General features: G+C 65.3%; 54 protein-coding genes, 1 tRNA gene and 1 riboswitch (1 of these 56 running past the window's edge). Of the genes, 19 read left to right on the top strand and 36 right to left on the bottom strand.

Features of this window, described 5'->3' with window-relative positions; translation table 11 throughout:
- Positions 1 to 1,459, bottom strand: the 5' portion of a protein-coding gene (locus tag FM101_RS16160) for an ATP-binding cassette domain-containing protein (protein WP_087001289.1). Its footprint begins 977 nt before the window's first position; only the first 1,459 of its 2,436 coding nucleotides appear in the window; its start codon is at positions 1,457 to 1,459; the stop codon falls past the left edge of the window.
- 4 nt (positions 1,460 to 1,463) lie between these two features.
- Entirely contained in the window at positions 1,464 to 2,084 is a 621-nt protein-coding gene (locus FM101_RS15465) for an ECF transporter S component (RefSeq protein ID WP_087001287.1), read from the bottom strand.
- A 53-nt stretch (positions 2,085 to 2,137) separates the two neighbouring features.
- A riboswitch (TPP riboswitch) is annotated at positions 2,138 to 2,264 on the bottom strand.
- A gap of 69 nt (positions 2,265 to 2,333) precedes the next feature.
- Between FM101_RS15465 and FM101_RS15460 the strand changes: the two genes are divergently transcribed.
- Positions 2,334 to 2,603, top strand: a complete 270-nt coding sequence (locus FM101_RS15460) for a DUF4235 domain-containing protein (RefSeq protein ID WP_087001285.1) — start codon at positions 2,334 to 2,336, stop codon at positions 2,601 to 2,603.
- A 7-nt stretch (positions 2,604 to 2,610) separates the two neighbouring features.
- On the opposite strand, the gene mnhG is transcribed toward FM101_RS15460, so the two are convergent.
- The 6 genes from mnhG to FM101_RS15430 are packed head-to-tail and all read right to left on the bottom strand — an operon-like array spanning position 2,611 to position 9,154.
- On the bottom strand, positions 2,611 to 3,009 hold the full coding sequence (gene mnhG / locus FM101_RS15455) for a monovalent cation/H(+) antiporter subunit G (protein ID WP_087001283.1): 399 nt from the start codon (positions 3,007 to 3,009) through the stop codon (positions 2,611 to 2,613).
- On the bottom strand, positions 3,006 to 3,272 hold the full coding sequence (locus tag FM101_RS15450) for a monovalent cation/H+ antiporter complex subunit F (RefSeq protein WP_087001281.1): 267 nt from the start codon (positions 3,270 to 3,272) through the stop codon (positions 3,006 to 3,008). Before FM101_RS15450 ends, mnhG begins: the two co-directional genes overlap by 4 nt.
- Entirely contained in the window at positions 3,269 to 3,937 is a 669-nt protein-coding gene (locus tag FM101_RS15445) for a Na+/H+ antiporter subunit E (RefSeq protein ID WP_087001278.1), read from the bottom strand. The genes FM101_RS15450 and FM101_RS15445 overlap by 4 nt, the downstream gene beginning before the upstream one ends.
- Positions 3,934 to 5,562, bottom strand: a complete 1,629-nt coding sequence (locus tag FM101_RS15440) for a Na+/H+ antiporter subunit D (protein ID WP_087001276.1) — start codon at positions 5,560 to 5,562, stop codon at positions 3,934 to 3,936. Before FM101_RS15440 ends, FM101_RS15445 begins: the two co-directional genes overlap by 4 nt.
- On the bottom strand, positions 5,562 to 6,134 hold the full coding sequence (locus tag FM101_RS15435; protein WP_087001274.1) for a Na(+)/H(+) antiporter subunit C: 573 nt from the start codon (positions 6,132 to 6,134) through the stop codon (positions 5,562 to 5,564). Before FM101_RS15435 ends, FM101_RS15440 begins: the two co-directional genes overlap by 1 nt.
- Entirely contained in the window at positions 6,131 to 9,154 is a 3,024-nt protein-coding gene (locus tag FM101_RS15430; RefSeq protein ID WP_087001272.1) for a Na+/H+ antiporter subunit A, read from the bottom strand. The genes FM101_RS15435 and FM101_RS15430 overlap by 4 nt, the downstream gene beginning before the upstream one ends.
- 118 nt (positions 9,155 to 9,272) lie before the next feature.
- Between FM101_RS15430 and FM101_RS15425 the strand changes: the two genes are divergently transcribed.
- Together FM101_RS15425 and FM101_RS15420 are read left to right on the top strand one after the other, a co-directional pair.
- Positions 9,273 to 10,616 carry an MFS transporter gene (locus tag FM101_RS15425; RefSeq protein WP_087001270.1) on the top strand — a complete coding sequence of 448 codons (1,344 nt, stop codon included), beginning with the start codon at positions 9,273 to 9,275 and terminating at the stop codon, positions 10,614 to 10,616.
- Positions 10,613 to 11,380 (top strand): SDR family oxidoreductase, encoded by a 768-nt coding sequence (locus FM101_RS15420; RefSeq protein ID WP_087001268.1) that lies wholly within the window; start codon positions 10,613 to 10,615, stop codon positions 11,378 to 11,380. The genes FM101_RS15425 and FM101_RS15420 overlap by 4 nt, the downstream gene beginning before the upstream one ends.
- 6 nt (positions 11,381 to 11,386) lie before the next feature.
- Here FM101_RS15420 and dcd read toward each other — a convergent pair whose 3' ends face one another.
- Positions 11,387 to 11,968: a dCTP deaminase gene (gene dcd, locus FM101_RS15415; RefSeq protein WP_087001307.1), complete on the bottom strand. Its 582-nt coding sequence runs from the start codon at positions 11,966 to 11,968 to the stop codon at positions 11,387 to 11,389.
- Between the two features lie 101 nt (positions 11,969 to 12,069).
- Between dcd and FM101_RS15410 the strand changes: the two genes are divergently transcribed.
- Complete coding sequence (locus tag FM101_RS15410; protein WP_087001266.1) at positions 12,070 to 13,011, top strand: M15 family metallopeptidase; 942 nt, start codon at positions 12,070 to 12,072, stop codon at positions 13,009 to 13,011.
- A 24-nt stretch (positions 13,012 to 13,035) separates the two neighbouring features.
- Here the strand turns inward: FM101_RS15410 and FM101_RS15405 are convergent, their stop codons facing one another.
- The gene (locus FM101_RS15405) at positions 13,036 to 14,742 is read right to left on the bottom strand and encodes a fumarate hydratase (protein ID WP_087001264.1); all 1,707 of its coding nucleotides are present in this window, start codon (positions 14,740 to 14,742) and stop codon (positions 13,036 to 13,038) included.
- Positions 14,743 to 14,872: 130 nt separating this feature from the next.
- Here FM101_RS15405 and FM101_RS15400 point away from each other — a divergent pair, with 130 nt between their 5' ends.
- The 7 genes from FM101_RS15400 to FM101_RS15370 all read left to right on the top strand — a co-directional run bounded on the left by FM101_RS15400 (position 14,873) and on the right by FM101_RS15370 (position 19,523).
- Entirely contained in the window at positions 14,873 to 15,373 is a 501-nt protein-coding gene (locus FM101_RS15400; protein WP_087001262.1) for an SseB family protein, read from the top strand.
- A 110-nt stretch (positions 15,374 to 15,483) separates the two neighbouring features.
- Complete coding sequence (locus FM101_RS15395; RefSeq protein WP_087001305.1) at positions 15,484 to 15,966, top strand: cation:proton antiporter regulatory subunit; 483 nt, start codon at positions 15,484 to 15,486, stop codon at positions 15,964 to 15,966.
- Positions 15,967 to 15,975: 9 nt separating this feature from the next.
- Positions 15,976 to 17,169: a cation:proton antiporter gene (locus FM101_RS15390; protein ID WP_087001260.1), complete on the top strand. Its 1,194-nt coding sequence runs from the start codon at positions 15,976 to 15,978 to the stop codon at positions 17,167 to 17,169.
- A gap of 95 nt (positions 17,170 to 17,264) precedes the next feature.
- Positions 17,265 to 17,335, top strand: a tRNA-Gly gene (locus FM101_RS15385).
- Positions 17,336 to 17,392: 57 nt separating this feature from the next.
- Positions 17,393 to 17,824 (top strand): aspartate 1-decarboxylase, encoded by a 432-nt coding sequence (gene panD, locus FM101_RS15380; protein WP_087001259.1) that lies wholly within the window; start codon positions 17,393 to 17,395, stop codon positions 17,822 to 17,824.
- A 4-nt stretch (positions 17,825 to 17,828) separates the two neighbouring features.
- Positions 17,829 to 18,758 carry an AEC family transporter gene (locus FM101_RS15375; RefSeq protein ID WP_087001257.1) on the top strand — a complete coding sequence of 310 codons (930 nt, stop codon included), beginning with the start codon at positions 17,829 to 17,831 and terminating at the stop codon, positions 18,756 to 18,758.
- Between the two features lie 66 nt (positions 18,759 to 18,824).
- Positions 18,825 to 19,523 (top strand): hypothetical protein, encoded by a 699-nt coding sequence (locus FM101_RS15370; protein WP_143269311.1) that lies wholly within the window; start codon positions 18,825 to 18,827, stop codon positions 19,521 to 19,523.
- A 197-nt stretch (positions 19,524 to 19,720) separates the two neighbouring features.
- On the opposite strand, the gene FM101_RS15365 is transcribed toward FM101_RS15370, so the two are convergent.
- Positions 19,721 to 21,409, bottom strand: a complete 1,689-nt coding sequence (locus tag FM101_RS15365; RefSeq protein WP_087001253.1) for an MDR family MFS transporter — start codon at positions 21,407 to 21,409, stop codon at positions 19,721 to 19,723.
- A gap of 64 nt (positions 21,410 to 21,473) precedes the next feature.
- Complete coding sequence (locus tag FM101_RS15360) at positions 21,474 to 21,974, bottom strand: MarR family winged helix-turn-helix transcriptional regulator (RefSeq protein WP_087001251.1); 501 nt, start codon at positions 21,972 to 21,974, stop codon at positions 21,474 to 21,476.
- A 223-nt stretch (positions 21,975 to 22,197) separates the two neighbouring features.
- Here FM101_RS15360 and FM101_RS15355 point away from each other — a divergent pair, with 223 nt between their 5' ends.
- Positions 22,198 to 22,395 (top strand): hypothetical protein, encoded by a 198-nt coding sequence (locus tag FM101_RS15355; RefSeq protein WP_087001250.1) that lies wholly within the window; start codon positions 22,198 to 22,200, stop codon positions 22,393 to 22,395.
- A gap of 320 nt (positions 22,396 to 22,715) precedes the next feature.
- Complete coding sequence (locus tag FM101_RS15350; RefSeq protein ID WP_143269310.1) at positions 22,716 to 23,231, top strand: hypothetical protein; 516 nt, start codon at positions 22,716 to 22,718, stop codon at positions 23,229 to 23,231.
- A gap of 121 nt (positions 23,232 to 23,352) precedes the next feature.
- On the opposite strand, the gene FM101_RS15345 is transcribed toward FM101_RS15350, so the two are convergent.
- From FM101_RS15345 to FM101_RS15330, 4 genes are all read right to left on the bottom strand, one after another.
- Positions 23,353 to 24,570 (bottom strand): cystathionine gamma-synthase, encoded by a 1,218-nt coding sequence (locus FM101_RS15345; protein WP_087001245.1) that lies wholly within the window; start codon positions 24,568 to 24,570, stop codon positions 23,353 to 23,355.
- A 1-nt stretch (position 24,571) separates the two neighbouring features.
- On the bottom strand, positions 24,572 to 25,906 hold the full coding sequence (locus tag FM101_RS15340; RefSeq protein WP_087001243.1) for an O-acetylhomoserine aminocarboxypropyltransferase/cysteine synthase family protein: 1,335 nt from the start codon (positions 25,904 to 25,906) through the stop codon (positions 24,572 to 24,574).
- Between the two features lie 90 nt (positions 25,907 to 25,996).
- Positions 25,997 to 28,387, bottom strand: coding sequence for a 5-methyltetrahydropteroyltriglutamate--homocysteine S-methyltransferase (metE, locus tag FM101_RS15335; protein ID WP_087001240.1), 2,391 nt, complete (start codon positions 28,385 to 28,387; stop codon positions 25,997 to 25,999).
- A gap of 69 nt (positions 28,388 to 28,456) precedes the next feature.
- The gene (locus tag FM101_RS15330; protein ID WP_087001239.1) at positions 28,457 to 29,392 is read right to left on the bottom strand and encodes a methylenetetrahydrofolate reductase; all 936 of its coding nucleotides are present in this window, start codon (positions 29,390 to 29,392) and stop codon (positions 28,457 to 28,459) included.
- A 490-nt stretch (positions 29,393 to 29,882) separates the two neighbouring features.
- Between FM101_RS15330 and FM101_RS15325 the strand changes: the two genes are divergently transcribed.
- Entirely contained in the window at positions 29,883 to 30,875 is a 993-nt protein-coding gene (locus tag FM101_RS15325) for a hypothetical protein (RefSeq protein ID WP_087001237.1), read from the top strand.
- Between the two features lie 6 nt (positions 30,876 to 30,881).
- Here the strand turns inward: FM101_RS15325 and FM101_RS15320 are convergent, their stop codons facing one another.
- The 10 genes from FM101_RS15320 to FM101_RS15275 all read right to left on the bottom strand — a co-directional run bounded on the left by FM101_RS15320 (position 30,882) and on the right by FM101_RS15275 (position 41,717).
- The gene (locus FM101_RS15320; RefSeq protein WP_087001234.1) at positions 30,882 to 32,168 is read right to left on the bottom strand and encodes an MFS transporter; all 1,287 of its coding nucleotides are present in this window, start codon (positions 32,166 to 32,168) and stop codon (positions 30,882 to 30,884) included.
- A 5-nt stretch (positions 32,169 to 32,173) separates the two neighbouring features.
- A complete protein-coding gene (locus tag FM101_RS15315) occupies positions 32,174 to 32,614 on the bottom strand; it encodes a MarR family winged helix-turn-helix transcriptional regulator (protein ID WP_241895334.1) in 441 nt (146 codons plus the stop codon).
- A 154-nt stretch (positions 32,615 to 32,768) separates the two neighbouring features.
- Positions 32,769 to 34,718, bottom strand: a complete 1,950-nt coding sequence (locus tag FM101_RS15310; RefSeq protein ID WP_087001232.1) for an NHL domain-containing thioredoxin family protein — start codon at positions 34,716 to 34,718, stop codon at positions 32,769 to 32,771.
- A 143-nt stretch (positions 34,719 to 34,861) separates the two neighbouring features.
- On the bottom strand, positions 34,862 to 35,680 hold the full coding sequence (locus FM101_RS15305) for a hypothetical protein (RefSeq protein ID WP_087001230.1): 819 nt from the start codon (positions 35,678 to 35,680) through the stop codon (positions 34,862 to 34,864).
- Positions 35,670 to 37,808: a cytochrome c oxidase assembly protein gene (locus tag FM101_RS15300; protein ID WP_087001228.1), complete on the bottom strand. Its 2,139-nt coding sequence runs from the start codon at positions 37,806 to 37,808 to the stop codon at positions 35,670 to 35,672. Before FM101_RS15300 ends, FM101_RS15305 begins: the two co-directional genes overlap by 11 nt.
- Before the next feature lie 93 nt (positions 37,809 to 37,901).
- Positions 37,902 to 39,176, bottom strand: a complete 1,275-nt coding sequence (locus tag FM101_RS15295) for a Dyp-type peroxidase (protein WP_087001226.1) — start codon at positions 39,174 to 39,176, stop codon at positions 37,902 to 37,904.
- Between the two features lie 2 nt (positions 39,177 to 39,178).
- A complete protein-coding gene (locus FM101_RS15290; protein ID WP_087001224.1) occupies positions 39,179 to 39,721 on the bottom strand; it encodes a copper chaperone PCu(A)C in 543 nt (180 codons plus the stop codon).
- 161 nt (positions 39,722 to 39,882) lie between these two features.
- Positions 39,883 to 40,584: a copper resistance CopC family protein gene (locus tag FM101_RS15285; protein WP_179204350.1), complete on the bottom strand. Its 702-nt coding sequence runs from the start codon at positions 40,582 to 40,584 to the stop codon at positions 39,883 to 39,885.
- Between the two features lie 48 nt (positions 40,585 to 40,632).
- On the bottom strand, positions 40,633 to 41,310 hold the full coding sequence (locus FM101_RS15280; RefSeq protein ID WP_087001220.1) for a hypothetical protein: 678 nt from the start codon (positions 41,308 to 41,310) through the stop codon (positions 40,633 to 40,635).
- Between the two features lie 122 nt (positions 41,311 to 41,432).
- Positions 41,433 to 41,717: an HU family DNA-binding protein gene (locus FM101_RS15275; RefSeq protein WP_087001218.1), complete on the bottom strand. Its 285-nt coding sequence runs from the start codon at positions 41,715 to 41,717 to the stop codon at positions 41,433 to 41,435.
- Positions 41,718 to 42,022: 305 nt separating this feature from the next.
- Between FM101_RS15275 and FM101_RS15270 the strand changes: the two genes are divergently transcribed.
- Entirely contained in the window at positions 42,023 to 42,697 is a 675-nt protein-coding gene (locus tag FM101_RS15270) for a DUF1992 domain-containing protein (protein WP_087001216.1), read from the top strand.
- Positions 42,698 to 42,808: 111 nt separating this feature from the next.
- On the opposite strand, the gene rpsN is transcribed toward FM101_RS15270, so the two are convergent.
- The 4 genes from rpsN to FM101_RS15250 all read right to left on the bottom strand — a co-directional run bounded on the left by rpsN (position 42,809) and on the right by FM101_RS15250 (position 44,438).
- Positions 42,809 to 43,114: a 30S ribosomal protein S14 gene (gene rpsN, locus FM101_RS15265; protein ID WP_087001213.1), complete on the bottom strand. Its 306-nt coding sequence runs from the start codon at positions 43,112 to 43,114 to the stop codon at positions 42,809 to 42,811.
- 4 nt (positions 43,115 to 43,118) lie between these two features.
- Complete coding sequence (rpmG, locus tag FM101_RS15260; RefSeq protein WP_087001211.1) at positions 43,119 to 43,286, bottom strand: 50S ribosomal protein L33; 168 nt, start codon at positions 43,284 to 43,286, stop codon at positions 43,119 to 43,121.
- Between the two features lies 1 nt (position 43,287).
- Positions 43,288 to 43,524 carry a 50S ribosomal protein L28 gene (rpmB, locus tag FM101_RS15255; RefSeq protein ID WP_087001209.1) on the bottom strand — a complete coding sequence of 79 codons (237 nt, stop codon included), beginning with the start codon at positions 43,522 to 43,524 and terminating at the stop codon, positions 43,288 to 43,290.
- A gap of 440 nt (positions 43,525 to 43,964) precedes the next feature.
- Positions 43,965 to 44,438 (bottom strand): MarR family winged helix-turn-helix transcriptional regulator, encoded by a 474-nt coding sequence (locus tag FM101_RS15250; RefSeq protein WP_087001301.1) that lies wholly within the window; start codon positions 44,436 to 44,438, stop codon positions 43,965 to 43,967.
- A gap of 179 nt (positions 44,439 to 44,617) precedes the next feature.
- On the opposite strand from FM101_RS15250, the gene FM101_RS15245 reads away from it, so the two are divergent.
- Positions 44,618 to 46,570, top strand: a complete 1,953-nt coding sequence (locus FM101_RS15245; protein ID WP_087001207.1) for an acyl-CoA dehydrogenase family protein — start codon at positions 44,618 to 44,620, stop codon at positions 46,568 to 46,570.
- Positions 46,571 to 46,580: 10 nt separating this feature from the next.
- Here FM101_RS15245 and FM101_RS15240 read toward each other — a convergent pair whose 3' ends face one another.
- Positions 46,581 to 47,315 (bottom strand): class I SAM-dependent methyltransferase, encoded by a 735-nt coding sequence (locus FM101_RS15240; protein ID WP_087001205.1) that lies wholly within the window; start codon positions 47,313 to 47,315, stop codon positions 46,581 to 46,583.
- A gap of 236 nt (positions 47,316 to 47,551) precedes the next feature.
- Here FM101_RS15240 and FM101_RS15235 point away from each other — a divergent pair, with 236 nt between their 5' ends.
- Positions 47,552 to 48,241 (top strand): alpha/beta hydrolase, encoded by a 690-nt coding sequence (locus FM101_RS15235; protein WP_087001203.1) that lies wholly within the window; start codon positions 47,552 to 47,554, stop codon positions 48,239 to 48,241.
- 121 nt (positions 48,242 to 48,362) lie between these two features.
- Here FM101_RS15235 and FM101_RS15230 read toward each other — a convergent pair whose 3' ends face one another.
- Positions 48,363 to 48,818 carry a GNAT family N-acetyltransferase gene (locus FM101_RS15230; RefSeq protein WP_087001201.1) on the bottom strand — a complete coding sequence of 152 codons (456 nt, stop codon included), beginning with the start codon at positions 48,816 to 48,818 and terminating at the stop codon, positions 48,363 to 48,365.
- Positions 48,819 to 48,988: 170 nt separating this feature from the next.
- Here FM101_RS15230 and FM101_RS15225 point away from each other — a divergent pair, with 170 nt between their 5' ends.
- Positions 48,989 to 50,020: a hypothetical protein gene (locus FM101_RS15225; RefSeq protein WP_087001199.1), complete on the top strand. Its 1,032-nt coding sequence runs from the start codon at positions 48,989 to 48,991 to the stop codon at positions 50,018 to 50,020.
- A 287-nt stretch (positions 50,021 to 50,307) separates the two neighbouring features.
- Complete coding sequence (locus FM101_RS15220) at positions 50,308 to 51,159, top strand: metal ABC transporter solute-binding protein, Zn/Mn family (protein WP_241895348.1); 852 nt, start codon at positions 50,308 to 50,310, stop codon at positions 51,157 to 51,159.
- A gap of 73 nt (positions 51,160 to 51,232) precedes the next feature.
- On the opposite strand, the gene FM101_RS15215 is transcribed toward FM101_RS15220, so the two are convergent.
- The 4 genes from FM101_RS15215 to FM101_RS15200 form a co-directional block, all read right to left on the bottom strand.
- On the bottom strand, positions 51,233 to 52,372 hold the full coding sequence (locus FM101_RS15215; RefSeq protein ID WP_087001195.1) for a hypothetical protein: 1,140 nt from the start codon (positions 52,370 to 52,372) through the stop codon (positions 51,233 to 51,235).
- 124 nt (positions 52,373 to 52,496) lie between these two features.
- On the bottom strand, positions 52,497 to 53,855 hold the full coding sequence (gene mgtE, locus FM101_RS15210; protein WP_087001193.1) for a magnesium transporter: 1,359 nt from the start codon (positions 53,853 to 53,855) through the stop codon (positions 52,497 to 52,499).
- A 273-nt stretch (positions 53,856 to 54,128) separates the two neighbouring features.
- Positions 54,129 to 54,638 (bottom strand): GNAT family N-acetyltransferase, encoded by a 510-nt coding sequence (locus FM101_RS15205; protein ID WP_198962398.1) that lies wholly within the window; start codon positions 54,636 to 54,638, stop codon positions 54,129 to 54,131.
- Positions 54,639 to 54,649: 11 nt separating this feature from the next.
- Positions 54,650 to 56,059, bottom strand: coding sequence for an L-serine ammonia-lyase (locus FM101_RS15200; protein ID WP_087001192.1), 1,410 nt, complete (start codon positions 56,057 to 56,059; stop codon positions 54,650 to 54,652).
- Positions 56,060 to 56,231 lie beyond the last annotated feature (172 nt).

The following is a 56,231-nucleotide window of genomic DNA, read 5'->3' as shown; positions in this document are numbered from 1 at the left end:
GCGCCAGTTCCTTCCACGTATTGGCGTCCTGGCCGAACGTCGGCTCATCGAGGATCAGCAGTCGCGGTCGGGCCGCGAGCACCGTGGCCACCGACAACCTGCGCTTTTCGCCTCCCGAGAGGGTGAACGGGTTCGCGTCGGCCAGATGCCTCAGCCCCAGCCGGTCCAACAGCTCATCGACCCGTTCGGTGATGTGCGCGTCGGTGTACAGCCGGGTCTTCGACCCCGGTGTGCGGGCATGCCGGGGGCCAAAGGCCAATTCCGCGCGGACGGTGGTGGTGACGAACTGGTGTTCGGGCTCCTGGAAGACGGTGCCGATCCGCCCCACGAGTTCCCCGGCCCGCCACGTGTAGGGCCGGTCGGGGTGCACGGGTTCGGTTTCCTCGGGGAGGTCCTGGGCACCGGAAAGGGCAGGCAGTGCCGCGACGCTGCCCCGACGTTCGGGCAGCAGCCCGGCCAGAGTCAGGGCCAACGTCGATTTGCCGGCCCCGTTGGCTCCGGTGATACACAGCGCCTGACCGGCGTCGATCCGCAGGTCCAGACCCGACACGACGGGGGCACCGGAGGCTGTTCTGGATACGGCCAGCCTTCGGGCGCTCAACAAGCCGGCGGCCGGTTCTTTTGCCGGGGCCCGTGCGGGCAGTACGGGCGTGTGGCCGGGGACCCAGATCCCGGCGTCGATGAGCCGTTCACGGAGGGGGCCGGGAGCGAACAGCCTGGCCGGTGCGCCCTGGTAGGCCACACCGCCGCCGGGCTCCAGCACGATCACCCGATCCACGGCATCTGCCCAGGCGGTGAGCCGGTGCTCAACGATGATCATCGTTGCTCCGCTGGCGCCGAGTGCCTCGAGCACTGCGTCCCGCACTTCCAGCACCCCGTCGGGGTCGAGATTTGCTGTCGGCTCATCCAACAGGACGAGTCCGGGGCGCATGGCCAGGATCCCGGCCAGGGCCAGGCGTTGCTTCTGCCCTCCCGACAGGGACGAGGTGGGGTGGTCCAGTGGCAGGTCAAGTCCCACCGCCTGCAGGGATTCGCTGACGCGGGGCCAGATCAGCTCCGGGTCCACCGAGAGGTTCTCCGCGCCAAAGGCGACGTCGTCCCCCACCCGGGCCTGGACGACCTGGGTTTCGGGGTCCTGCTGCATCAGACCGGTCCGGCCGCGGGCTGCCGCAGCCGGTAAACCGTCAATCAGTAGTTCCCCGGCCGAGGCGTTGTCCTCGTCATCCTGCAGCACCCCGGCCAGGGCGTGCATGAGCGTCGATTTTCCGGCGCCAGAGGGGCCGACGAGCAACACTTTTTCCCCGGCCTGGATGTCGAGGTCCAAACCCAAGACTGCGGGCGTCTCCCGCCCGGCGTGCTGCCATCCCCAACCGCGGGCGCGGACCGCAGCAGCACGGACGTCGCCGACCCCGGCGGCCGGTGGAGAGCCGCGGGTTCCGGTCGGTGCATCAGAGGTCATCGATTCACCCTAGAACCCGTTCCTGGGCGGCCTTCCGCGAAGCCATCGAGGACAACGCCCCGGTCCGTGAGAGCGCGCGCGTCAGCGCCCACGACCCCAGGCCGGCGATGATCAGCCCCGAAATGGCCATGAACACCACGTAGGCCAGTTTCATGCTCGCCGTGTATTCGGGGAACCAGGAGAAGACGAAGGCGTCGTTCACTCCCCCGAAGATCCCGGTCAGCATTCCGGCGAACAGGGCCACCGGCAGCGACCAGCGGCGGTAGAGCAGCAGCGCAAAAACGATTTCGGCGCCGAGCCCCTGGATGATTCCCGAGGCCCAGACCGTCCAACCGTATTCCGATCCCAGCAGCGAGGAAACGACGGCCGCGACCATCTCGCAGAACAGTGCTGCGCCTGGTTTGCGGATGATCAGGGCCCCCAGGACCGCGGGGAAGAGCCACATTCCGGCCAGCAGGGCCGATGAGGGCGGGAAGGCGACGAAAATGACGTCGAAGACGTGGTGGGTGGTGTTCCAGGCCCAGAAGATCACGCCGGAGGCCACGGCGATGACGGAGGCCACGACGATGTCCACGACCCGCCAGGTGTATCGGGCGGTCGGTGCCGCCGAAAGGGTGCTGCTCATAGGGTGTTCCTCCTTGGTTTCAAGGAGGGGAGGACTCCGCGGCGGATCCGCGTGTCCTGAGATTCTCGACTCCCTTCGCCGGTACGAGCCGGAGCAGGTTCGAGGGTCTGCGGTGATCCGCACTCTCAGCGTCGAAGTTTCCGGCCGTGGCCGGGCGACGACGCTCCCCTGTCGTAGGTCATTCAGTGGGGCCCAGTCTACAGCGCGTTATGCTGGGCAGGTAATCACCTACCGACGGGAGAATCGTTCGTGAACGCATTATTGAAGATCGTCGGCACGGTCGTGTCGATCGGCGCCGGTTTTGTCGGCGGCAAGCTCGTGGACACCATCTGGTACAAGGTCACCGGAGAGAAGCCCCCGAAGCCGAACGACAAGGAAGCCCAGGCCGAGGCGTCGATGCGTCATGCCCTCGGGTTCGCCGTGGTCTCCGCAGTCGTGGCCGCAGTGATCCAGGTTTTGACCAACCGTGGCACGCAGAAGGCCATTGCCCGTTTCAACCACACGGCCGACGAGGTCTGACCCCTCGTTAGCGACCTTCGTCCAGGCGACGCTGGGCCTCGGAGACCACTTCATTGAGGTCATCGAGGACCAGCGTCTCCTGTTTAAGGTGTCTGGTCCGGTACCCGGCACGGCCGACCATATGTGCTGTCACCGGTGCGGTCAGCAACTGGAAGAACCAGGCCAGCAACAGCACCGGCACGGCGGACCAGGCCCTGATCTGCAGGGCGACGGAGAGCAGCATCAAGAATAATCCGAGGACTTGCGGCTTGGTGGCCGCATGCATGCGGGAAAAGAGGTCGGGGAAACGCAGCAGACCGATGCCTGCGGCGACGGACAGCAGGGCGCCGAGGATCATGCAGATCGCGACCATCCATTCCAGGACGAGGTCCAGCGTCCCGCCGTCGGCGAGGCCAAACACGATCATGGGGATCTCCGATCGGTGACGTAGCGCGCGATGGTGACCGAACCGATGAAGGCCACCAGGGAACCGACGACGATGAACACGATGTGGTTCAGATGCCGGTTCACGACCATATCCACGCAGAGCCCACACAGGATGATGATCAGCAGGACATCCAGGGCCAGGGTCCTATCAAGGATCGAGGGGCCCCTGGCTAGCCGGATCAGGGCCATGACGGCGCCGAGGGCCAGGGCGATACCGGCCACCCACGCGGCAACGAGGATCATGGTTGCTCCTTCATCGGTCGGTTCGTTCGTTCTGCGACGTCGGGCCCGTCGGCACCTTCGGCATTGAGTGCCTCCAGTTCCTCCCGGCTGCCCATCATCCGGATGATCCGGGCTTCGATGGCCCTGACCTGGCGCCGGAAGTCTTCGGCCTCCTGCACCGTATTGATGTCCAACACGTGAAGGTAGAGCGTGGAGGTTGTCCTGTCGATTTCCACGACGAACGAACCCGGGATGAGGGTCAGCACATGCCCCAGGGCCGTGGCCATCAGGTCCTCCTGGCTGCGCATGCGGATACCGATGACCGCGTTGCGCACCTTCGGCCCGCGGCGCAGCACGACCAGTACCACCTGGACGCTCGCCCTGACGATTTCGCGCAGGAACAACAGCGAGAACACCAGGGCCTGCCAGGGGTTGAAGCGGCCGCTGAGCTCAACGGGAGGCAGTTTGAAGGTCATCACCACTGCCAGGGCGATCAGGAACCCGAAGATCAGGTTCCCCGGGCTGAAGTCCCGCCAGAGGGCTCCCCAGACGAGGACCAGCCAGATGATGAGGGGAAGTTCGATGAGGAAGCGGGCGCGCCGGCGTCGTGCTCTGGCCCGGGCGCTGCGGGCACTGGTGAGTAGTTCCGAGGGGCGGGCGGGGCGGGGATGACGGTGGGGGCTCATTTTCCGCCTCCCGCCGGGGAGTCGCCGAGAACTGCCTCAATATAGGGGGTGCGTTCGAGCATCTGCTGCGAGGCCTGGTCGGCCAGGTCGAAGAGCGGGCCGGCGAAGATGGTCAACGCCATGCCCAGTGCCACCAGCACCCCCGTGGCGAAGACCATGGTCGGGGGCAGTACCGCCGCATCCCCCCGTCCGCTGAGGCGGTGCGGCAAGGTCTTGACCCCTGTCGCCCCGATGTCCGGGCGGCGGGCTTCTTCGGCGGCAATGAGCAGGATCGGGTCGGCATCCTCGGCGTCTTCGGCGCGGCGCCAGAACGCCCGGTTCCAGACCCGGGCGACGGCCAGCAGGGTGAGCAGGGAGGTCAGCAGCGCCCCGGCCAGCAGCACCCAGGCCAGCGGTGTGCCCAGGTCCACGCCGCCGCGCAGCAACCCGACCTTGCCCAGGAACCCGGAGAAGGGAGGGATGCCGGCCAGGTTCATGGCCGGGATGAAGAAGAGTACGGCCAGCACCGGTGACAGCTTGGCCAGCGAGCCGAGCCGGTCCACGTTGGAGGTCCCGCCCCGTCGTTCCATCAGCCCGGCGACCAGGAACAGCGAAGTCTGCACGATGATGTGGTGGGCGACGTAGTAGACCGTGGCCGCCAGGGCAACGGCGCTGCCGGTGGCCACCCCGAACATCATGTATCCGATGTGGCTGGTCAGTGTGAAGGAGAGCATGCGTTTGAAATCGGCCTGGGCGAGGGCGCCGAGGATCCCCACGAGCATGGTTAGCAGGGCGACGACCAACAGGGCCGTATTCAACCGCCCCCCGGGGAAGAGCAGGGTTTCGGTGCGGATGATCGCATAGACACCCACCTTGGTCAGCAGTCCGGCGAATACGGCGGTCACCGGCGCCGGGGCTGTCGGGTAGGAGTCGGGCAGCCAGAAGGACAGCGGGAACACCGCGGCCTTGACGCCGAAGGCGACCAGCAGCATGACGTGGAGGATCTGTTGGGTCCCCGGGTCGATATCGGCCAGTTTCCCGGCCAGATCGGCCATGTTCACGGTTCCGGTCGCCGCATAGACCAGCCCGATCGCCAAGAGGAACAGGATGGAGGAGACCACCGAGACCACCACGTAGGTGACGCCGGCCCGGATCCGGGCCGTGGTCCCGCCCAGGGTCAGCAGCACGTAGGAAGCGGTCAACAGGATTTCGAAACCCACATACAGGTTGAACAGGTCACCGGCAAGGAAGGCGTTGGAGACCCCGGCGACCAGGATCAGGTAGGCGGGATGGAAGACCGAGATCGGCCCGTCCTCGTCCCCGTCGGCCATACCCTGGCCGGTGGCATAGAGCAGTACGGTGAGGCTGACCGCTGTGGAGACGACCAGCATCAATGCGGAGAACTCGTCGACGACCATGGAGATGCCGAACGGTGGAGCCCACCCACCGATGATGACGGCCTGCGCCCCATGCTTCCAGGCCGAGACCAGGAGCCAGGATTCCAGGGCGAGGGTCAGGCAGAGGGTCCCGATCGTTGCGGTGCGTTGGGCCAGTGGGTGCCGTCGCAGCACGAAGGCCAGGGCCGCACCCAGAATGGGGAGCAGCACCGCCAGGGGTGCGACGTCGATCGCTGTCAGGTGGTCCATCAGCGGGCCTTCCTGTTGCGTCGCTTATTATTGGTTCCCGCACTCTCCTCGGAGGAGGCCTGCCGCAGTTCGCTGGCGAGCCGTTCCCCGGCGAGTCGGGCGGCAGCGGCCCTGCGTGATTCCTCGGCGTGGGCCGGAACGTTGTCGTCGTCGATATCTGCCGGGAATTCGGAGGTTTCCAGCGCGACTTCGGAGTCCTCCTCGAAATCGAAGGTGTCCTGGGAGGCGACCCGGCGGTCCTCGGCGTCGTCGGTGAGTTCATCCCGGCGGGCGATCACCCACGAACGGTAGATCATCGCCAGCAGGAACGCGGTGACCGCGAAGGTGATGACGATCGCGGTGAGGATCAGCGCCTGCGGCAGCGGGTCGGCATAGTCTTCCGCCGGGGTCCCCTCCTCGTAGAGGGGTGCGAGCCCGCTGCGTCCCCCCGCTGCCAAGATCAACAGGTTCACCCCGTTGCCCACCAGGATGATCCCCAAAAGCACCCGGGTCAGACTGCGCTCGAGCAATAGATAGATCCCTGCCGCGAAGAGCACACCCATCACGATGAGCAGGGTCATGTTCACACTCATCGTTGGCTCCCGGCCCGTTGGACGGCGGCTCGGCGGGGCCGGCGTACGCCGCCGGAGAGCAGCCCGCGTTTCTCGGTCTTCTCGTCGATTTCCGAACCGAGGCTGCGCAGGACGTCCACCACCAGTCCCACGACCACCAGGTACACCCCGATATCGAAGAACGTCGAGGTGACGAATTTCTGTTCGCCGAAGATCGGCAACGCAAATTCCACGACGGCTGTCTGGAAGAGGTCTCCGCCCAACACCAGGGGCACGACGCCGGAGAGGGCCGAGGTGGCCAGCCCGAGTCCCAGCAAGGTGCCGGGGCTGATGGGGGTCGCTTCGGCGAGCTCGAAACGCCCTCCGGCCAGGTAGCGGATGGTCAGGGCGAGTCCGGCCAGCAGCCCGCCGGCGAAGCCGCCACCGGGAGAGTTGTGTCCGGCCAGCAGGAGGTAGACGGAGAAGATGATGATCGTGTGGAAGATCAGCCGGGCGATGACTTCGAAGATGATGGAACGGCGTTCGGGGGCCAACGTCTTACCGGCCACCAGCCAGGCGTCCTTGGCCGACTGGGCGAAATGCCGGGCGGTCGCCAGTGCCGCTGCGGCGCGGGTGCCTCCGGGTTGGGGGCGTGTCCGGCCCACGGATCCCAGTTCGGCTTCGCCGACGCGGTGTCTAATGTCCCCCCGGCCGCGGACGAAGATCAATGAGGCCACCCCGGTGGCGGCCACGGCCAGCACGGTGATCTCCCCGAAGGTGTCCCAGACACGGATGTCGACGAGGGTGACGTTGACGATGTTCTTGCCGGCACCGCCGAAATAGGCCAACTCCGGGAACGATAATGACACCGGGTCGGCGGTCCGTGAGGCCATGGCAGCGGCGGCAATGCCGATCATCGCCACCCCGAATCCGACCCCCAAGAGGGCACGCGCCGTGCGGTGCCCCGTGGGGTTCAACGTCCAGAGTCTGGGGGGAAGGACCCGCAACGCCAGAACCATGGCGACCAGGACGATCGTTTCCACCAACAGCTGGGTCAGCGCCAGGTCGGGGGCACCCTGCAGGGCGAAGATGAAGGCCATGCCGTAGCCGGTGACGGAGACCATCAGCACAGCCAAAAAGCGCTTATTGGCACGGATGGCCGCCAGGGCCCCGACGATCATGCATAGTCCGGCGATCAGTTGGGCGGGGGTGTCGAACCAGACGATGTTCTCCGGCAACGGTGTCTGATTAGTCAGTCCCGCGACGGCCGGGACCACCAGGGCAACCAGCAGGATGACGCCCAGGTAGAACGGCAGCGAACCGCGCTGCGTCCGCCCTGTCGTCCAGACGGAGACCTCGTCGACGGCGTTCAGGGCCCACTTATACATCTGCTCGGCTTCGAGCAGTGCCGGGACCCGGGCCTGCAGGGCACCGAACCCAGACCGCCACCGATGCAACAGCAGGCCAACGACGATGATGACCGCCGAAAGGCCCAGTACCGGGGTCAGACCGTGCCACAGGGCCAGCCGAATCGGCTCGTCGGAGGCGGGGAAGAGGGAGGCGAATCCTCCCACGGCCTCACCCAGTGGTGTCGGGAGGACCCCGAACACCAGGGTTGCCGCGGTCAAAACCGCCGGCGCTGCGAGGAAGGACCACGGGACGGGTTTGAAGGCCGTGGCCGGCATCCCCGGTTTGGAGGCGAATCCGCCCCAAATGAAGCGTGCACTGTAGGCGACGGTGAAGATGGAGCCCACCACCACCCCGAGCAGCACGATGATTCCCCCGGCGCTGTCGGCCGTGGCCAGGAGAACCTCGAGCACCGATTCCTTGGCGACGAAACCGTAGAGCGGCGGGATGCCGGCCATCGAAGCCGCCGAGATGACCGCCACGACGAACAGTTTCGGGGCGGTCCGCCATAGCCCCGAGAGCAGTCTCACGTCACGGGTTCCTGCTTGGTGGTCGATGATCCCCACGATCAGGAACAGTGCCGCCTTGAAGAACCCGTGGGCGAGCACCAGCGCCAGCCCGGCGAGGGCGGCATCTGCTGTTCCTTGTCCCACCACCAGCATGATGAAACCCAGTTGGGAGACGGTCCCGTAGGCCAGAACCAGTTTGATATCTGTCTGCCGCAGGGCCCTCCACCCGCCGACGAGCATGGTGGCCATCCCCAACCCGATCACCAGCCCGTCCCAGTAGGTGGTCCCGGAGAACCCGGGGGCCAGACGGGCCACGAGGTAGACCCCCGCCTTCACCATGGCTGCCGCATGGAGGTAGGCGGAAACCGGGGTCGGTGCGGCCATGGCACCGGGCAGCCAGAAGTGGAAGGGCACCAGCGCCGACTTGCTCACGGCGCCGAGCAGTATCAGGGCGATCGCAATATCGATGAGGGTTCCACGCGAGGCCAGTTCCGGGGCCATGGCCATGATTTCGGAGAGCCGGTAGGTGCCGGCGCTCTGGCCGATCATCACTAGGCCCAGCAGCATCGCCAATCCGCCGAAGGTGGTGACCAGCAGCGCTTGCAGGGCTGACCGGCGGGCGAAGATCCGCGTCCGGGCGAAGCCCACGAGCAGGTAGGACAGGATCGTCGTGATTTCCCAGAAGATGAACAGCAGGATCAGATCGTCGGCGATCACCAGCCCGAACATGGCACCGGCAAAGGCCAGCAGTTGGGCCCCGAAGGGTCCGATGTTGGCATCCTCGCTCTTGAAGTACCGCGCGCAGTAGAACAACACGAGTGCCCCGACACCCAGAATCAACAGGCTCAGGATCGCTGCCAACGCGTCCATTCTGAAGGCCAGGTCCAGCTGCAACACGGGGATCCAGTGGAGCACGAGGCCCGGTGGCGCATTCGGGCCCCCCGCGGGGGCCGACTGGTCGGCTGAGATGAAGGAGTCGAAGTTGGCCAGTAGCCACACGAACGCGACGGCGGGTACGGCGCCGAGCAGATAGAACGAAGCACGGCCGAAGCGGCGGAACAAAAGCGGGGCGACGGCGCTCACCACAAAAAGTGAGATGAGGACCACGGCCACGATGTTCTCCTGAGGGGGTTCTGGGCCACGCATGGTTCGACACTGCAGCACTCGGTCAGGTAATTAATTTAGTTTAACAGTTCATCAATCCGATTCCGTAGAAAACACCTTAATAGACAGGTAATTTCGCGCAGGGCGTTACGCTTCAGGAATGAGCCCGAACGCCACGCCCACGGCGCTACCCGAGCGCGGAGCACGAACCATCTCCAAGCAGGTCATTGCCTGGGCCTCTTGGGACTGGGGCGCCTCGGCAATCAACGCGGTGATGACCACCTTCGTCTTCACCGTCTACCTGACCAGTTCAGCCTTCGGCAATACAGACTCCAACACCGCAGCACTGTCCTTGGCCCTGACCATCGCCGGTTTCACGATCGCCCTGTTGGCCCCGGTGACCGGTCAACGTTCGGACGCGGGCGGCCGCCGCCGTTTCTGGCTGGGAGTGAACACGGCCTTGGTGGCCCTGGCGACCGCGGCCGCCTTCTTTGTGTTCCCCGATCCTCGTTTCCTGATCCTGGGGGTCAGCCTCATTGCGGCTGCCAGCATTTTTTCCGAAGTTGCTGGCGTCAACTACAACGCCATGCTCCCGCAGATCTCCACCCCCAAGACCATCGGCAAAATCTCGGGCTTTGGTTGGGGCATGGGGTACGTCGGCGGCATCCTGGCCCTGTCCCTGGTGTTGTTCCTCTTCGTTCAACCCGTGCTCGACTGGTCGGGTGCAAGCACCGACAATGCCCTGAACATCCGGCTCGTCGCTGTCTTCTCAGCTCTCTGGTTCTTCGGTTTCGGGCTGCCGGTGCTCTTCGCCGTCCCCGAGATCTCCCGTCGGCAGAAGATGGCCAAGGTCAGCATCTTGGAGTCCTATCGGCAGCTGGGCCGAAACGTCGCCTCGCTCTGGCGCACCGAGCGGAACACGGTCTTCTTCCTCATCGCTTCAGCAGTGTTCCGTGATGGACTGGCCGCCGTCTTCGCCTTCGGTGGTGTGATCGCCGCAGGGACCTTCGGCTTCGAGCTCTCCGAAGTGATCGTCTTCGCCATCGTCGGCAACCTCGTGGCTGCCGCAGGCGCCCTGGTCGGCGGTGTACTCGACGACAAGATCGGCCCCAAGGCGGTCATCCTCGGTTCGCTGGTGGGCCTGCTCATCGCCGCCGGAGGGGTATTCCTCTCCCCCGACGCCACCGGCTTCTGGATCTTCGGCCTGCTGTTGACCCTGTTCGTCGGCCCCGCGCAAGCCTCCTCCCGCGCGTTCCTGGCCCGGTTGGCCGCCGAAGGTCACGAAGGTGAGCTCTTCGGCCTCTACGCCACCACGGGTCGTGCGGTGTCCTTCCTCGCGCCGGGCTTCTTCACTTTGGCCATCGTCTTGGCCACGAGCCACGTCCCCGCCGGCGGGGCGCAACGCTATGGCATCCTGGGCATCATGCTGGTTCTGCTGATCGGATTGTTCCTGCTGTTGCCGGTGCGCAAACCCAATCATTCGACCCCTCAGGAGAACGCATGACCGCCTCATCCAGCACCCCGGAAACGGCCCTCCGGGTTGCCGTCGTCACTGGAGCCGGCTCGGGGATCGGCCGGGCCGTGGCCCGCGAACTCCTGGACACCGGCTGGCATGTGGCCTTGGCCGGACGACGCGCCGATGCCCTGGAACAGACGGCACAGGCCCATGAAGGAGCCCTGGTCGTTCCGACGGACATCACCGACCCCCGGCAAGTCGACGCCCTGTTCTCCACGGTCGTCACAGACTGGAACCGGGTGGACGTCCTGTTCAATAACGCGGGAACCTTTGGTCCACGCGCCTCGGTCGACGAGATCTCGGTTTCCGACTGGAACGATGTGGTGGCCGTGAATCTAACCGGCAGCATGCTGTGTGCCGCGGCGGCGGTCAGGACCATGAAGGCCCAAGACCCGCAGGGCGGCAGGATCATCAACAACGGGTCGATTTCCGCCCACGCGCCCCGCCCGCAATCAGTGGCCTACACGACGACAAAACATGCCATCACGGGGCTGACGAAGTCCATCGCCCTCGATGGTCGCAGCGCACGGGTCACTGCCTCGCAAATCGATATCGGTAATACCGCGACGGAGCTAACGGTCGGATTCACCACCGGGACCCTTCAAGCGGATGGCAGCACCCAGGTCGAACCGGTTTTCGATGTCCAACATGCAGCCCGCGCGGTGCGGCAATTAGCCGACCTTCCCTTGGACGTCACCGTCGATTCACTCGTCATCACGGCCACCGGCATGCCGTTCACGGGTCGTGGCTGACCGGGTTCAGGGCTGCAGGTCGGTGCGGTGGAAGTTCAAGTGGCTCCGCGAGGCCGTCGGACCACGTTGGCCCTGGTAACGGTTCCCGTAGGGGCCGGAACCGTAGGGGTGCTCCGTCGGCGAGGTGAGTTTGAAGAAGCAGAGTTGGCCGATCTTCGATCCCGGCCACAGCTTGATCGGCAGGGTCGCCATATTCGAGAGCTCCAACGTCACATGCCCCGAAAATCCGGGATCGATGAAGCCGGCCGTGGAGTGTGTCAGCAGTCCCAGCCGGCCCAACGATGACTTCCCTTCGAGCCGGGCGGCGACGTCGTCGGGCAGGGTGACCCGTTCGTAGGTGGAGCCGAGAACGAACTCTCCCGGGTGCAGGACGAAGGCCTCGGTAGGATCAACCTCCACCAGACGAGTCAGCTCCGGCTGGTCTTGTGAGGGATCGATATGGGCATATTTGTGGTTGTCGAAAAGCCTGAAATAACGGTCCAGGCGGACGTCGACGCTAGCGGGCTGGATCATCTCGGGCTCATACGGGTCCAGCCCGATGCGCCCGCTGTCCAGTTCGGTCCGGATGTCGCGGTCAGATATCAGCACGGTTCCCAAAATAGCCTATGCCGGGTCCCCGGCGTTATCCTGAAGCTGGTGGGTTGAGCTGCATGCGAAATCCGTAGGCTGCTCCGCGCACCGCAAACACCATGATGACTTCACCGCACACGCCCCGGCGTCTTCCCGCGCTAGCGACCGCTCTCGCCCTCGCTGCCGCCTTCCTGCTGCCTGTCACCACGGCCCAGGCCTCCCCGATCGGTGACCTGCAAAGTACTCAGGCTTCCCCCTCGACCGCTGCCGCCGATGAGCCCACGCACGAAAAGAAGTCGAAGGCCTCCACATCCGAGCATGAATTCGCTGCCTACAGCACCGATCCCACTTCCCCCCTGGTACTGGTCAACGAACATCATCCGCTGCAGCCGCGCGATTATGCGCCTCAGGAGCTGGTCGCTGTCTCCGGAGCTGGCACCGAGATGGTGCCCCACGCCGCCAAGGCCTTGAAGAAGCTCATCGCTGGCGCCGCACAGGACGGGCACGCACTCATGGTCGAAAGTGCCTACCGCTCCTATGACCACCAAGTAGAGCTCTTCCAGAGGTACACGCGGAAGTACGGCAAGGACTACGCCTCACGGATCTCGGCCAAACCGGGAACCAGTGAACACCAGCTCGGGCTCTCGGCCGACCTTGGCGTCGCAAGTGGGCAGTGCTCCCTGAAGGCCTGCCTGGCAGATCTGCCGGCAGGAAAATGGATGGCCGCCCATGCCACCGACTACGGCTTCATCGTGAGGTATCCGCAGGACGAACAGGAAACCACCGGTTACAACTTCGAACCCTGGCACCTGCGCTATGTCGGCAATAAAGCGGCACGGCAGATGGACCAGCATGGCACCGCCACCCTCGAACAGTATTCCAACGAACTGGTGACCGCGCGGAAGAAGCAGGAGGCCAAAGCTTCCGCAAAGGAAGCAGAAGCCAAACGGCAAGAAGCCCAGGAGCAGGCAGCCCGTGACGCCGAGTGGGAGCGTCAGGAGCGCCGGGCCGAAGAGACGCGGTGGTGGCCCGACTGGGCCCGCAACGCTTTCACGCAGTAGCTCCGCGTCCGGCGTCCCGAAGTCCTAGCTGGCCCGAACCGGGATCGCGGTGAAGGTCGGGGTCATCGTCTCGGCAAAGAAGTCGTTGCCCTGGTGATCAACCACAATGAATGCGGGGAAGTCTTCCACTTCGATCCGCCAGATCGCTTCCATACCCAGCTCCTCGTATTCGAGGACCTCGACCTTGCGGATGCAATCTTGCGCCAACCGTGCCGCGGGGCCACCAATCGAGCCTAGGTAGAAGCCGCCGTGCTTCTGGCAGGCGTCGGTGACCTGGCGGGACCGGTTGCCCTTGGCCAACATGACCATTGAGCCTCCTGCCGCCTGGAACTGGTCGACGTAGGAGTCCATCCGCCCGGCAGTGGTCGGGCCGAAGGAACCGGAGGCCATGCCTTCCGGGGTTTTCGCCGGGCCCGCGTAGTAGACGGGATGGTCTTTGAGGTAGTGCGGCATCTCTTCCCCGGCGTCCAGGCGTTCACGGATTTTCGCGTGGGCGATATCGCGGGCCACCACCAGGGGGCCGGTCAGCGATAAGCGGGTTTTGACCGGGTGCTTCGCCAATTCGGCGAGAATCTCGGACATCGGCCGATTCAGGTCGATCCTGACCACCGAAGATCCGCCGGTACCGCTGACACCATCGGTGTCGTCGTCGTGCGCGGAGACCGCTGGGTGGTCCGTTTCGGGCATGAAACGGGCAGGATCGGTTTCGAGTTGTTCCACGAAGACACCCTCGGAGGTGATCTTCGCCAGCATCTGCCGGTCTGCCGAGCAGGAGACGGCGATCGCCACGGGCAGCGAGGCACCATGGCGGGGCAACCTGACGATGCGGACGTCGTGGCAGAAGTATTTACCCCCGAACTGGGCTCCGATGCCGAAGTGGCGAGTCAGTTCCAGGACTTTCTCCTCCAAGTCGATATCGCGGAAACCCCGTCCGGTCATCGCCCCGGTGGTCGGCAGGGTGTCCAGGTATTTGGCCGAACCGTATTTGGCGGTCTTCAACGCGAATTCGGCGCTGGTTCCCCCGATGACGATCGAGAGGTGGTACGGCGGGCACGCAGCGGTGCCCAATGACCGAAGCTTCTCGTCGAGGAAGGCGAGCATGGCGTTCTCGTTCAGAATCGCCTTCGTCTCCTGGTACAGGAAAGACTTATTCGCCGATCCTCCGCCCTTGGCCATGAACAGGAACTTGTACTGTTCCTCGTGGCCGGGCTCGGTATCGGCATAGAGCTCGATCTGGGCCGGCAGGTTGTTCCCGGTGGAGGTTTCCTGCCAGGTCGTCAGCGGGGCGAGCTGCGAATAACGCAGGTTCAACTGCGTGTAGGCGTCATAGATGCCCTGTGAGAGAGCCTTCTCGTCCGGGCCCTCGCTGAGCACCTGCTGGCCGCGTTTGCCCATCACGATCGCCGTGCCCGTGTCCTGGCACATCGGCAGAACCCCACCGGCGGCAATGTTCGCGTTCTTCAGCAGGTCCAGGGCCACGAACTGATCATTCGGGCTGGCTTCGTCGTCGTCGAGGATATTGCGCAGTTGCTGCAGGTGGGCGGGCCGCAAATAATGGGAGATGTCGTGCAGGGCCGTCCGGGCCAGATGCGCCAGAGCCTCGGGCTCGACCTCCAAGAAGTTCCGTCCGCCGGGCCCTTCAACGCGACGGACCCCGTCGGTTCCGATGAGACGGTAGGGGGTGTCGTCCTGGCCGATCGGCAACAGGTCCTCGTACTGGAACTCGGTCATGGGGCATCCTTGGCATCCGGTGGGTTGATTGCCGCCCAGTCTAATTCGACACCCCGGAGAACCCCGAACCGCCACCCGCCCATTCCGGGACGGGTTGCGCATCGGCTACGAGCGTGATCGGCTGGAAGACATGAGCGAAGAGCCAACGCAGAACCCATCCGAAAACCCGGACCCCGACGAGCCGCAAACGCACCTAGAAACAGTGCTGCACGAGGGCCAAGCCGATGAGGCCATGGCCGGTCAGGTCATTGCCACCTTCCTGTCCGAGGAAGTCTTCTTCCTCAGCCGTGAGCAGGTGACCGAGGAAACCGACAACGTTCAGCCACTGCTGCTGCAGAATAAGGAAGGTGACCCCGTCATCGCCCTGTTCACGCACGTCAATCGGATCCCCGAGGCCTACACCGCCGAAGCCCCCTACGCGGTGCGCGTCGTCGGTGCTGCGGTCATCGACAACCTCAACGGTGCCGGCGTGGTCCTGAACCCTGGCCACCAGCTCGGTTTCGAGATCCCTGCCGAAGGCGTCGACGCCATCCGTCGTGACTTCGCCCCCGACGGCTCCCCAGCACCGGAGGCCCCCGCCGAGGGAGCCGCCGAGGCAGCCGCCGACAACGAATCAACCCCGGAGGCCTAAACCCGGGAACCCAGCATCATCAGATGGCCGTCGCCGGTTTCCCGGCGACGGCCATCTGCGTTCTGCGCCCCAGGGCTGCCCGATACTCCTCCGGGGTCTACGCTGGTGTCATGAATCTGGAAGAAACGCCCCTCCCGGGCATCGGTATGCGACGCGACGTCATGCTGGCCACGGGGCGACGTGTCGGCGTCGTGATCAAACGCGAGGGCGGCATGGAGCTGATCATCTCCGAAAAGCAGGATCCCGACGCCTGCCAGGCGGCCATCCCGCTGACCTCCGAGGAAGCATCGGCCATCGGCGGTCTACTCGGCGCCCCACAACTGGTGGCAGGTCTCTCCGCGGAACATAGCGAACTGCCCGGAGTGAACACCCAGCAGTTCGTCATCAGCCAAGACAGCCCCTACGCAGACCACACCTTGGGCGACACCCATTTGCGCACTCGCACCCACGCCTCCATCGTGGCCATTTCGCGGAGTGGTCAGGTCTTTGCCTCCCCCTCCCCGACCTTCGAGCTTGAAGCCGGCGATGTGGTCGTCGTCGTTGGCACGGCCGAAGGTCTCGATAAAGCAGCCCACCTGCTGAATCACGGATAAGGGCTGCCCGTGGACCCCACCACCGTCGTCCTGATTGAACTCGGGGCCGTCTTCCTCGGCCTCGGGCTTCTCGGACGTCTGGCGGCACGGGTCGGCATGTCACCGGTACCCCTGTACCTGCTGGGTGGGCTGATCTTCGGACATGGTGGTTTGGTCCCCCTGTCGGGGATCGAATCGTTCGGAGACGTCGCCAGTGAAATCGGCGTTGTTCTGCTGTTGCTGATGCTTGGGCTGGAATACACAGCCAAGGAGCTGGTGACCGGGCTGCGCCGTTCGTGGCTGGCGGGGCTGGTTGACCTGGTCCTGAACTTCGTCCCAGGAGCCGCCCTCGCCCTCATTCTGGGGTGGGGACTCATTGGTGGCCTGGTGCTCGGAGGGGTCACCTACATCTCTTCGTCGGGGATCGTGGCCAAGGTCCTCACCGATCTGGGCCGGTTGGGAAACCGTGAGACCCCGGTGGTGCTCTCCATTCTGGTGCTCGAAGATCTGGTGATGGCCGTCTACCTGCCGATCCTGACGGCGGCGTTGGCCGGGGTGAGTTTCTGGGGTGGGTTCCGGGCCGTGGGCATCGCGCTGCTTGCGGTGACCCTGGTCTTGCTGCTGGCGCTGAGGTACGGCCCCCAAATTTCGCGGCTGATCCACTCCCCCGATCAGGAGAACTTCCTGCTTAAGCTCATCGGGGCTGCCCTGCTCGTGGCAGGTCTCGCCGCGGCACTGCAGGTTTCGGCCGCCGTGGGCGCCTTCCTCCTGGGCATTGCCATCTCCGGTTCGACGGCGCATTCCGCAGCCAAGGTCTTGGCCCCGCTGCGGGATCTCTTCGCCGCCATGTTCTTCGTCCTGTTCGGCATTAACACCGACCCCGCGACCATCCCTCCGGTGTTGCTCCTGGCCCTGGCCCTGGCCCTCGTGACGTCGGTGACCAAGGTCCTCACCGGCGTCTGGGCTGCCCGTCGGGCCGGGATCGGCATACCAGGACGGATTCGCGCCGGAACGGCGTTGATCGCCCGCGGAGAATTCTCCATCGTGATCGCCGGACTTGCGGTCGCCGGTGGAGGGGCCTCCCCGGAGTTGGCTGCCCTAGCCACCGCCTATGTGATGTTGTTGGCCGTTTTGGGTCCGATTGCCACGAAACTGGCCGAACCGGTGGCGCGAGCCCTGACAGGCCGCCCAAAACGGTCCCCGCAGCCTGCAGGACAAGACTAGGATCCTGCGCGGGGTGCGGCCCCAATATGCATGTCAACGCCCGGTGGGCTATGCTGAGATGCACCCGCGGGTACGAACGGACCGGCGGGTGTTTTGCGGGCGTAGCTCAATGGTAGAGCGCCAGCTTCCCAAGCTGGACACGCGGGTTCGATTCCCGTCGCCCGCTCTCTTCATGCCAGGACCGGGAGTCCAACGACCGCACGGCGCGTAGACTAGGAGTGCCATGAAACGCACAATGTTCAAGTCGAAGATCCATCGCGCCACCGTGACCCATGCCGATCTGCACTATGTCGGATCGGTGACTGTCGACCTCGACCTCCTCGAAGCCGCCGACATCCTGCCCGGGGAACTGGTCAGCATCGTCGATGTCACCAACGGTGCCCGGCTCGAGACGTACACCATCGCCGGCGACCGCGGAAGCGGTGTCTTGGGGATCAACGGTGCCGCCGCGCATTTGGTGCATCCCGGCGACACGGTCATCCTCATCAGCTTCGCCGAGATGGAGAACGCGGAAGCACGTAGCTATGTACCCCGTATCGTCCACGTCGATGCCAACAACTCGATGATCGCTCTCGGCAGCGATCCCTCCGAGTCGCTATCGAGTAACGCCGCGCGCCCTCCGCACGCCATCGCCGGCTCCCCCGCGGACTCCTAGGACCGTGCTCGGGGTCCTCTCTGGATTCTCGATTGTTTGGGCCGTCATCATCGTCGGCTATGTGGTCGGACGCACGGGGGTCCTCGGAGCCGACGCCCGCTACGTCCTGAACCGCCTGACGTTCTTCGTCGCCAGCCCGGCGCTGCTCTTTGTCACTGTCGCCGACGCCGATCCCCGCGCTGTCTTGGGCCCCAGCCTGGCTGTGGCGGCGATCAGCGCCACCGGAGTTGCCTTGCTCTACTTCGGTGTCACCGGCTGGTGGTTGCCTCGAGGGCGTCCCGAACGACTCGTCGGGGCCATGAGTGCTTCAACCGTGAACTCGGCGAACCTCGGGTTGCCGATCGCTGCCTACGTCCTGGGCAGCACCACGCATGCGGCCCCGGTGATCCTTTTCCAGCTGGCCCTCTGGAGCCCCATCTTCCTGGCCCTGCTGGATTCAAGCACCTCGGGACGGCGCACCACTCCGACCGCTTTGGTGCTCAGCACGCTGCGTAACCCGATGATCGTCGCTTCGTTGGCCGGCTTGCTGTTCGCCGTCTTCGGCTGGACCCTGCCGCAGCCGATCGCCGACCCCGTCGAGCTCATCGCCGGCGCCTCCATTCCGGCGATGCTCCTAGCCTTCGGTATTTCTCTGGTAGGTTCCAAACCCCTGGAAAAAGCCACCCACCGACGGTCTGATGTTCTGATCGGCACCGGACTGAAGCTGATCGCCCACCCGGTGCTGGCGTGGCTCGCCGGAGCCCTCTTGTTCCGTTTGCACGGTGCAGAATTATTTGCCGTGGTCATCATGGCTGCGTTGCCCTCGGCACAGAATGTCTTCGTCACCGCTTCCCGGTATGAGCAGGGGCTGGTGGTCGCCAAGGACACCGTCCTACTGACGACGATCGCCGCCGTCCCCGCGATGCTGCTCGTGCCCCTGCTGCTGAACTCCTGAATCAGCCGGTAGACGAAAAGGGCGCGGCAGCTGGGCCGCTGCAACGGAACACGAGAGAATGGACCAGTGAGTAAGAAGCGTCTTGAAATTAGTTGGATCGGCTCGGTCGGCTCTGCCTTAGGGGCTGTGACCTCGGCAGTGGTGTTGTCCACCTTGGGCGTGGCCGGGACCATTCTCGGCGCAGCACTGGGTAGTTTGGTGATCACCGTCGGCGGTTCGATCTACTCCCAATCCCTCCAACGGACCACGGAGCATGTGGGCGAACGGGTGGGCAATGCGCGCGCCAAAACCCGGCCATTTAACGACGCACAACCACCAGCGACACCGCGGGACGCGGGTCCGAGTGGAACGACCGTCGATGAGGTCGAGAAACCGGCGAAGAACGCTGGACGCGGGATCCTGCAGAGGCTGCCGTGGAAGCACATCATCGGCGTCACCGTCGCCCTCTTCGCCATCACCATGGCCCTGATCCTCGCCTTCGAGCTCTCCGCAGGACGTGCGGTGTCCTCGTTTACGGGTGGCACGAGCGGAACCGGCGGTACCTCGATCCCGGGGATCAGCGGGAACACCAACCCGACGGATGACTCCGGAACCAAGGATCAGGACCCGAACTCGCCCGTGCAGGATGAAGCGCCGGACGAGGAGCAGCAGCCCCAGCAGGATCAGGCACCCGCGCCCCAAGAGGAGGAACCGGCTGCCCCCGAGGCACCTCAGGAACCTGCCCCGGCCCCGGCACCTGCACCGGATCAGCCCGTGGAGCCCTAAGTCGACTGACTGCCGCCGGCACCGGCGAGGGACGTCAGCCGATGCGGGCCAGCCAACTCCAACCGGGCGCACAGTTCAGTCAAAGGGCCGTTTCCTAGTATTGAAGGTGCCTCATCAAGGTGCGAGTGATCCGCAAGGCCCCAGCCATCCCCCTCGGCTGGGGCCTTGTGCGTGCCAGAGCACCGCGACCCCGACGCCTAGGGTGCAGACGGTCTTTGCGCGTCCTCAGCGTTGGCCCGGTGGCGCCCCCTGGCCGGGGCCTCAGCTGCAGGGGCAGCTTCCGGCGTCTCGGACTGCCCGGGCGCTTCCACCGAGGGGGAATCCGTGGCAGGCTCCGCCCCGCCGACCTCGGTCCGCAGAGCGTGTTCGTGGATGAACACCACCAAGACGAGACCGGCCAGCATGACCGGAACGCCGTAGAGGAACAGAGGCGGCAGGGCGTCGGCGAACCCTTGGGCGATGAGTTCCTGGACCGGAGCCGGAAGCTGGGCCAACAGCTTGGGTGTTAACGAGCTGACGGAGTCCGCGTTGAAGCTTCCCTTCCCGGCGTTTGCCGGAAGTGAGGAAAAGGCGTCGGTCAGCCGGGATACGAAGAGCGCCCCGAACACCGAGATACCGAGCGAAGCCCCGATCTGGCGGAAGTACGAGGCCGAACTGGTGGCCACCCCCACGATCCGGTGGGGGACGCTGTTCTGCACGACGACGACGAGGTTTTGCATCGAACACCCCACACCGAGTCCGACCACGAACATGGCCAGGGCGGTGTACCAATACGGGACGCCCACCCCGATCTGCGCCAGCATGAACAGCCCCACGGCGCCGATGACCGGTCCCACCAGGAGCCACACCTTATAGCGGCCAGTGGAGGAGACCAGTCGCCCGGTGGTAATGGTGGCCAGGAGCATGCCCGTGGTCATCGGGATCAACATGAGACCGGATTCGGTGGCGTTGACCCCTTCGACCATCTGCAGGTACGTCGGGAGGTAGGCAATGGTGGCGAACATCGAGATACCAATGGTCACCCCGGCCAGAGCCGGGAGGATGAAGTTGCGTTCGGTGAACAACGTCAACGGAATGATCGGCTCGGCTGCCCGGCGCTCGGCCAAGACAAACAACACCGCCGACACGACTGCCACGACAGCCAAGACCAGCACCTGGATGCTGCCCCAGGCATAGGTGGTTCCACCCCAGCTGGTGATGAAGACGGCCGCGGCGCTGAACACAGCCAAGGTCATGGTGCCGAGAACATCGATGCGAGGCGCCGCCCCGGAGGGCCGAGGCAGGTGCAGGGCGAAGATCACGGTCCCCAACGCCGCCAGGCCCAACGGAATGTTGATGTAGAAGATCCACCGCCATCCCATGTTGTCGGTGAAGAACCCGCCGATCAGAGGCCCGGCGACGGAGGCCACCCCGAACACGGCCCCCATGAAGCCCATGTACTTGCCACGGTCGCGTGGGGACACAAGGTCGGCAATGATGGCTTGGGCTCCAATCATCAAGCCGCCACCGCCAATACCTTGGATGGCGCGGAAGATGATCAGCTGGATCATGTTCGTTGCGGTGCCCGAGAGGATCGAACCGGCCAGGAAGACCACGATGGCGAACACAAAAACAGATTTACGTCCGTACAGGTCACCGGCTTTGCCATAGATCGGCAGGCCGATCGTCGCCGCCAGCATGTAGGCGGTAATCACCCAGGAAATATGTTCGAGACCGTTGAGGTCTCCGACAATGCTGGGCAGCGCGGTCGCGACGATCGTCTGGTCCAGCGCCGCGAGGAGCATCGCCAGCAGCAACCCGATGAACGCCCACACGAACTCGCGCTTGGTTCTGGCCGGTTGTTGGCCGTTGGGGTGGGTGGCTTCTTGTACCGTGTCGTGTGCCATCTGGAATCCTGCGGTTCGGAGGGAGGGGCGGGGCGAAAACCGGCCTCCCGGACGGTGAACCCGTCTAGCAGGAGGGGGGGTGTGTCGAAGCGGCCGGAGCACCTGGCCAGCCGTCGGCACTGAGCAGGACCTTGAGCAACAAGCGTCGCAGTTCGACGCGCTCGTCTTCGGCCAGGCCAGATAAGAGGTTCAGTTCCGCCTCCGTGGAAGCAGCGGCAACGTCGTGGGCGATCTCAGTTCCGGCGCTGGTAATGGCGACGATGATGCGCCGACGATCCAACGGGTCAGGATGACGTTCAATTAATCCGCTGCGTTGGAGGGATTCCACGTAGGTGCTCACGTGGGATCTGTCGGTGTTCAGGCGGGTCGCCAACTCGTGGGGAGCCAGCGGACCGAGATCCACCAACGCCATCAATACCGCGTAGTGAGGGAAGCCCAAACCGAGGTCCTTGAGCGTGGCGACCATGCCTGCTTTACCCAGCCGGGCCAAGCTTCCGGCCAGATACGTCGTCCTGGACATAAGCGATGGCGGCGGAAGGCCGACCTGCTCGTCAACTTGAGGCATAAGACAATAATAGCGTCGCGCCACTACCTAAGCACAGAGATTTGAACGCCGAATTTTTCGGCGAAGGGCACCACTACATGGGGAGCCTCAACTACGACTTGGCACGGCTGAATGGCCCAGGTCAGGAAACGCACGGATTTACTGTCCGTGAATCCCAGACCGGGCCCGCTCTCTGGACAGGCACATTCGACGCCTCCGCTGGCTGACTGGCAACCTGAGTTACATGCGTAGCTACCTGCCCGGAATCCTGAGCGCGCTGACCGCGCTGGCCACCAACATCGTGCTGGACGTTTACACCGACGTGCCGATGCTCCTTCGGTGGGCTGTTGCAATTACTTGTTCATTGCTCGTCACCTTTGTCCTGATCAAGTGGCCCGAGCGCCGGCAAAAACGAAAAAGCAACGACGCAGTTTCCAGCTAGGACTGCTGCCCACGTGCCATCCGCGGAACGTTGGCGTCAGGGCATCGCAAAATCGGCCGATTCGTCCTTTCATGAAGAACCCTCGGCGGGACACTGCGAAGCTACGTCCCGGCCTCGCACCGTTGCTCCTCAAGCGAGGAGGACCGCTCATGTGGATGAGACGGCTGATTTCCATCCCGGAGGTCTTCCGGCACTGCGTTTATGGTCTCGCTCAACCCCTGAGACGAGGACGGGCTTTTCGGCTACAGCAGTACGTGGATACGGTGAAGTGGACAGGGGGCCTCGTGGGGGCGTCAATCACCCAGCCGAAAGAGCGAATGATGAGCAAGATGCACGCACTAAGAATTTCCTTTCTCATACTCGCAGGGCTCGTGGCGTCGCTGGTGTATATCCTCGCGGTGGGGTTGTTGACGGTGAGTGCCATCGGCGCCCGCGATGGCGCAGCTTTTAGTCTCAACAATTCTGTTGTGGCCATAACCGAGCCTCATGTCCCCTATCTTCAGATGATCTCCATCATGCTGTTGGGACTACTGGTCGCCTATGCTCTCCTCGTCGGCACAGGCAAGCAGCCGCCCCGAGATCGCATGGCCCTGTCGGGCGGCTTCGGTGTCGGCACGGCAGCGTTGGTGCTCTATTCATTTGCGGGCCTTGGAGTCTCCAACGCGAGGGCCAGCGTCGTAGAAGCGGAGCTGGCCGGGTGGAAAGGCTGGATTTACAAGGCTGGTAGCGACTCATCTGTGCACCTTCTATTGGCCCTGATACTCGCGTGGATGCTCTTGCAGATTCTGCAGGCTTCGAAGGCATCACAGGTGACCGAAGCTAAAAGCATCCATTAGACGCTCGAGGCTGGTGCCGCATTCCTACGACTACTGCACGAAATGTTGAACGTAGTCTGCACGACGACTCCGCGTCGGCACAAGGAACCCGCGGCGCCCAAACGCTACAGCCACCCTCGAGCTAGCGGGCACCCACCGGCATGCGTAACGAAGCGACCGCGGCCAGCGCCTGGCCGAGGTCCCCGCGCAGGTCACGGACATCCTCCACCCCGACCGAGAGGCGCACCAGATCCGTGGGGGCAGCCAGTGCGGTGCCACGGACCGAGGCATGGGTCATTTCCGAGCTGTAACAGACCAGTGATTCGACGCCCCCGAGGCTGACCGAGAGCCCGAACAGTCGCGTGGAGACGGCGAATTTCCGTGCTGCGGCCTCACCACCGGCCAACCGGACCGAGACGATGCCACCGAAGCCGTCCATCTGACGGGCGGCCAATGCGTGCCCGGGATCCTCGGGGAGCCCCGGATAGTGCACGGCGGCGATCTCCGGTTGCTCACGCAGCCATTCGGCGAGCGCCAGCGCGTTGGCCCCGTGGCGGTCCATGCGCAGCCCCAGCGTCTTCAGCCCGCGGGCGGCCAGATAGCAATCCTGCGGCCCGGCAACGGCTCCGGCGGCGAACTGCTGGAAGGCCACCAGTTCGGCCACCGGCTGTCCGCGATGGAGGGCATCGGCGACGACGACGGCTCCCCCGAGCACATCGGAGTGGCCGCCGATGTACTTCGTGGTCGAATGCACGACGACGTCCGCTCCCAGATCCAGGGGCCGCTGCAAGTAGGGCGAGGCAAAGGTGTTGTCCACGACCAGTAGCGCCCCGGCGTCGTGCGCGATCTTCGCCCATCCGGCGATATCGGCGACGGCGAGCAACGGATTCGACGGGGTTTCCAGCCACAGCACCGCGGTTCCGGCGGGGCGGACCGCTGCCCGCACCGCCGCCAGATCGGTGATATCCACCGCCGTGTTCTCCACGCCCCACCGGCCCAGGACCTGGGTGATGAGCCGGTGGGTTCCGCCGTAACCGTCGGCGCCCAGGATCACGTGGTCCCCCGGGGCCAGGACCGCACGCAGCAGGGCATCCTCGGCGGCGATGCCCGAAGCGAAGGCGTAGGCGCTCGTTCCGTGTTCCAACGCGGCGAGCTGGGTTTCGAAACCGTTGCGGGTGGGGTTGGAGCCACGCGAATACTCGTGGCCTGCGCGCAGGACGTTGATACCGTCCTGGATGAAGGTGCTGGTCTGGTAGATCGGCGGGATGACGGCCCCCGTCAGCGGGTCAGGCTCCTGCCCGGCGTGGATCGCCGTCGTGTTGAAACCCCGTGGAGGGGAGGTGGGCGGGAAGGTGGTCATGTCAGTTCTCCTGTCCTGCGGCGTCGAGGCACTGGCCCAGATCTGCGATCAGGTCCACCGGATCCTCCAAGCCGATGGAAAGCCGGATGGTGGTCTCCCCGATACCCGCAGCCACGCGTTGGGTCTCGGTGAGCCGGCAATGGGTCATGGCCGCCGGATGGGCCACCAGCGATCGGGTATCTCCCAGGTTGGCGACCAGCTTGAACAGCGCCAGCCCATCGATGAAGGGACCTACCGACTCGCCGGAGGCCGCCAGATCGAAGGAGAAGACGGAGACCATCGAGCGCGGGTCGGCCTCCGTTTCGGCCCGGAGCCCGGGGTGGTGGACGCGGGCAACTGCCGGGTGGGTCTCCAGGAACCGGGCGACGGCCAGGGCGTTGATTCCATGGCGGTCAACCCGCAGTCCCAGGGTTTCCAACCCGCGGCTGATCTCCGCAGCTGCCGGCGCCGACAGGCTGGGGCCCAGGTCGTGCAGGTACTTGCTGCGGGCCAAGGCAAGGTATGCGGCCCGGCCATGGCGTTCGATGAGCGTCAGTTTCCCGTATCTGGCCTTCGGCTTCGCCAATTGCGGCCACTTCAACGGATCGGCGGCGAAGTCGAAGCGGCCAGCGTCGACGATCCCCCCGGCCAGCGCCGTACCGTGGCCCCCCATGAACTTGGTGGCCGAATGCACCACGATATCGGCCCCGTGCTCGATCGGCCGGTACAGGACAGGGGTGGCCAGGGTGTTGTCCACGACCACGGGAACGCCTGCTGCGTGGGCGATCGTCGCGATCGTGTCGACGTCGGGCAGCGTGGAGAGCGGGTTGGTGATTGATTCGACCAGCACAGCCCGGGTGTCGGGCGTGATGGCCCGTTCCCAGGCGCCGGGATCGTCCTGGTCCACGAAGTCGACGCGGTAGCCGAAGTCGCCGAAGGAGTCCGTGAGCAGGTCCACGGTTCCCCCGTAGAGCTGCGAGGAAGCGACGACGTGATTCCCCCCGGGCAGCCGGACCCCGTCCTCGTCGCGTCCCCCGCCAAGCAAGGCCAGCAGGGCGATGGCTACCGCCGATTGTCCGGTGGCCGTGGCGATCGCCCCGATGCCACCTTCCAGGGCGGCCACCCGCTGCTCGAACCCGGCGACGGTGGGGTTCCCGGTGCGCGAGTAGGTGAAGCCGGGGGTGCGCAGTGCGAACATCTCCACGGCGGTGGCATGATCGGGAAATTCGAAGGCCGCCGAATGCACGATGGGCGGGGCCACGGCAAAGTGCGGTGCTGCCGGGATGTAGCCGGAGTGGATGGCCGCGGTGGCCGGGCCGAAGGGTGCTGCGGGGCGTTCCGGGGTGGTGGTGCTCATGGCGGGGCTCCTGGTCCAGTCGCTGGTGGTGGGAAACGGTGATTCGATGCCGTGCCGGCCGGAACCGGCACGGCATCGAATCGCAGGGGATCAGGCCCCGGTGACGCCGACGGGTTCGCCGGCGGTGAGGCCGGTCCGGGCGGCGCGGGCCGCGGCGACCAGATGGCGCAGGGACTCCTCGGTTTCGGTGTAGCCGCGGGTCTTCAGCCCGCAGTCCGGGTTGATCCACAGCCGGGAGGCATCCAGCCCCTGCAGGGCGGTGCCGATGAGACCGGCGATCTCCTCCTCGGTGGGCACCCGCGGGGAGTGGATGTCGTAGACACCGGGACCGATGCCGCGGCGGTAGCCGAAACCGGCCAGGTCGGCGACGACTTCCAGCCGGGAGCGGGCCGCCTCCAGGCTGGTGACGTCGGCGTCGAGGCCGTCGATGGCGCTGATGACCTCACCGAACTCCGAATAGCACAGGTGGGTGTGGATCTGCGTGGCCTGGCGCACCCCCGAGGTGGCCAGCCGGAAGGCGGAGACCGCCCACGCCAGGTAGGCGTCCTGGTCACTGGCCCGCAGCGGTAGCAGTTCACGCAGGGCCGGCTCGTCGACCTGGATGATCGCCGTGCCGGCAGCCTCCAGGTCGGCGATCTCCTCGCGCAGGGCCAAGGCGACCTGGTTCGCTGTTTCTGCCAACGGTTGATCGTCGCGGACGAAGGACCACGCCAGGATCGTCACCGGCCCGGTGAGCATGCCCTTGACGGGGTGCGCCGTCAACGATTGGGCGTAGCTGGTCCACTCCACGGTGATGGCCTTCGGCCGGGTCACGTCCCCCCACAAGATGGAGGGCCGGGTGCACCGCGAGCCGTAGGACTGGACCCACCCGTGCTCGGTGGCCGAGAAGCCGTCCATGTTCTCGGCGAAGTACTGGACCATGTCATTGCGTTCGGCTTCGCCGTGCACCAATACGTCGAGCCCGATATCCTCCTGCAGTTCGATCACCCGGGCGATCTCTGCCCGCAGGAACTGCTGGTATTCAGATTCGCTCAGTGTTCCCTTGCGCACCGCCGCCCGGGCTGTGCGGACCTCGGTGGTCTGCGGGAAGGAACCGATGGTGGTCGTTGGCAGCAGCGGCAGTGACAACCGTTCGCGTTGCGCCTGGGCACGTTCGTCGGCATCACCGCGTTCGAAGTCGGTCGGCGCCAGCGCTGAGGTACGCGCCTTCACGGCGTCGAGGTGAACCCCCGTGCCTTGGGCGCGGGCGGTACGGGCCGCGGTGGCTGCCTCGAGCTGCGTCCGGATGGCTTCGGCCCCTTCGGCCAACCCACGGGCCAGGGTCAACACCTCGCTGGTCTTCTCATCGGCGAAGGCCAGCCAGTCGGCCACCCCTGCGGGCAGGGAGGATTCCACGTCGAGGCGATGCGGGACGTGGAACAACGAGGTGGTGGTGGCCACCGCGGGCACCGTGGTGGTGTTTGCCAGGGTCTGCAGCGTGGTCAGCGAGGCCGACAGGTCGTTGCGCCAGATGTTCCTGCCGTCGACGATTCCGGCCACGAACCGGGTTCCGAAGGCCCCGATGCGCAGCAGCGTCTCCGCCTGGGGCTGCGCCCCGCGCTGGAGATCCGCGTGGACCGCTTCGACCCCGAGTTCGGCCAGCACCCCCAGGATCTCCCCCGGGGTGTCCCGGTCTCCGGCGGTGCCGTAGCCGGTGGTCACCAGCAGGGCGGGGCGGCGCCCCCCGTAGTAGGAGGTTCCGGCGTCGTCCGCTGCCAGCAGTGAGCGGTAGGCGCGTTCGGCGATATCGGCGTGGGCGGCCCCGCGGTCGGTGACCAGGCCCGGCTCGTCCAGCTGCACCCAATCGGCTCCGGCATCGGCCAGGGCAGCGAGGATCCCCCGATAGGCGGCGACCACGTCATCCAGGCGTTCCAACGGGTCAAAGCCTGCTGGTGCGCCGTCCTCGGCTTTGGCCAGGAGCAGGTAAGTGACCGGGCCGACGAGGACCGGGCGCAGTGTCCTGCCGGCGCCTCGGTGTTCGGAGATCAGGGTGGTCAGGGCGTGGGCCAGCGGGGCGAAGGTCGTCCTCGGACCGATTTCGGGGACGAGGTAGTGGTAGTTGGTATCGAACCATTTGGTCATTTCCAGTGGCTGGCGTTCGGCATCCCCGCGGGCCAGGGTGAAGTAGCCGGCCGTATCGATGGAGCCGTCCGGGCCGGCCAGATCGGCAAAACGGGAGGGCAACGCCCCCAGTGCCACGGTGGCGTCCAGGACCTGGTCGTAGAGGGAGAAGTCCGCGGGGATGGAGGAGTCGGTGGCGGATAGGCCCAGTTCGGTCAGCCGGGAGATGGTGTTTTCCTGGAGCTCTCGGCTGGCTGACTGCAGGCCGGCCGTGTCGAGGTTTCCTGCCCAGTGGGCGTCGAGTGCCTTCTTCAATTCGCGGTTCGGGCCGATGCGCGGGTAGCCGAGGATCGTTGCTGCGGGGAAGTGAGGGGTGCTCATGGTGGTGCTCCTGTCGGTAGTGGTCATTCCGTAGGTGGTTCGATGGGATTGGATGGGTGGCGAAGTAGCTCAGGCCGGTACTGCCGTGAGTCGGCCGGGGCGCGGGGCGGGGTCCCCGAATCGGCCGGTGAGGCCCAGGCGTCCGACGACGTCCAGCGGGCCGCGGTGGTCGTTGAAGGTGTACAGGTGCAAGCCGGGGGCCCCGTCGTTCAGGGCGTTGCGCCCCAGGTCGACGGCGGCTTCCACCCCGATGCGGCGGCGTTCATCGGCGTCGCGCGCGGTTTCCAGTCGGTGGGCCAGCACCGGATCCGGTTCGATTCCGGCCAGCCCACTGAGCCGGGTCAGCCGCCGCACGGAGTCGAAAGCGATGAGGCCCGGAACGATGGGAATGCGCACCCCGGCATCCCGGGCGGATTGCAGCAGGCGGGCATAGTCGCTGGGGCGGAAATACACCTGGCTGATGGCGAAATCGGCCCCCGACCGTTCCTTGGCCAGCAGCACCTCGACGTCGTGTTCAAAGGAGGGCGATTCGGGATGGCGTTGTGGGTAGGCGGCGACACCCACGGAGAGCCGTCCGGCACAGAGCGCCGCCGAATGGCGGCTTTCCACGTCACGGATGAGTTCGATCAGATGCCGGGCGAACGGCAGGTCACCCCGCGAGGTGGCCCGGTCCACCGGCAGGTCCCCGCGCAGGGCCAGGACGCCTCGGACCCCCGATCCGATGAGGCGTTCGATCAGGGAGGTCAACGACGCCCGGCTCTCTCCGACACAGGTCAGATGGGCCAGGGGACGCAACCTGGTGTTCGAGGCCAGGTGGCCGACGAGTTCCAGGGTGGCTTCGCGACGCTGAGGCGCCCCGCTGTAGGTCACCGCGACGTAGTCGGGCCGGGCCTGCGCCAATTCGCCGATGGTCTTCACGACCTTTGGAACCGCCGAATTGTCCAGCGGTGGGTAGAGCTCGAAGGACAGGGCCGGTGGGGCCGCGCCGTTGCTGTCATGGGGCATGGTTCTCCTCGCAATATCGGTGCGAGGGAGCGCACCGGCCTGCGCCGGATCGACCCCTGAACCGGAGCAGGGACAGGCCCTGGCTCCGGTGGGTTCGCGAATGCGTCTCCATCGCTTCTGGCGGGAGCACCGGCCGCCGTTTTCCCCGGATCCCGGGGTGGCGGTGGTTGCTGCGGCGTCGTCGATCCAGATCTCTCGGCCGCTCTTGATGGGTGGGTGGAACCATCTAACGCAGCCCGGATGTGCTCCGGCAAGCGGCGTCGTCACCGCCGCGTCATGATCGTGAATATGACCAGATGTTGCGCGGAATCGGCCTCCGAACCCGTCACGAAGGGCCCTCGGGGCGTCATATGACGCCACCATGACGGGAGACCGGGGGTAGGCGGTGGCGGCAAGGGCCGATGAGCCCTACCCTCGACCGGAACCGGTTCCTGCCTCGCCGTCGTCGGGGGTCCACCGCAGCGCCGGCATTCCCGGTAACGTGGAGCAGGTGAAAAATGCTTCCCCACCCATCCGTGTTCTGGCAGCTTGGCTGGCCGCGTTGATGGTCCTTGCCGTTGCAGCGGTCATCACCATCACCTGGGTGAACCAGAAGGTCTTCAGCCCCGAGCAACAGGTGAGCAAGTACTTCTCGCTGCTCCAGCAGGGCGAAGGCGGTCAGGCGTTGGGCCTCCTGGATCCCGAAGCCCCACCAGGCAATGCCCTGCTGCTCGACGGCGAGGCGTTGAAGTCATCCGTGGAGCCGATCCAGGACTTCCAGGTCGAAGATGCCCGTGAGGTCACCGACGGCAAGGTGGAGGTCCCCACCACGTATACGGTGGGCGAGCAGAAACACCAGACGGTGTTCCATCTGACCCGCAGCGGCAGGGATTGGCTGTTCTTCGACCGGTGGCATTTCGCGGCGACGGATCTGCCAGAGGTCACGGTCTCTGCGGATACCACCAACCAGGTCCTGGTCAACGGCGAGGATGCCCCGCTGGCCAAGGGCACCGCCACGCTTCCGGTCTTCCTGCCGGCCGTGATCGAAGCCAGCTACCGGGAAAAGTACTTCCAGGGGGCCAAACGCCAGGTGGTCATCGATTCCCCCTCCGCTGCAGGGACCGATGGATTGGAACTGACGACCAAGCCGACGGAAGAGCTGGTGCAGGAAATTGATGATCAGCTGCATCAGTATCTTGACGACTGCGCGGCCCAGCAGGTCCTCAAACCTGCCGGCTGCCCGCTCAGCTACAACACCGAATCACGGGTGGCCGGTGACTCGATCCATTGGAAGATCACCGATTATCCCGAGGTCAAGATCGGCCCCTACGACGGCGGGTGGGTCCTGCGTTCGCTGAAGGTCGGCACCTCGCTGAATCTGGTCGAACAGAATCTGATGACCGGGGCCAAAAGCGGGAACACGGTCCGTCATGACTTTGGTTTCACCGCCAAGCTGGAAGTCTCCGGCGATTCGGTCACCGTCACCCCCGTCGTCGGGGACTGATCGGCGCTATCTCGTCGGTTTCCCGCTGCTCGTCGGCGCCACTCCACCGCGGCTGCCATGGGGGCCTTCGGGTTCTTCAACGGTAGCGAAAACTGGTGCATTCAGTTTCCCTCTGCGCACGTGCTGCAACGCCCAGAGACCGGCGAGCAAGGCGATGATTCCGCCCGCGGCGATCGACCACCGGGCACCGAACTCGGTGCCGAGCCAGCCCACCAGCGGGGCGCCGATCGGGGTACCGCCTTGGATGACCATCACGTAGATGGCCAGCACCCGGCCGCGGAATCGCGGTTCGACGGAGAGCTGGATCGAGGTGTTGCAACTGTTCAGGAACGTCAGGGATGCCAACCCCACGGGAACCAACGCGATGGCGTACAACCAGAAGGTCGGCATGACCGAGGCCGCCGTGGTGAAGATGCCGAAGAGGATCGCCCCGCCGATCAGGTAGCGCAACCGGAACCGGCCCCGGCGGGCTGCCAACAGGGCGCCGGCCAGTGTGCCGACGGCCATGACCGAACCCAACAGCCCGTACTCCCCCGGGCCTACCCCGTAGACGCCGGTGGCCATCATCGCGTTGGTGATCTGGAAGTTCAGCCCGAAGGTGCCGATCAGGGCAGCCAGGATCAGGATCATCACCAGGTCGGGACGGCTACGAACATATTGCAGCCCTTCACGAATCTGCCGTTTCCCGCGGACCGCCGGTTTGGGGGTATATAGCAGTTCGGGCTTCATCTTCCAGATCGAGAACAGGACGGCGGCGAAGCTGGCGGCGTTGATCAGGAACGCCGGGGCGGTACCCACCGCGGCGATGACCAGTCCGGCGACGCCTGGCCCCGCCAACCGGGCCAGGTTGAAGGAGGCGCTGTTCAACGCCACGGCGTTGGGGACGTCGTCGGGTCCGACGATCTCCGAGACGAAGGCCTGCCGGGCCGGGGCGTCGAAGGCGCTGGCGATCCCGAGCACGAAGGCCAGGGTGTAGACATGCCACAGCTGCGCCGTTTCGGTGAGTACGAGCAGCCCCATCGCCAGGGCACAGAGGCCCATGATGGTCTGGGTGATCAGCAGTAGCCTGCGTTTGTTGTACCGGTCGGCCACCAGCCCCGCGTAGGGACCCAGGAACAGGATCGGCACGAACTGCAGGCCCGTGGTGATCCCTGCTGCCGTTCCGGAGTTGTCGGTGAGGATGGTGAGCACCAGCCAGTCCTGGGCCACGCGTTGCATCCAGGTGCCGATGTTCGACACCAGCGCGCCGGAGACCCAGAGCCGGTAGTTCGGCGATCCGAGGGCCTTGAACATTCTGCTCAAGAGGCGTTCATCTCCTTGAGCAGCTCGGCGGCACGGCTCAGCACGGCACGGTCGGCGGGGTCCAGGTCGGCGACGTGCCGAGAGAGCCAGGCGGTGCGTTGGCCACGGACGTCTTCCACGATGCCCCGGCCTGCTTCGGTGATGGCAATGAGGACCTGTCTGCCGTCCTCGGGGTTGGCCCGTCGTTCCACATAGCCTTGTTCCTCGAGTGCCTTGGCGATCCGGGTCATCGAGGGCGCTTGGACGCGTTCACGTTCGGCCAGTTGGCCCAGGGTGCGCGGTTCCTTCCACAGGCAGATCAGGACCGAATACTGTCCTGCGGTGACGGCCCCTCCCCCGACATCGACCCGGAGCCGACGCGATACACGCATGATCGCGACCCGCAGGTGGACTGCGAGATCGTCATCGACGACAGGTTCGGGGTTCTTCGGGGACACTGGGCTCCTGGTCTCGCCTCCGGGCGGATGGACGTCGTCCACCCCGGAGAATTAGTTGCTTAGCACTGCTAACCATACTCCGATGGTTTCGCCATCGCCATGGTCCCCGTCACGAGCACGGGAGCGCTCCGTCATGGGACGCTCCCGCAATCGCTCAGTCCAGTCCGCGCAGGTCCAACGTCAGCTCGGCATCGCCGTCCTGGCTCAGGATGACGGGGATCCCCCAGTCCTGCTGGTAGAGGTGGCAGGCCGCGTGATCGGGGATCGGCCCACCGGCTTCGCCATCACAGGCCGCAGCGCGGGCCGTGATGTGCAGGACGCCCTCGGGGACCTCCGGGTTCAATTCCAGACTCCGCTGCAGCCCGGTGGAGGTCCCGCCCCCGGAGAGCAGCAGTTCCTCCGGCGAGGAGGAGATCTTCAGTTGGGTGGGATCCCCCCACCGGTCATCGAGCTTCTGCCCCGTGGGAGCCGAGAAGCGCACACTGATCTGGTGTCCCCCCGGGGCGACAGGAGTCTGCGGGCGTTGGGTCTGCGAGGCGCCTTCGTCGACATTGAGCGCTTCCTTGGGCAGCGGCAGCCGCACCAACCGGTGCTGGTTGGTCTCGACCACCAACAGGACGGGGTCCCCGTCGACCGAGGTGTCCAGCAGCACGTCCGAGGGCTCGGCGAGGTCGCGAGCCAGGGTGGTGACCGTCGACGTGACGGGGTCATAGCGGCGCACCGCACCGTTGTAGGTATCGGCCACGGCCACCGAGCCGTCCGGCAGCACGGCCACCCCCAAGGGGTGTTGCAGGCGTGCCTCGGCCGCCTGTCCGTCGCGGAAACCGAAGTCAAAAAGCCCGGTGCCGATGGCCGTCTCGACGGCGCCGACGGATCCTGCCTCGTTCACACGCAGCACGCGCAGTGCCGAGGTCTCGGAGTCCGCCACCCAGATCTCACCTGCTGGCCCTTCGGCCAACCCCGAGCTCTGGGCGAACCACGACTGCCCGGGGTCCCCGTCTTCCAGACCCTCGAGCCCGGTGCCGGCGAAGACGTCCACGGCTCCGGTGATCGGGTCGAAGGCGAAGATCTGGTGGGTTCCGGCCATGGCGATAATGACGCGGGAGGACGTTGACGACCAGAGCACGTCCCAAGGCGAGGACAGTGAGGTGTTCAGCGGGTCGGCCCCCAGATCATGGATCCAGGCATCGGGATCGTTCGCCGCCTCCCCTGCCGCCCGCGCCTGCTCGGCGTCGAGGAGGCGTTGGACGCCGTTGCCGGCGATGGTGGTGACGTTCCCGGTGGCCAGGTCCACCCCGCGCAGCCGGTGGTTGACCGTATCGGCGACGATCAGGTCATAGCCGACCCGCCCTGCCACGCCAGCGGGCACTAGGGCCAGGCCCTGGGGTTCGTTGAAGGCAGCCGTCTGGGCCGTGCCGTCGGCATGGCCGCGTTCCCCCGAGCCGATGGTACGGATGACCGTCTTCAGGTCGGCATCGAGTTGGACGATCCGGTGGTGACCGGTGTCCCCGACCAGGAAGGTCCCATCGGGCAAGGTCAGCACCTTGCCCGGGAAGCGCAGATTTCCTTCGCGGGGTGCGGGGGCTACGTACGGGCCGTCGCCGCGGTTCAGCGTTCCCTGGGCCTCGTGTTCGGCCACGAGTTCTTCGATGAGCGATTCCAGGCCCGCGGCGTGCCCCTCCCCCGAGAGGTGGGCGGCCACGTAGCCCTCGGGGTCAAGGACCACCAGGGTCGGCCAGGCACGGGCCGAATAGGCCTGCCAGGTCTCCAACTCAGGGTCATCCAGAACAGGGTGGGCGATTTCGTACCGCTCCACGGCCGAGGCCAGGGCCACGGGATCGGCCTCGTGTTCGAACTTCGGGGAGTGCACGCCGACGATGACCAGCAGATCCCGGTACTTCTCCTCCAGCGGGCGCAGTTCGTCGATCACATGCAGGCAATTAATACAGCAAAAGGTCCAGAAATCGAGGATGACGATCTTGCCGCGGAGTTCCTTCAGTCCCAGTTCCTTGCCCCCGGTATTGAGCCAGTTGCGGCCCACGAGCTCTGAGCCCCGCACCCGGTAGGCGGCACGGACTGAATCGGTGGTGGAATCTGCACTCATATAACGGCTCCCGTTGGTAGTCGGCTGACAGAGGGTCTCAACCCCAGTATGGCTTCAGTTGTTCCCCGGTGCAGGGTCGATGACGGCTCACGACGACGGATCCGCCGCGGCCGCTGCTTGGAGGTCCGTGCGGGGGGGGCGATTCAGCCCAGTTCGTCCAGGGTGGCGCTCAGGATCCCCTCGGCCATCGTGGCGAACTTCGGATCGTCGATCCCGCTGGTCCCGATGAACGAAACCATGGCCATCTGGCCGGCCCGTTCGCCGATGAGGACCAGTGCCTGCTGTTCCAGGTCGCTGCCCTTCGAGGCCCTGCTCCACAGCAAGGCCGATTCCACCGCGGACTTCGCCCCCATTTTGGGGGTGCTGCTGCGGAGGGGGACCTCGGTGTCGGAAATTTGCAGGGTCACATCGGAGCAGTTTCCGAGCATTTGCTCCACGGTGGCGTAGTGCTTGCGGAGTTGCCCCCGGTCGGCAACCCGGGCGACTTCGATGGACCCCGTGGCTTCGACGCCCTCCGCGGCGAAGTCGGTCCGCGCCGGGTCCTGGCCGCCTTGGGCCGGTGACCAGTTCAGCTGCTTGACGGCATCCAGACAGGCGGCCGGATGGACGGTGGCCCCTTCCAGGGTGTCCTGAGGCGCCGCGGCCAGGGACTCCAGGTCGGCGTCGGAGGCCACCGCGGAAAGCGTGAAGTTATAGGAGGCAGCACGTTCTATGCCGGCCGCCACCGCCTCGGCAGCGGGGCCCGACGGCGTCGGCTGCGACGCGGCGGCAGGAGGTCCCGCGCTTCCGTGGGGGTCCGCCGAGGGTTCGGACTGTTCCCCGGCGTCGGAGGAGCAGCTGGTCACCGCGATGATGATGGCGACGATGAGAACAGCCAACGCCAACCAGCGGGCGACGACCAGCGCCGTCTTCTGGGCGCGGACTCCCGGCGGTGGCGTCCCCCCGGATGACTTACCTGCCACTGGCGTCGTACCTCCGGTCCTGTTCCTTCAGCTGCGCGAACATTTCGTTATAGGCCACCAGGTCGGCTTCATTATTCCGTTCAGCCTGTCGGTCTCGACGCACCGCTTCCCGGGAGTCGGATCTGTTCCACGTGACGACCACCCCCAGGGCCAACATCAACGTGGGCACCTCGCCGATCCCCCACATGGCCCCGGCACCGAGCTTTTGGTCGGCCAGGGCAGTTCCACCCCAGTCGCGGCCCATGTTGCCGAACCAGCTGGCCTGCATCAGCGATTCGCTGCCCATGATGGAGACACCATAGAAGGCGTGGAAACTCATCGTCGCCAACAGGATGACCAACCGCATCGGGTAGGGCGCGCGGCGCGGCAGCGGATCCCCGTCGATCATGTTCAGCGCGAAAATGTATCCGGTGAGCAGGAAGTGCAGATTCATCAGTTCGTGGCCGGTGTGCTCGGCCAATGCGAAGCGGAAGGCGTCGGTCGCGTAGAACAACACGATCGAGCCGGCGAAGTTCGCCGCGGCGAACAACGGATGGGTCACGAGTTTGGAGAACCACGAGTGGATCCCGGCGAGCAGCCATTCACGGGGCCCACGGGTCCCGTCGGTGCGTGCTGGGATGGCCTTCAGCGCCAACGTCATGGGTGTCCCCAGGACCAGGAAGAACGGGGCAACCATGGTCAGCGCCATATGCCCGACCATATGCATGGAGAACAGGACGACGCCGTAGACGGCAGGAGCCCCGGATGTGATGTAGAACAGGGCGATCAGCCCCACGAACCAGGCCACGGTGCGCATCACCGACCAGGAATCACCGCGACGGCGCAGCGTGCGGATGCCTTGGAGGTAGGCGATGGCCAGGAAGATGACGACCGCGATCCAGAGCCAGTCCATGCGCCAGACGGTCAGCCAGCTGGATCCGGTCAGTTCCGGGGGCAGGTCGTAGCCGGTGAGGATGCGGGCAGGGGTCGCTTCCGGGGGCAGTTCCTCGGGGACCGGAGGGGCCGTCCGTGAGAGGGCCGTCGCCACGGCCATGACTGCTGCCATGACGATCATTTCGCCGGCGACGATCCGCCAGGCGGTGGTGGTGGCACTGATTTTTCCGGCCATCAGCTTCGGGATGACCCAGCGTCGGTGCCCCAGGCCCATCACCCCCAACACCAGGGTCAGGACAGCCTTAATGAGCACCAGGCCGCCGTAGCCGCTGAGCAGCTGCGACCAGTGGTCCATCCGCACGGTGGCGCTCACTACTCCGGAGGCGAAGACCACGAAGAAGGCCAGCGTCGCCAGGGCCGAGAAGCGCTGCAGAACGACGCCGGCCAGAACCGGCCGGGTGGAGGAGAACTTCCCGGGGGCCCCTGCGTGGAGCAGCGGGGCTACGCAGGCCAGGACGACGATGCCGCCAACCCAAATACACAGGCCGAGCAGGTGCAGCAGGATCCCGTTGACGGCGCCCCAGTGATCGTCACCTCCGGCGGCGTGGCCGATCAAGGACAACGGGATGATCCCGAAGAGCGAGAAGACGGCGCTCAAGCCCACCCCGACAGGGGACCGGACCACGAAGGCCAGGGAACTGACCACGGCGGCGATGACGATCATCCAGGCCCAGGCCTGCCCCAATGAGATGTTGAGGATGTAGTCCTTCATCGAGTCCGTGTAGGCGGCATCCGCCGACAGCGGCAGACCTGACACATCGGAGAAGGTCAGGATCAGGACGGCCACCGCGGCGAGCGTCCACACCATGGCCGCACCGGCAGCAATATTCATGGTGCGGGCAAAAGCTGGGTGGACCTCCCCGCCATCGGTCCCAGGGGAGCCTTTGCGGGCCCGGTGCGGTTTGGTTGAACGGGGCAGGACGGTGGCCGCAAAGACCAACGCGCCGACGGTGATGGCCATGGCGCTGTGGTGGATCAGCGTGGCAAACGGGAGGGCCCAGCGGGTAAAGGCTCCCGGGTCCGAGAGTTCGGTACCCTGAGCCGCTCCGGAGAATTGCAGGGCCAGCACGAGGACGAGGGCGCCGATCGGGATCGCCGGCAACACCAGTTCCGGGCGCCACGTCGGGGAGGGTCGGCGCTTTGGCCCACCCGAGCCGACACCGGACGCCTTCTCCGGTAGTACGCTCTGGCTCATCGTTGCCTCTCTGTCAGCATGGCTTCATTCTCTCACCTTCGGTCGTACCCACACTGCCGTCGTGGCCCGGCTCACCCTCGCTGGGGACACCCCTCATGCGAAGAACGTTTCCCCGACGAACCCTCCCTCGGCGCACCCCGGGGGGATGGCGTAGACGGCCGAACCGATCGGGGTGGTCCATTCGTTGAGCATGTCCGACTCGTCCAGTCGACGCTGGATCGGCAGGAACTGCCGGTCAACGTCGGCCTGGTAGGAGGCGAAGAGCAGGCCCGAGCCGGGCATCCCATGGGAGTCCGGGGCGCCGTCGTCGTAGTTGTAGGCTCGCCGGATGATCTTTTCCCCGGGTTTCTGCGCCGTGGCCCGGGCGACGTGGCTTTGCGGGGAAATGACCTTCAGGCCCCCGTCGTCGGTGGCCGCCAGATTCGGGACATCGTGTTCCTTGCTTCCGGTCAGTGGGGCACCCGAACTCTGGTGCCTGCCCAAGGCAAAGTCACGTCCCGGTCGGTCCACCCGATCCCATTCGTCCAGGTCCATGGCGATCCGGCGCAGTATCAGCGATGTGCCCCCCGGCGTCCAGGCAGGGATCCTGTCCCCACCCCAGAGAGCCTGCTCCCGGGCCTGCCGTAGCGGGTTGCCGGTGCCATCGAGCTGGCCGAAGAGGTTGCGCATGGTCGCCCCGGCCGGGGCCGAACCGTAGGCGCTCCGGAACCCTCCCTGGGCCCACCGGAATCGGGTGAAGGAGCGGGCGTCCTTGAGTAGCATCCGTTGTGCGTGGGCCACGGCCAGCGGGTCATCCGAGCAAATCTGCAATAACAGGTCAGTTTGCCCGTATTTCTCGGTGAGCTGGTCGATTCCGAAGGCCGGCAGGGGCCGCAACCATGCGGGCTTCTTCTTCGGGGCTACGGCATCCAGCAGTCCGGGGCCGAAGCCGAAGGTGATACTCAAATTCGACGGGGAGACCGCCAGCTCCGGTTCACTATCCGCCAGCGGCGGGCGCCCGGCACATAGCCGGGACGCGTCGTCGCTGAGCAGGCGTAGGAGTCGGCGGATATCGTCGGCCGGTGGATGTTTCTGACCGTCGGGGGCCAGCAGGTCCAACCCCACGAACCCCGCATGGGCCTGCGCGGTGGTATCGATCCCTGCCTGCCGGTCCCCATGAAACTCGACGATCGATGTCGCGTTTGCCCCGTCCTCGTCGCGGCCCGTCACCGGTTCCGGGGCTTCCCCCGAAGCCAGCGCAGTTGCCGTTCCGCCGGCCCCCGCTGCGACACCAACAGCGGCACCTGCGGCTCCGAAAAGGAAGCTCCGCCGTCGCGGATGGCGCGCGGTGACGGGACATCCTTCCTCGGGGTTTGTGTTGCGGGGCACCACTACTTCTGCTCGCTATAGGACTCGTCGGCACCGCTGTAGTCCTTCGTGGTGAAGGGCACGACCGCCGTGGACCCGTCGGCGTACGTCAGCGTGATGTCCACGGGGTCTCCGGCCTTGAGCTCGTTCTTGAGCTTCATCAGCATGATGTGGTCCCCGCCGGGTGCCAGCTCAGCGCTCTCCCCCGCAGGAATACTGATGCCGTCCTCCTTCTCCTGCATCGACGTCGAGCCCGAGGTCCCTGCCATTTCGTGCAGTTGGACCATCCCTGCCTCGTCGCTCTGGGCCTTGACCAGCACCGCCTCGGAATCTGAGGTATTGGTCAGGGTTCCGAAGGAGCCACTCATGTCGGCGTCGGTGGCCTTGGTCCAGCCGTCCTGGACCTCCACTGCGTGTGCCTGATCGCTGGCGGTCTGCGCGGATGAGGAAGAGCCGGCATCTGCGGCGTTGTCGGCGTTCGCGGCGCAACCAGCCAAGGCCAGTGAAGCTGCGGCCACGAGGGCGGCGGCTGCGGTGGAACGAGGGGCGGAAAGGGTGATGTTCATGTCGAAGTCCTTGGGGTTATGGCGCAGGAGCGCCTGAAGCTGTGGTGGATGGCCCTCGCGGGCCCCGACGGGGCGACGCAGGGCAGACAGTGCCGTGGCAGGGGCGCCCGGGGTGTTCCGGCGCGTGCAGGGCCTGCGGGTGTTCCTCGGCTGGGGCTGAGCTAGCGGCCGGAACCTGACTGGCGGCGCACCTTGGCGAACACGACGCCGGCTGCGGCGATGACCGCAACGGCGATGATGATCCAGATCAGTGCTGTCGGCAGGCCGTCGGTGCCAGTTGACTGGGCATCCGGGGCCTGGGTCGCGGAGTCATCCTGCGCCGCGGGTGCCGACGAGGCGGCGTTCGCCGTCGTCTGGGCAGCCGCGGAGGAGGATTCCGCCGCCGGCGTGGAGGCAGGTGCCGACGCCTCGCCTTGTTCGCCCTCGACGGTGAAGGTCAGCGCCTCGTTATTGGCACTGGTGCCCTCAATGGGGTGCCCATCGCTGGAGACGGCTCGCCAGGTGAGCGTGTACTCCCCGGCAGGCAGCGCTTCACCGAAGTCGATGGTGAGCACATTGCGGCTGATCGAAGTTTCGGCGTCGTACTTCTTACCCCCGGCATCGGCGAGGCTGACCTCCGTGCCGATGGACTTGAGTTCGCCACTGAAGTTCAGATCCACTGATTTCAGCGGTTCGGTGACCGTTGCCCCATTCTTTGGTGTGGAGCCGATCAGCGAATCATGGGCCAGTGCGGCGGGTGCGGTGCTCAGTCCCAGCGCAAGCAGCAGGGCTGCGGCCGCAGCGGCCAGCACGGCGCGGAGGGCTCCTGGCCGTTGGAGGAGCATTGCCTGGGGCGTGCGAGAGGTGGTGTGTTCGTTGTTCATATGTTGTCCTTTGGTATCCCCGCCGTGCGGGGCCTGCATTCGACGTCTCTAGGATGCGAAGGCGGGAAGGACGGGCGGACCCCGGTGACGCAACGCGCGCAAGGGTACGCCCAGGTCCGGAAGACCGGGGACCTGGACGCGGACCAGACGTGGCGGCGCGGACCTGACGATGGGGTGCCGGGGACGCAGTATTCTGCGGGGGACGGCCAACCCGAGCACCTGCATCAGGGCCAGGGCCGCCAGGGCGCCTTTGCGCAGAACCAGAATGGTCAGGACTGCGGCAGCAACGTGGGCGAACCACATGGCCAGTCCCATGCTGGAGCCGTGCACTGCCGGGTTCACCGCCCCGGAGAGCAGGGCGTTGGGGTCGACGGTGATCAGATGACCCGCGTGGGCCCCGGTGCCGCCGGCGGAGAGCAGATGCTGGCCATCGCCACCGTGGTGGCCACCGAGCATCCCGAAGGCCGCATGGTAGATCCCCTGGCTGATCAGCACGGCAGCCGTGGTGCGCCAGAGAGAAAGGGCACGACCCGCCAAGGCGGTGCACACAGCACCGGACAGGACGAGGATAAGCGTCAGCAACGCTGGTTCGGGCAGCGCACCTCCGGCCACCGTATGTGAAGCGGCGGCCAGTGTTGTGGCGGCCAGGGCACCGAGCCATCCACGCACTAGGCGCAGGCTTCGATACTCCACGACGGCTCCCCTGAAATGGGCACTGACTGCCACTGATGATCCATCAGGGATTCTACGCCATGTAGAAGCTTCTGCCGAAGCGGGCCACCCTGAACCAACAGAGGGCCCGTTCCACCACTTGGTGGAACGGGCCCTCGTGACCGCTGGTGCGGGAACTACTTCTTGGAGACGGCAGCCTTCAGCTTCGAGCCGGCGGTCAGCTTCACGGAGTGGCCTGCCGGGATCTGGATGGTTTCGCCGGTCTGCGGGTTGCGGCCGGTGCGGGCGGCACGGTCGGTGCGCTCGACGGCGAGCCAGCCCGGGATGGACACCTTCTCGCCCTGGGAAACCTGCTCGACGAAGGTGTCGAACACTGAATCCAGCACGGCGTTCACGGCGACCTGCGAGTTGCCGGTCTTCTCGGCGACGACTGCAACGAGTTCACTACGATTCAAAGCCAATGTATTTCCTCCTGGACTAATTCGTGCCCGCCCGTTTCCGGCCGGGTTGCCCTGCGGTTGCGGGGACTACTGTGAAGGAAACTATCAGGCCTCACTGACGGACACGCCCAGTTTTGGGGCGTTTGGCCGGAATTTTTTGAATATTCCCTGCAAATTGGCGGTTTTTGGGTCATAACCGGGCATTTTCCCTCTGGCTCCCCCTCGGCGCGGGGTGTGCGGATCGGTGCCGCGAAAGCCTTGAGGGACACGGCGGCGGCTCGGTACGCTGGAGGTGACGAACATTCGGATCCAAGGCGGTGCCCGCGATGAGGCCAGAACCATCCTCCTCCCATGATGCCGCCAGGCTGCAGGCTGCCCGTTACCGGGACGCCCAGGACGCAGCGCTGGAAACCACCCCCGTGGACGAGTACGAACGCCGGTCGGGAGAGCTGTTCAGGGCCAAAGCCGAACGGGCGGGTATCGACGTCCAAGGCGCCCCGGAAGCGCCGCCGACCTTCCATGCGGCCGATGTCGCCGGGGAGGTCGCCACGCCCAGCATCGACCGGGCCATCGCCCGGGGTGACTTCGATAACCTCGCCTACGCCGGCAAACCGCTTCCCTCACTGGATTCCAGCGACCCCGACTGGTGGATGAAGTCGCTCATGCAACGTGAGCGGATCAGCGGTGTCGGACCGCCGGCCCTGCTGCTGCGGACCGAGGACGCCGCGTTGGATGCCACCCTTGATGCCTTGCCCGGGGAGTTCGCCGTCCGCGAGATGGTCGCCGATTTCAACGCCCGCATCCACGAGGCCCGGCGCCAGTTGTTGGGTGGGCCCCCGGTCATCACCGATCCCCGGGATCCGGAGGAGGAGGTCCGTCGCTGGCGTGAACGCCGGGCAACCGACGGGCCACCGGTCGCCCCGGCACCGCGCACCGACCCACCCGGCAGCGGGGGACAATTCCGCCGGGTCTGGGCCTGGCTCTGGTCGCCGTCGAGCTAGCTCGAAGGAAAGGACCCCTGACGCCCCGGCGGTGCAGGAGGCGCTTCGGGCATTAAAAAACCCGGGGCCCCTTCTGATGCCAGAAGGGGCCCCGGGGAAAATCGCTGGTGTTTACCAGGACGACTTGGTGATGCCCGGAAGTTCGCCACGGTGGGCCATGTCGCGGAAGCGAACACGGGAGATGCCGAACTTCTGGAACGTACCGCGCGGGCGGCCGTCGATGGAGTCGCGGTTACGCACGCGAACCGGCGACGCGTTGCGGGGCAGCTTCTGCAGGCCCAGGCGGGCCTCTTCGCGTGCCTCGTCGGTAGCGTTTTCGTTGATCAGGGTCTTCTTGAGCTCGGCACGCTTCGCGGCGTAGCGCTCCACGATGACCTTGCGCTGCTCGTTGCGAGCAATCTTGGACTTCTTAGCCATGTGTTTAGCGCTCCTCTCGGAAATCGACGTGCTTGCGAACCACCGGGTCGTACTTCTTCATGACCAGACGGTCAGGGTTGTTACGACGGTTCTTGCGGGTCACGTACGTGAACCCGGTACCGGCAGTCGACTTGAGCTTGATGATGGGGCGTACATCCTGGACTCTTGCCATGTTAGAGCTTCACACCTTTCGCCAGCAGGTCAGCGACAACGCGGTCGATGCCACGGGCATCGATGGTCCGAATGCCCTTGACCGACAAGGTCAACGTGACATTACGGCGCAGGGACGGAACCCAGTAGCGCTTCTTCTGGATGTTCGGGTCGAACCGACGCTTCGTGCGACGGTGCGAGTGGGAGATGCTGTGTCCGAAGCCCGGAACTGCACCTGTCACCTGGCATACAGCTGCCATGATCACTCCTCAGTAGTAGTAAATATTGGCGGTACTCGATAAAACAGATCACAGCGCGGTGTTGCTGCCTCTGAACCTGCGTTGAAGAGTCCCGCCACCAGTTGTGACACCGTGTATTACTGCGACGTGCGAAGGTAACCAGGCTGGGTGAGAACCAACCGAAGCGCCTTACTTGCGCGAAAGACGGTGAATACAGCGTCCAGGTTGAGCATTTTTCCCTACTCGGTCGGGACGCGTTATTCGGTTTACGGGCAACCACGCGATCATCATGATCCGCACCTCACGGAGCACACCACAACGAACACGTGACTTAACGCTTTAACATCTTAGAACGCCGAACGACAGATCACAAACTGCAGGGTACGACGCCGGCACTCCTCCCCTGCTTCGACGCGCCGCTGGCGACCTGGCGTTCACCGCTCAGCAATCACCGGCACGGATCAGCGGAAGATCCAGTGCTCAGGATCCATCCCGGCGACCAGTTTTCTCCCGATCCGCGTGAGGTCTTTGACGTCCTGTCCACTCAGCCCGTCGAAGACCAGCCGTCGCACCGACGCCACATGCTCGGGAGCCAATTCACGCAGCATGTCCAGGCCTGCCTCGGGCAGGTGGGCGACGGTGACCCGGGCGTCATCGGCACTTGGGGAGCGTTCGACCCAGCCCCGGGCTTCGAGCTTCTTCACCACATGGCTCAACCGCGACAGTGAGGCGTTGGTTCGACCCGCCAGTTCACTCATCGGCAGCAGCCGCCCCTCGGACTCCGAAAGCATCGCCAAGACGTGGTAGTCGAAGAGCGTGATCCGCCCCTGCCGGTGCAGTTCGGTATCGAGCAGGCTCGGCAGTTGCGTCGACAGGGCCATCAGGGCCAGCCAGCATTCACGTTCCTGGGCTGAGAGCCAACGGGGAGGGGTCATGGAAACCATGATGACACATGAACGTTCAGCTAAATCCATGGGTGTGCCCTCCAGTGGATGCCCCCCTCTTGAACCGGCGGCGTAGCCTTGAGGGACAGCGTGTGGGCCACCGTCCCGCGGCAGGCCCCGGTGCTTGATACCGCGCGGCCTGCGGCACGCCGAGGTCTGAGGGAGTGTCCATGGACGCCACCGATTCCAGCAGCACGATCGACGAAAAAACCGCCCGGGCCGTGGCCGAAGCAGCCCGCGATACCGGTGACGCCCTCCCGAGTTTCGCCCAGGGGTTGTATCTGGGTAAAACCGATTTCGGGCTCATCCATCCACATCCACGGCCTTCTGCCGACGAAACGGAACGCGGTGAGGCCTTCCTGGAGAAGCTGCGCGCCGCCGTCGAGCACTTCGACGGGGGCCGGATCGAGCGCGATGCCCGCATCCCCGACGAGTACGTCGCCATCCTGGCCGAGCTGGGGGTCTTCGGGATGAAGATCCCCACCGGTTATGGCGGCCTGGGCCTGTCCTTGGCGTACTACGGCCGGGCCCTGATGCTGCTGGGATCCATCAGTCCCAGCATCGGTGCCCTGGTCTCGGCCCACCAGTCCATCGGGGTCCCCGAACCGGTCAAAATGTTCGGCACCACGGAACAGAAGGAACGTTTTTTGCCGCGCTGCGCCGCAGGGGCCATCACCGCCTTCCTCCTCACGGAGAACGACGTCGGTTCGGACCCCGCCCGTCTGGGAACGACGGCGACCCTCTCGGAAGACGGCCGGTCCTATGTCCTCGAGGGGGCGAAATTGTGGACGACGAACGGGGCGGTGGCCGACCTGGTGGTGGTCATGGCCCGGGTACTCCCCCACCCTGGCGCCGACGGCAAACAGGAGCGCGGTGGCGTCAGCGCCTTCGTCGTCGAGGCCGACAGCGAGGGCCTGGTGGTGGAGAACCGCAATGCCTTCATGGGCCTGCGCGGCATCGAAAACGGGGTCACGCGCTTCCACGGGGTCAGGGTTCCGGCGGCCAACCTGCTCGGGCGTGAAGGCCAGGGGCTGAAGATCGCGTTGAGTACGTTGAACACCGGGCGCCTGTCGATCCCGGCGATGTGCGCGGGAGCCGGGAAGTGGAGCCTGAAGATCGCCAGGCAATGGTCCAAGGCCCGGGTGCAGTGGGGCCTGCCGGTGGGCGAGCACGAGGCGGTCTCGAAGAAGATTGCTTTCATCGCCGCCACCTCCTTCGCCGTGGAATCGGTGTTCGAGCTCTCCGCCGCGCTGGCTGACGCGGGGATGAAGGACGTGCGGATCGAGGCTGCCCTAGCGAAGTTGTTCTGCAGCGAGATGGCCTCCCAGATGGCCGATGAGCTGCTGCAGATCCGTGGCGGCCGCGGCTACGAGACCGCCGACTCGCTGGCCGCACGCGGCGAGCGCGCCGTGGCCGTCGAACAGCTCGTACGTGACCTGCGCATCAACCGGATCTTCGAGGGCTCCACCGAGATCATGCACCTGTTGATCGCCCGGGAGGCGGTGGACGCCCACCTCAAGGCCGCCGGAGACTTGGCCAGCCGTGATGCCACGACCCAGGAGAAGCTCCGGGCGGCGGCCGGGGCCACCAGCTTCTACGCCAAATGGTTGCCGACCCTGGCCACGGGGCCGGGGCTGCTGCCGACCTCGTACTCCGGGGCCGGGAAGCTGGCGGGTCATTTGCGCTATGTGGAGCGGGCCTCCCGCCGGCTCGCCCGGCATACCTTCGCCGGAATGGCCCGCTGGCAGGCGGGGCTGGAGACCAAACAGGCCTTCCTGGGCCGGGTGGTGGACATCGGCACCGAACTCTTCGCCATGTCGGCCTGCGTATCCCGGGCCGAGCTTCTGCGCGACATCGAACCGGAACGGGCGGAGGGCGCCACGCAGCTCGCCGACGCCTTCTGCCGGCAATCCCGGGGCCGCGTGGAGAAGTTATTCGATGACCTGTGGGAGAACACCGACGCCACGGACGCCGTGCTGGCCAAACGCGTCCTGGCCGGGAACTACGAATGGGCGGAGGAGGGGGTCATCGACCAGTCCGAGGGCACCGGCCCGTGGATCGCCGACTGGTCCGATCCCGGAGAACACCGCCCGGATCTGCGCCACCCCTACGGGAGCAGCTGAGCCTGGCGGATCAGGCCGTGGACAGCGAGTGCAGCAGATACCCGTAGTCCAGGCCGGTCCGGCCGGGATGTGCTGCGATATGGGCGTCGGCGACCTCGGCCGGGAATTCCAAACGCAGGACGGCGTCCCGGTCGGCAGTGGTCTCGAAGCTCCAGCTGCTCATCACCTCGAGGGTGGTGGCACCCTGTGTAGCCCACCACTCACGAATGAAGTCCCCGCTGCCCTGGTAGGTCTGAGCAGGGTCGGAGGCGCGCAGCAGCTCGGCGAATTCGCCGTGGGTCTGGTCGTTGTCGATCACCACCAGGGTCCCGCCCGGCTTCAGTGCGCGCAGGGCCTCGCATAGACCGGGGAGGCAGTCGTTGGTCGGGGTCGGGAAGAAGTAGGCGAACCGGGCATGGATGACGTCCACGCTGGCATCCTCCAAGGGAAGGTGTTCGGCCGACCCATGCAGGACCTGGACGTTGGCCAGCTCTTCGCGCCGGACCCGGTGTCGGGCCAATTCGAGCAAGCCCGGATCGGGTTCCACGCCGATGACCGCCCCTGCTGTCTTCGCGTAGTGGGTGAGCCAGAATCCGCTGCCGCAGCCTAGGTCCACGATGGTGTGCCCCGAGAGTTCGGCGGTTTCCCGGAGGGCTTGCCACAGGGTGCCTTCATGGTCGATGGCCTGGTTCTCGATTTCATACAACCCGGGGTCCCCTGCCTGATTCGGGGCAGGAGTGAAGTCCGGCAGCTGTGTTTTGTCCATCTGCCCAGCGTATGCGCGTCACACGCCCACCCCCACTCCTGGGTCAAGTCGACCGTTGCATCGACCAATGAAATCCGCCGCCCCCTCACCGGACAAGTCACCGGACGGGCCTTACGGAACGATGGCGGCTCAGTGCTCTGGGCAACTCATATTTTGAGCGGGTGTGTCCGGTGGGGGACCGGCATACGGGACCAGTCTGGCGGGGTCCTAAATTCTGTCGTTGGTAACATCGCGGCATGGCCAACGTTGTCCTTGTGCACGGAACGACACAGTCTGCGGCGGGCTTTCGCCGTCTGATCACCTCGCTCGAACATCGAGGTCATCGGACCGTCGCCGTGGATGTGCCCAGTGGGGCGGCTACTACCGCCGAAGAGTATGCCCGGCTACTCGCGGCACAGATTCCTGCCGGCTTCGACCATCCGCTTATCGCGGCGCACTCGGCGGCAGGACTCCTGATGCCAGCGTTGGCCCGCGAGCTGGATGCAAACCACCAAGTGTGGTTAGCGGCTGCGGTCGCCGACTATGTCGGAAGACGCAGCCTGCTCGCCGAAATCAAGCAAAGCCCACTGGATGTTTTCAACACCGAATGGGTGGGTATTGACCCGACCAGCGACCCAGTCTTGGCCGCGTACTTCCTGTTCCATGATGCGAACCTTGCCACCTTGAAGGAAGCCCTGCTGACCATCGCGCCTTGCGACTTATCTGCTGTCTATGCTGAGACCCCGCCCGAGGATCCGGCACGTATTTCCTCCACTTACGTGCTGCCCACCGGAGACCGCACGTTGTCCACAACGTGGATGCGGCGGGTCGCAAGGCAGCGATTGCGTTGCGAGCCCATCGAAATCGCTGCGGCGGCGCACAACTTTTACGCCGCCAGGTCCGAGGATGTAGCTGCCATCATCGATGAAGTGGCAAAGACACTTTGATCCAAAGGGCGCGGCATGAGGGTACCGTCCAACGTTACGATCCCGCCTTCACGGCGTTGACGTCCCGTTGAAGATTCCCTATCAGAAGCATCTCCTGAGAGGTCTTCACAGGACATGATTTCTACCGTTCGTACTCAAACCTCTTTACGAGCAGTTCTTCTGCAGGCTCAAATCCATGCCTGGCATAGAAGGTCTGTGATTCGTCTGAAGGTGACAGGACGATACGGGCCGCGTTGATGCCCTGTGAGAACTGGATCGCGGCTTCCATGAGACGGCCGCCAACTCCTCCGTTGCGGTAGTCCTCAGCAACAAAAGCATTTCCGAGATAAACCCAGCACGATGATTTCTTTCCGGGCTTCGGCATCCGTTCGAACACCATCAAATTCAGCATTCCGATCAGTTTCCCGTCTAGGTCTGCAACGAACATCGTGCGGGGGTTGTTCGCCTCCCAGCTGAGGTAGTCGCTCGCAAAATCCGGATCCTCGATCGGCTCGATTGTCTGCTCCGCTACCCATTCAGTACGCATCTTGATGAGATCTGACGTATCTGTCGGGAGTGACTGGCGGACGATGAGCATCCGTGCACTCTACACAATTACCGTCCGAATCGAGCCCGTTTATGAGGCAAGAAGTGTCCGGTAAAGGTTTCCCAAACGGGAGCCTACCTCCGTGCAGACCCCCGGAAACTCTGGGAAGGCGATCCTCACAAACCAAACAGTTACCCGCGAGCGTGAGGGACAATTGGCGCATGTCAGAAAGATTCGAGTGGGAGCCCGACCTCGCGCGGGGCGAGTGGCTTCGCACAATGGAAGCCGAGTCGTTCGGCAGCCTCCTGTCTGTGGTGCCCCGCGGTTTCGAGGCCTACGCGCGCGTTTTCCATCCCGTCGAACGTGACCGCCCGCGCGAGACGAAGACCTGGCTGGGCCTCGATGAGAGTGCATTCTTCGAGGGTGTCCAGGATATTGGGGCGTCGCTCGAAACAGAGCGCGCCACGTGGGCGGACGCTGCGTCCTCGTTCAAGACCACCATGCACGCAGAGGCGCAATACGCGAGTCTTTTGCGGCGGGAATACGGCCATGCTGGTGGCGCCATCGCCGCAGACGGCTGGCGCTATGGTGACTCGTTCGAGGGATGCCTTGACGTCGACTCCCTCGCGGCAGCAGCCCAGGTGCTTGCACGCCACACATCGACTCCGGATTCCGGTATCGCCGCCATCTGGGAGGGATGGGGCGGCCTGGTGAGTTCGGCCGGAGTTGGCCACTATATGGTCGAGGAGCATGAAGGGATGCCCGTCCGCTACACCGACGAGGCGCCCTTACCCCTTGCCGAGCAATCGCTTCGCGTTCGACTGGCGAAGGCCGCGCGACACTGGATGGCGAGGATGAGGTCGTTGAAGGAAGCTCTTCCGCGGCGCCAGCCAAAACCAGGATCCGGGCTACTTGCCCGTGAGATCGCCACCGGCAAGCCGTTCGAATTACATGGCGACACGGGACGGAGCTACATCCTGTTCGAGGCGGGCGCGGATGACTTCGCGGATGCTGCATGGCCCACCCACGCACCGTGGGTGGATGAATACATGGGGGCGCAGTCGCCCAGTATCTTGTGGCCCGACGATCACTCGTGGGTCCTGGCCACCGAAATCGATTTCGATTCGACGCTCATCGCGGGAACGGCGGGGCTCATCCGCGAGCTCGAACGGACGCCAGGGCTCGAGGTGCTACCGATCCACGCCGGCGCCGGCCTGTCCTGTGAGGGCGATGCGATCAATCGTCCCCAGTGATGCCGCGCGCCGGGGACTCCGAGTCCAGTCTCACTAAAAACGGGCGGATAGGCCTACGAACAGGTAGATCCGCCGCTCCCGCATGCCCTCACGGATACAGCCGTCGGTCGACTCGATCGCGAGATGCAAACGATTCTCATTTAGTATAAGCTGTGAGGGTTTCCATCAGCTCCCCTGAAAGGTCGCCCATGCATTTGCGCTTTGCCGTCGCCCCCGTCCTCCTAATCGGACTAGGACTGTCAGCCTGCTCGGGCACGGCTACCGGCGATGATACTGAAACCTTGACAGTGGTCACTTCCACGAGCGCCTACGCAGACATCGTCAGCCAGGTCGCTGGCGATGCGGTGCAGGTCGATTCGATCATCAACAAGCCCTCCCAGGACCCGCACTCCTATGAGGCAACGCCTCAGGACAAGCTCACCCTCTCCCACGCGGACCTCGTCGTGGAAAACGGTGGCGGCTACGACGCCTTCATCGATCCGCTGACCAAAGATCTGGGAATCAAGGATGAGCAGATCGTCACCGCCGTCGACTATTCAGAGACGGCCCACGCAGCAGAACACGACACGGAAGCGGAGGCCGACCCAAAGGATCACGACGGACATGACCACTCCAGCTTCAACGAACACGTCTGGTACGACCTCCCGACCGCCTCTGCCGTAGCCATGGAAGTCGCCGATCGGCTGGGCGAGCTGAAACCGGAAGAGGCAGAAACCTTCACCGCCAATGCCCAGGAGTTCGACACGAAGATCGACACCTTGGACCAACGTCTCGGGAAACTATCCACCGAGGCAAAAGGTCACCAGTACGCCATGACCGAACCGGTGCCCTTCTACCTGCTGGAGCAAGCCGGCCTCTCGGATGGGACTCCCGCAGGCTTCAGCGGCGCCATCGAGGAGGGCAACGACGTTTCCCCGCTGATCCTCAACGCCTTGGACAAGAAACTCTCTTCGGGAGACATCGCCCTGCTGGCCTACAACCCCCAGACCAGTAGCCCGCAAACCCAGAGCGTCCGCTCCCAGGCCGAGAAGGCGGGAGTTCCCGTGGTCGAGTTCAGCGAGACCCTCCCCCAGGACACCGACTATCTCGGATGGATGAGCTCGAATATCGACGCCATCCAGAAGGCCCTGAAGAACTAGCCGTCGGGGACCGCAAAAAAGATCCGCAGCCGAAGCCCCAGGCTTCCACTGCGGATCTTTTTTCCGCTTCGGTTCAGGCTGCTTCGGCCTTGGGCCAGCGCAACAGGGCGGCGATACCTGCCCCGTTGGGAAGCACGCCGGCCGGGACATAGCGGATCGAGGCATCGGTCATGGCTACCGCACGCAGCAGGACCTCGGGCGCTGGCCATGAACCCAGCGCATCGGAACCTTCGATATCGGCCCCTTCGGAGGCGAGCCACGGCTCCGCTTCGAGCGCCAGCAGGGAATGGTCGTCTTGGAATTCGGCGACGACGACCGTGGCGGCTTGCCCCTGTTGCAAGGCCCAGACGACCTCTGCGAAACCGAGTACCGCCCCGGGCTGGGTGGCGTTGGCCTGGTTGGTGATGCGTTCGGAAAGTTCGCGAATATCCTCGGCCAACAGTGCGGCAACGTGGGCTTCGATATCCTTCTCCACGGCAGAGGAATCGGCGCCCCCGGTCCGGGTGTGCTGATCAAGGGTCACCGCCAGGGCCCGTGTCGGCTCGGCAAGTTGGGACAAGACCAGCTCCCTGGCCTTCGTATCCCCGGAGAGGACCACGAGCCGGGCCCGGGTGTCTCGGGCTATCTCGTCGATCAGCCGGGCGATCTCATCGGCGTTCCGACGCCAAATCTCCGCCGTCTGGTGTTGGTTCTTCGATTCTTCGTACCTGCCGGGGACCCGGCGGGCGTGATGGGCTTCGTCGCGATCCCCGGCAATCCGGTATTCCTCGGCGACACCGGCAACTGCCGAATGGCGCAGCCGCACTTCTCCCCCATCGCGGCCGACTTCGGCGACCAGATAGGGGAACTGTCCGCCGTGGGCGCGTGCCAGCGGGACGAGGTTGGGGAACTCGCTGCAGTCAACCTGCGGCGCTTCGGTCTTCACGCCTTGGACCAGCTCGTCGAGGACGACCTGTCCGTCGCAGACGGCAACGAAACGTGAGACCGGGGCAGGCCTGCCTTCGGCCGGGCGCAGTGCCGAACGCATCGCTTCTATGTCGGGGGCGCTGGCCTGTTGGCTTTTCAAAAGTTGGGCAACTGTATCGGGCAGGGCATCGGCAGCTTCATGGGCTGCCGTCGTGCCGAGCGAGGCGTCTACGAAGGCCGTGCACCACGGACCTTCTTGTCGAAATAACGTGGCATCAATTCCGCTGGAACCTGCCCTATTTGCCATGGGGAAACTCCTTCCCACGCGACGCCTTCGCCGCGTGACTACTGGGTCCGTGAGCCCACCGTAGCATCGCCGAGACGCGGCGAACAGAGCCCGTTTTTTCGCATGGACAGCCCTCAGCGCACCCCTAGATACCCAGCACTGCCTTCGCGATCAGGAAGTACAGGATCAGGCCGGCGGCGTCCACGAAAGTGGTAATGAAGGGGTTGGAGAACACCGCAGGGTCGGCCTTGATGGCCTTGCCCAGCAGGGGCATGATCCCGCCGACCGTTGCCGCCATCGTGCAGACCCCGCCTAGCGTCAAACCGATCACCCACCCAATATCGGGACTGTAGATCAACGCCGCGATGACGAAGCCCAGCGCCCCCAGCAGCAAACCGAGCATGGCACCCACCCGGATTTCCCGCGCGAAAACGCGCAGGATGTCACGGGTACGAACATCCCCCAGAGCCAAAGCACGAGTCACCGTGGTGGCAGCCTGGTTGCCGGTGTTGCCGCCGGTGCCGATCAGCAGCGGGATGAACGACGTCAGCACAACCACTTCGGCCAGGGTCGCCTCGAATTCGTGGAGGACCCGGACGGTGAGCGTGGCACCAACGGCCAGGACCAGCAGCCACACCACCCGGGATTTCACGATCTCCCAGATCGGGGTGGAGAGGTAGGGCCGGCGCAACGGCTCGGTACCACCGCTGCGGGCCGCGTCCTCGGATTCGGCGGCCTCAATGATCCGCAACGCATCGTCGACGGTCAGGATGCCCAGTAGCCGGTTTTCGGTATCAACCACCGGCAGCGCCAGCACCTGCAGGTCGGCGCAGCGCCGGGCAGCGGTTTCCTCGTCCACGGTGGCCCGCACGGATTCCGCATCCACCATGATCTCGCCGACCGTTTTCAGCGGATCGGCACGCAGCAGGTCACGCAGGCTGATGATCCCCACCAGGGTCCGGCCGGCATCGGTGACGGGCAGGGTGTAGATGGTCTCGGCGTCGTCCAGACCCCTGCGGACCTTTTCCAACGCCTGATCCACGGTGGTCCAGGGGTGGGCGCTGATGAATTCGGGGCTCATGCTGCGCCCGATCGATCCCTGCCCGTATCCGAGGATGGCGTCGGTCAGGGCCCGCTCCCGGCTGGACAGACCCAGCAGAAGTCGACGGGCCACCACCGAGGGAAGTTCGTCGAGCAGGCCCACCCGGTCGTCCGGGCTCAGGTTGTCGAAGACCTCGGCGACATCGGAGTCTTGCAAGCCCTGGATGAGCTCGGATTGCAGTGTCGGGTCCAGCCGTTCAAACACGGCCAGGGCCCGCTCCTTGTCGAGCAGCCGGTACAGTACCGCCCGGTCGCGGTCGTTCAGCCGTTCCAGTTCGTCGAGTGTTTTCGAAATAGGCAGGCGGGCCACCAGCCCACCGGCTGCCGCTAGATCATCGCGATTGAGGGCCTGCTTCAGGGCCTCAAGGGTGTCATCGATTTCGATGGTGTCTTCGGGGTTCATAATCCGGGTTCCCTCCGGTACGCGCCCCGTGAGGGGCGCTAGCTGATGACTGCGCGCGGCGCAGCGGAATACCGACGAACCACAAGGAACGACGGCGAGGTGTGTGGACCCGCGGCGGGCGCGGGTTCTCGACTTGGTCCGTCGTCCATCTGCGGGTCACCTCCCGATTCGGCAAGCCATACGCGGGCACGGGCCATCAGCCCGGCAGGCGTCGATCAGCGAAGCACGCCGATCACGACGGCTCCAAGGCCCACCCTATTCCGAACCCGCGAGCTACACCAAAGCGGTAGCGATCCAATAGCGGCGTTTGGAGTGGCCCGGAAGCAGTTCAACGGTATCTTCGTGGATGCCACCAGCGCGTTCGATGACGGCGGCAGAGGCATGGTTGGTTTCGTCACAGGTCACCAGCACCTGGTCGATCCCCAACTCAGCGGCCCGGCCCAGTGCCGCGGCCAACAGGACTCCCGCGTAACCGCGGCCGCGGAAACCGGGGCGGACGCCAAACCCGATATGGCCGCCGATGGTAGCGAGCATCGGGGTCAGTTCGTGCCGCAGCGAGACCCGGCCCAGCAGCAGGCCAGCGTCCTCGGCCACGAGGAAGGTGTGGGGCACCCGTCCGGGCGCCAGACCCTCGCCGCGCTCCCCCGCCTCCAATCCGGCAAGGTACCCGGCAAAGTCCTCTCCGGCGTCGTAGTCCAGCAAGAAGTCGAACCCCTCGAGGGACATTTCTCCGTGGGCGACCAGCGCCTGCTCCTCATCGGCTGCCGAGAGACGGCGCAGCACGGGGGAAGGTCCTAGCACTCCACCACGTTCACTGCGAGGCCACCCATGGCGGTTTCCTTGTACTTATCGCTCATATCCTTACCGGTTTCGCGCATGGTCACGATGACTTCATCCAAGGAGACCCGGTGTTCGCCATCGCCCATCAATGCCATCTTGGCTGCGTTGACGGCCTTGGAAGCGCCGATGGCATTGCGTTCGATGCAGGGGATCTGTACGAGTCCGCCGATCGGGTCGCAGGTCAGCCCGAGGTTGTGTTCCATGGCGATCTCGGCGGCGTTCTCCACCTGGGCGGGGCTACCGCCGAGCACCTCCGCGAGTCCGGCGGCGGCCATGGAGGAGGCCGAACCGACCTCGCCCTGGCAGCCGACCTCGGCACCTGAAATGGAGGCCTGTTCCTTATAGAGCACGCCCACTGCGGCGGCGGCGAGGAGGAAGCGCACGATGATCTCTTCCTTGTCCTCACCGGTGGCGTAGTCGATGCCTGGCAGGTAATGCGTGGCGTAGAACATGACTGCGGGGATGATGCCTGCCGCCCCGTTGGTCGGGGCGGTCACCACGCGGCCGCCGGTGGCGTTCTCCTCGTTGACGGCCAGGGCGACGAGGTTAACCCATTCCTGCCAGTAGCGCGGGTCGCGGTCCTTGTCCTCCTTGCTCAGGCGCTCATGCCAGTCGGGGGCACGACGGCGGACCTTCAGCCCGCCGGGTAGCAGTCCTTCGCGGGCGATGGCCGAATCCTTGCACTGCTCCATCACCTCCCAAATATGCAGCAGGCCGGCACGGATCTCCTCGCGGGACCTGTAGGTCAGCTCGTTGGCGAGCATGACGTCGGCGATGCCCATTTCGCTGGCGTGGCAGTGCTCGAGCAGTCGAGCAGCGGTGGTGAAGGGGTAGGGGATCTCTTCATTGACTTCGTCGAGTTCGGCCGCGGCGGCTTCCTCATCGCCATCACGGACGATGAATCCACCGCCCACCGAATAATAGGTCTCATCCAACAGGACACCGCCGGAGGCATCCAGGGCCTGGAAGCGGATGCCATTGGTGTGGCGGGGCAGGATGGTCAGCGGGCGCTGGACCATGTCCTCGACCGAATAGGACAAGTCCTTCCGGGCCCCGAGCTCGGCAGCCAGACGCAGGGTGCCCGATGCCGCGATGTCCTCCAGGCGTTCCTCGACCTGCTCGGGCAGAATCCGATCGGGTTCGAAGCCCTCCAGTCCCAGCAGGACTGCGGTGAACGTGCCATGGCCCTTGCCGGTGGCGGCGAGGGAACCGTAGACGTCGACCTGTAGGTCAGCGGTGGCTTCAGCCAGTTGGCCTTCCACGAGCCCCGCAGCGAAACGCTGCGCAGCCCGCATGGGACCGACGGTATGGGAGCTCGAGGGGCCGATGCCGATCGAGAAGAGGTCGAAAACGCTGATGGCCATGGTGTTCATTCCTTTGCACGAGGTGGGTGCTGTCATGCGTCGGGCCCGGGGTTTTTCGCCCCGGGCCCGACGACGCCCCGAGGGGCTGGAGGCGACTCAGCAGAGCGGGGCCAACTCCGGGTAGAGCGGGTGGGCGGTAGCCAGGGCGGTCACCCGGGCCTTCAACCCTTCA

Origin of the sequence: Arthrobacter rhombi (assembly GCF_900163545.1) — a bacterium.
In the GTDB taxonomy this organism is placed as follows: Bacteria; Actinomycetota; Actinomycetes; order Actinomycetales; family Micrococcaceae; genus Arthrobacter_H; species Arthrobacter_H rhombi_A.
Note: the sequence above shows the minus strand (reverse complement) of the source record. Positions and strands in the feature narration are given on the sequence as shown.

Excerpts from the sequence above, each read along its gene's own strand:
- FM101_RS15465 (WP_087001287.1), bottom strand. The coding sequence starts at position 2,084 with ATGAGCAGCACCCTTTCGGCGGCACCGACCGCCCGATACACCTGGCGG.
- mnhG (WP_087001283.1), bottom strand. The coding sequence starts at position 3,009 with ATGATCGTGTTTGGCCTCGCCGACGGCGGGACGCTGGACCTCGTCCTG.
- FM101_RS15450 (WP_087001281.1), bottom strand. The coding sequence starts at position 3,272 with ATGATCCTCGTTGCCGCGTGGGTGGCCGGTATCGCCCTGGCCCTCGGC.
- FM101_RS15445 (WP_087001278.1), bottom strand. The coding sequence starts at position 3,937 with ATGAGCCCCCACCGTCATCCCCGCCCCGCCCGCCCCTCGGAACTACTC.
- FM101_RS15440 (WP_087001276.1), bottom strand. The coding sequence starts at position 5,562 with ATGGACCACCTGACAGCGATCGACGTCGCACCCCTGGCGGTGCTGCTC.
- FM101_RS15435 (WP_087001274.1), bottom strand. The coding sequence starts at position 6,134 with ATGAGTGTGAACATGACCCTGCTCATCGTGATGGGTGTGCTCTTCGCG.
- FM101_RS15430 (WP_087001272.1), bottom strand. The coding sequence starts at position 9,154 with ATGCGTGGCCCAGAACCCCCTCAGGAGAACATCGTGGCCGTGGTCCTC.
- FM101_RS15425 (WP_087001270.1), top strand. The coding sequence starts at position 9,273 with ATGAGCCCGAACGCCACGCCCACGGCGCTACCCGAGCGCGGAGCACGA.
- FM101_RS15420 (WP_087001268.1), top strand. The coding sequence starts at position 10,613 with ATGACCGCCTCATCCAGCACCCCGGAAACGGCCCTCCGGGTTGCCGTC.
- FM101_RS15410 (WP_087001266.1), top strand. The coding sequence starts at position 12,070 with ATGATGACTTCACCGCACACGCCCCGGCGTCTTCCCGCGCTAGCGACC.
- FM101_RS15405 (WP_087001264.1), bottom strand. The coding sequence starts at position 14,742 with ATGACCGAGTTCCAGTACGAGGACCTGTTGCCGATCGGCCAGGACGAC.
- FM101_RS15400 (WP_087001262.1), top strand. The coding sequence starts at position 14,873 with ATGAGCGAAGAGCCAACGCAGAACCCATCCGAAAACCCGGACCCCGAC.
- FM101_RS15395 (WP_087001305.1), top strand. The coding sequence starts at position 15,484 with ATGAATCTGGAAGAAACGCCCCTCCCGGGCATCGGTATGCGACGCGAC.
- panD (WP_087001259.1), top strand. The coding sequence starts at position 17,393 with ATGAAACGCACAATGTTCAAGTCGAAGATCCATCGCGCCACCGTGACC.
- FM101_RS15365 (WP_087001253.1), bottom strand. The coding sequence starts at position 21,409 with ATGGCACACGACACGGTACAAGAAGCCACCCACCCCAACGGCCAACAA.
- FM101_RS15360 (WP_087001251.1), bottom strand. The coding sequence starts at position 21,974 with ATGCCTCAAGTTGACGAGCAGGTCGGCCTTCCGCCGCCATCGCTTATG.
- FM101_RS15355 (WP_087001250.1), top strand. The coding sequence starts at position 22,198 with ATGCGTAGCTACCTGCCCGGAATCCTGAGCGCGCTGACCGCGCTGGCC.
- FM101_RS15350 (WP_143269310.1), top strand. The coding sequence starts at position 22,716 with ATGAGCAAGATGCACGCACTAAGAATTTCCTTTCTCATACTCGCAGGG.
- FM101_RS15345 (WP_087001245.1), bottom strand. The coding sequence starts at position 24,570 with ATGACCACCTTCCCGCCCACCTCCCCTCCACGGGGTTTCAACACGACG.
- FM101_RS15340 (WP_087001243.1), bottom strand. The coding sequence starts at position 25,906 with ATGAGCACCACCACCCCGGAACGCCCCGCAGCACCCTTCGGCCCGGCC.
- metE (WP_087001240.1), bottom strand. The coding sequence starts at position 28,387 with ATGAGCACCCCTCACTTCCCCGCAGCAACGATCCTCGGCTACCCGCGC.
- FM101_RS15330 (WP_087001239.1), bottom strand. The coding sequence starts at position 29,392 with ATGCCCCATGACAGCAACGGCGCGGCCCCACCGGCCCTGTCCTTCGAG.
- FM101_RS15320 (WP_087001234.1), bottom strand. The coding sequence starts at position 32,168 with ATGTTCAAGGCCCTCGGATCGCCGAACTACCGGCTCTGGGTCTCCGGC.
- FM101_RS15310 (WP_087001232.1), bottom strand. The coding sequence starts at position 34,718 with ATGAGTGCAGATTCCACCACCGATTCAGTCCGTGCCGCCTACCGGGTG.
- FM101_RS15300 (WP_087001228.1), bottom strand. The coding sequence starts at position 37,808 with ATGAGCCAGAGCGTACTACCGGAGAAGGCGTCCGGTGTCGGCTCGGGT.
- FM101_RS15290 (WP_087001224.1), bottom strand. The coding sequence starts at position 39,721 with ATGAACATCACCCTTTCCGCCCCTCGTTCCACCGCAGCCGCCGCCCTC.
- FM101_RS15285 (WP_179204350.1), bottom strand. The coding sequence starts at position 40,584 with ATGAACAACGAACACACCACCTCTCGCACGCCCCAGGCAATGCTCCTC.
- FM101_RS15270 (WP_087001216.1), top strand. The coding sequence starts at position 42,023 with ATGAGGCCAGAACCATCCTCCTCCCATGATGCCGCCAGGCTGCAGGCT.
- rpsN (WP_087001213.1), bottom strand. The coding sequence starts at position 43,114 with ATGGCTAAGAAGTCCAAGATTGCTCGCAACGAGCAGCGCAAGGTCATC.
- rpmG (WP_087001211.1), bottom strand. The coding sequence starts at position 43,286 with ATGGCAAGAGTCCAGGATGTACGCCCCATCATCAAGCTCAAGTCGACT.
- rpmB (WP_087001209.1), bottom strand. The coding sequence starts at position 43,524 with ATGGCAGCTGTATGCCAGGTGACAGGTGCAGTTCCGGGCTTCGGACAC.
- FM101_RS15250 (WP_087001301.1), bottom strand. The coding sequence starts at position 44,438 with ATGACCCCTCCCCGTTGGCTCTCAGCCCAGGAACGTGAATGCTGGCTG.
- FM101_RS15245 (WP_087001207.1), top strand. The coding sequence starts at position 44,618 with ATGGACGCCACCGATTCCAGCAGCACGATCGACGAAAAAACCGCCCGG.
- FM101_RS15240 (WP_087001205.1), bottom strand. The coding sequence starts at position 47,315 with ATGGACAAAACACAGCTGCCGGACTTCACTCCTGCCCCGAATCAGGCA.
- FM101_RS15235 (WP_087001203.1), top strand. The coding sequence starts at position 47,552 with ATGGCCAACGTTGTCCTTGTGCACGGAACGACACAGTCTGCGGCGGGC.
- FM101_RS15230 (WP_087001201.1), bottom strand. The coding sequence starts at position 48,818 with ATGCTCATCGTCCGCCAGTCACTCCCGACAGATACGTCAGATCTCATC.
- FM101_RS15225 (WP_087001199.1), top strand. The coding sequence starts at position 48,989 with ATGTCAGAAAGATTCGAGTGGGAGCCCGACCTCGCGCGGGGCGAGTGG.
- FM101_RS15215 (WP_087001195.1), bottom strand. The coding sequence starts at position 52,372 with ATGGCAAATAGGGCAGGTTCCAGCGGAATTGATGCCACGTTATTTCGA.
- mgtE (WP_087001193.1), bottom strand. The coding sequence starts at position 53,855 with ATGAACCCCGAAGACACCATCGAAATCGATGACACCCTTGAGGCCCTG.
- FM101_RS15200 (WP_087001192.1), bottom strand. The coding sequence starts at position 56,059 with ATGGCCATCAGCGTTTTCGACCTCTTCTCGATCGGCATCGGCCCCTCG.